Annotated in this window: 50 protein-coding genes and 3 tRNA genes (1 of these 53 only partly in view); 20 read left to right on the top strand and 33 right to left on the bottom strand. The window is 66.6% G+C overall.

The window, feature by feature from the left end:
• The 3 genes from rsmH to C5F46_RS04515 form a co-directional block, all read right to left on the bottom strand.
• Positions 1 to 143, bottom strand: partial view of a 16S rRNA (cytosine(1402)-N(4))-methyltransferase RsmH gene (gene rsmH / locus C5F46_RS04525; RefSeq protein ID WP_107324172.1) — the start only. The gene continues 835 nt to the left of window position 1, outside the view; only the first 143 of its 978 coding nucleotides appear in the window; its start codon is at positions 141 to 143; its stop codon lies off the left edge, out of view.
• 3 nt (positions 144 to 146) lie between these two features.
• Positions 147 to 650: a division/cell wall cluster transcriptional repressor MraZ gene (mraZ, locus tag C5F46_RS04520; RefSeq protein WP_107324171.1), complete on the bottom strand. Its 504-nt coding sequence runs from the start codon at positions 648 to 650 to the stop codon at positions 147 to 149.
• 609 nt (positions 651 to 1,259) lie between these two features.
• Complete coding sequence (locus C5F46_RS04515) at positions 1,260 to 2,321, bottom strand: Mrp/NBP35 family ATP-binding protein (RefSeq protein ID WP_107324170.1); 1,062 nt, start codon at positions 2,319 to 2,321, stop codon at positions 1,260 to 1,262.
• Positions 2,322 to 2,571: 250 nt separating this feature from the next.
• Here C5F46_RS04515 and C5F46_RS04510 point away from each other — a divergent pair, with 250 nt between their 5' ends.
• Together C5F46_RS04510 and rlmJ are read left to right on the top strand one after the other, a co-directional pair.
• On the top strand, positions 2,572 to 2,787 hold the full coding sequence (locus C5F46_RS04510) for a DUF1127 domain-containing protein (protein ID WP_107324169.1): 216 nt from the start codon (positions 2,572 to 2,574) through the stop codon (positions 2,785 to 2,787).
• Between the two features lie 401 nt (positions 2,788 to 3,188).
• Positions 3,189 to 3,974 (top strand): 23S rRNA (adenine(2030)-N(6))-methyltransferase RlmJ, encoded by a 786-nt coding sequence (gene rlmJ / locus C5F46_RS04505; RefSeq protein ID WP_107324168.1) that lies wholly within the window; start codon positions 3,189 to 3,191, stop codon positions 3,972 to 3,974.
• Between the two features lie 36 nt (positions 3,975 to 4,010).
• On the opposite strand, the gene C5F46_RS04500 is transcribed toward rlmJ, so the two are convergent.
• From C5F46_RS04500 to ftsY, 6 genes are all read right to left on the bottom strand, one after another.
• Positions 4,011 to 6,383, bottom strand: coding sequence for an ATP-dependent helicase (locus tag C5F46_RS04500; protein ID WP_107324167.1), 2,373 nt, complete (start codon positions 6,381 to 6,383; stop codon positions 4,011 to 4,013).
• 121 nt (positions 6,384 to 6,504) lie between these two features.
• A complete protein-coding gene (folE2, locus tag C5F46_RS04495) occupies positions 6,505 to 7,602 on the bottom strand; it encodes a GTP cyclohydrolase FolE2 (RefSeq protein WP_107324166.1) in 1,098 nt (365 codons plus the stop codon).
• A gap of 83 nt (positions 7,603 to 7,685) precedes the next feature.
• Positions 7,686 to 8,861 (bottom strand): O-succinylhomoserine sulfhydrylase, encoded by a 1,176-nt coding sequence (gene metZ, locus C5F46_RS04490; RefSeq protein ID WP_107324165.1) that lies wholly within the window; start codon positions 8,859 to 8,861, stop codon positions 7,686 to 7,688.
• 74 nt (positions 8,862 to 8,935) lie between these two features.
• The gene (locus tag C5F46_RS04485; protein WP_107324164.1) at positions 8,936 to 9,538 is read right to left on the bottom strand and encodes an inner membrane-spanning protein YciB; all 603 of its coding nucleotides are present in this window, start codon (positions 9,536 to 9,538) and stop codon (positions 8,936 to 8,938) included.
• Positions 9,539 to 9,547: 9 nt separating this feature from the next.
• Positions 9,548 to 10,447 (bottom strand): EamA family transporter, encoded by a 900-nt coding sequence (locus C5F46_RS04480; protein WP_107324163.1) that lies wholly within the window; start codon positions 10,445 to 10,447, stop codon positions 9,548 to 9,550.
• A 90-nt stretch (positions 10,448 to 10,537) separates the two neighbouring features.
• On the bottom strand, positions 10,538 to 11,854 hold the full coding sequence (ftsY, locus tag C5F46_RS04475) for a signal recognition particle-docking protein FtsY (protein ID WP_107324162.1): 1,317 nt from the start codon (positions 11,852 to 11,854) through the stop codon (positions 10,538 to 10,540).
• A gap of 158 nt (positions 11,855 to 12,012) precedes the next feature.
• Between ftsY and C5F46_RS04470 the strand changes: the two genes are divergently transcribed.
• Positions 12,013 to 12,519: an acyl-CoA thioesterase gene (locus C5F46_RS04470; RefSeq protein ID WP_107324216.1), complete on the top strand. Its 507-nt coding sequence runs from the start codon at positions 12,013 to 12,015 to the stop codon at positions 12,517 to 12,519.
• Between the two features lie 76 nt (positions 12,520 to 12,595).
• Positions 12,596 to 13,000, top strand: a complete 405-nt coding sequence (locus tag C5F46_RS04465) for a hypothetical protein (RefSeq protein ID WP_107324161.1) — start codon at positions 12,596 to 12,598, stop codon at positions 12,998 to 13,000.
• Between the two features lie 10 nt (positions 13,001 to 13,010).
• Here the strand turns inward: C5F46_RS04465 and xseA are convergent, their stop codons facing one another.
• Complete coding sequence (gene xseA, locus C5F46_RS04460; protein ID WP_107324160.1) at positions 13,011 to 14,567, bottom strand: exodeoxyribonuclease VII large subunit; 1,557 nt, start codon at positions 14,565 to 14,567, stop codon at positions 13,011 to 13,013.
• Positions 14,568 to 14,595: 28 nt separating this feature from the next.
• Positions 14,596 to 14,970, bottom strand: coding sequence for a peptidoglycan-binding protein (locus C5F46_RS04455; RefSeq protein WP_133618375.1), 375 nt, complete (start codon positions 14,968 to 14,970; stop codon positions 14,596 to 14,598).
• A 117-nt stretch (positions 14,971 to 15,087) separates the two neighbouring features.
• On the opposite strand from C5F46_RS04455, the gene purD reads away from it, so the two are divergent.
• Entirely contained in the window at positions 15,088 to 16,350 is a 1,263-nt protein-coding gene (gene purD / locus C5F46_RS04450; protein WP_107324158.1) for a phosphoribosylamine--glycine ligase, read from the top strand.
• A gap of 69 nt (positions 16,351 to 16,419) precedes the next feature.
• Here purD and mltG read toward each other — a convergent pair whose 3' ends face one another.
• The 7 genes from mltG to C5F46_RS04415 all read right to left on the bottom strand — a co-directional run bounded on the left by mltG (position 16,420) and on the right by C5F46_RS04415 (position 21,990).
• Positions 16,420 to 17,586 (bottom strand): endolytic transglycosylase MltG, encoded by a 1,167-nt coding sequence (mltG, locus tag C5F46_RS04445; protein ID WP_107324157.1) that lies wholly within the window; start codon positions 17,584 to 17,586, stop codon positions 16,420 to 16,422.
• Entirely contained in the window at positions 17,586 to 18,848 is a 1,263-nt protein-coding gene (fabF, locus tag C5F46_RS04440; protein ID WP_107324156.1) for a beta-ketoacyl-ACP synthase II, read from the bottom strand. Before fabF ends, mltG begins: the two co-directional genes overlap by 1 nt.
• 104 nt (positions 18,849 to 18,952) lie before the next feature.
• Positions 18,953 to 19,510 carry an RNA 2',3'-cyclic phosphodiesterase gene (gene thpR, locus C5F46_RS04435; RefSeq protein ID WP_168796821.1) on the bottom strand — a complete coding sequence of 186 codons (558 nt, stop codon included), beginning with the start codon at positions 19,508 to 19,510 and terminating at the stop codon, positions 18,953 to 18,955.
• A 106-nt stretch (positions 19,511 to 19,616) separates the two neighbouring features.
• Complete coding sequence (locus C5F46_RS04430; protein WP_068765186.1) at positions 19,617 to 19,850, bottom strand: acyl carrier protein; 234 nt, start codon at positions 19,848 to 19,850, stop codon at positions 19,617 to 19,619.
• A gap of 187 nt (positions 19,851 to 20,037) precedes the next feature.
• Positions 20,038 to 20,775 carry a 3-oxoacyl-ACP reductase FabG gene (fabG, locus tag C5F46_RS04425; RefSeq protein ID WP_107324154.1) on the bottom strand — a complete coding sequence of 246 codons (738 nt, stop codon included), beginning with the start codon at positions 20,773 to 20,775 and terminating at the stop codon, positions 20,038 to 20,040.
• A 160-nt stretch (positions 20,776 to 20,935) separates the two neighbouring features.
• Positions 20,936 to 21,793, bottom strand: coding sequence for an META domain-containing protein (locus C5F46_RS04420; protein WP_107324153.1), 858 nt, complete (start codon positions 21,791 to 21,793; stop codon positions 20,936 to 20,938).
• Entirely contained in the window at positions 21,718 to 21,990 is a 273-nt protein-coding gene (locus C5F46_RS04415) for a copper resistance protein NlpE N-terminal domain-containing protein (RefSeq protein WP_107324152.1), read from the bottom strand. Before C5F46_RS04415 ends, C5F46_RS04420 begins: the two co-directional genes overlap by 76 nt.
• A gap of 225 nt (positions 21,991 to 22,215) precedes the next feature.
• Here C5F46_RS04415 and C5F46_RS04410 point away from each other — a divergent pair, with 225 nt between their 5' ends.
• Positions 22,216 to 22,956 carry a hypothetical protein gene (locus C5F46_RS04410; protein WP_107324151.1) on the top strand — a complete coding sequence of 247 codons (741 nt, stop codon included), beginning with the start codon at positions 22,216 to 22,218 and terminating at the stop codon, positions 22,954 to 22,956.
• Between the two features lie 114 nt (positions 22,957 to 23,070).
• Here the strand turns inward: C5F46_RS04410 and C5F46_RS04405 are convergent, their stop codons facing one another.
• Positions 23,071 to 23,862: a glycosyltransferase family 25 protein gene (locus C5F46_RS04405; RefSeq protein WP_107324150.1), complete on the bottom strand. Its 792-nt coding sequence runs from the start codon at positions 23,860 to 23,862 to the stop codon at positions 23,071 to 23,073.
• 176 nt (positions 23,863 to 24,038) lie between these two features.
• Positions 24,039 to 24,926 carry a glycosyltransferase family 2 protein gene (locus tag C5F46_RS04400; protein ID WP_168796820.1) on the bottom strand — a complete coding sequence of 296 codons (888 nt, stop codon included), beginning with the start codon at positions 24,924 to 24,926 and terminating at the stop codon, positions 24,039 to 24,041.
• Between the two features lie 106 nt (positions 24,927 to 25,032).
• Here C5F46_RS04400 and C5F46_RS04395 point away from each other — a divergent pair, with 106 nt between their 5' ends.
• Positions 25,033 to 26,145: a glycosyltransferase family 8 protein gene (locus tag C5F46_RS04395; RefSeq protein WP_168796819.1), complete on the top strand. Its 1,113-nt coding sequence runs from the start codon at positions 25,033 to 25,035 to the stop codon at positions 26,143 to 26,145.
• Between the two features lie 342 nt (positions 26,146 to 26,487).
• On the opposite strand, the gene C5F46_RS04390 is transcribed toward C5F46_RS04395, so the two are convergent.
• Together C5F46_RS04390 and C5F46_RS04385 are read right to left on the bottom strand one after the other, a co-directional pair.
• Positions 26,488 to 26,564, bottom strand: a tRNA-Met gene (locus tag C5F46_RS04390).
• A 74-nt stretch (positions 26,565 to 26,638) separates the two neighbouring features.
• Positions 26,639 to 28,297 (bottom strand): NAD+ synthase, encoded by a 1,659-nt coding sequence (locus C5F46_RS04385; RefSeq protein WP_107324148.1) that lies wholly within the window; start codon positions 28,295 to 28,297, stop codon positions 26,639 to 26,641.
• Between the two features lie 141 nt (positions 28,298 to 28,438).
• On the opposite strand from C5F46_RS04385, the gene C5F46_RS04380 reads away from it, so the two are divergent.
• Positions 28,439 to 29,878, top strand: a complete 1,440-nt coding sequence (locus C5F46_RS04380) for an MORN repeat-containing protein (protein WP_235820081.1) — start codon at positions 28,439 to 28,441, stop codon at positions 29,876 to 29,878.
• Positions 29,879 to 29,882: 4 nt separating this feature from the next.
• Here C5F46_RS04380 and C5F46_RS04375 read toward each other — a convergent pair whose 3' ends face one another.
• On the bottom strand, positions 29,883 to 31,409 hold the full coding sequence (locus tag C5F46_RS04375) for a cryptochrome/photolyase family protein (RefSeq protein WP_107324147.1): 1,527 nt from the start codon (positions 31,407 to 31,409) through the stop codon (positions 29,883 to 29,885).
• A complete protein-coding gene (locus tag C5F46_RS04370; protein ID WP_107324146.1) occupies positions 31,403 to 32,047 on the bottom strand; it encodes an SDR family NAD(P)-dependent oxidoreductase in 645 nt (214 codons plus the stop codon). Before C5F46_RS04370 ends, C5F46_RS04375 begins: the two co-directional genes overlap by 7 nt.
• A 253-nt stretch (positions 32,048 to 32,300) precedes the next feature.
• On the opposite strand from C5F46_RS04370, the gene C5F46_RS04365 reads away from it, so the two are divergent.
• From C5F46_RS04365 to C5F46_RS04335, 7 genes are all read left to right on the top strand, one after another.
• On the top strand, positions 32,301 to 33,866 hold the full coding sequence (locus C5F46_RS04365) for a 2-isopropylmalate synthase (protein WP_107324145.1): 1,566 nt from the start codon (positions 32,301 to 32,303) through the stop codon (positions 33,864 to 33,866).
• Between the two features lie 151 nt (positions 33,867 to 34,017).
• Entirely contained in the window at positions 34,018 to 35,055 is a 1,038-nt protein-coding gene (locus C5F46_RS04360) for a rod shape-determining protein (protein WP_107324144.1), read from the top strand.
• A gap of 48 nt (positions 35,056 to 35,103) precedes the next feature.
• Positions 35,104 to 36,012 carry a rod shape-determining protein MreC gene (gene mreC / locus C5F46_RS04355; RefSeq protein WP_107324143.1) on the top strand — a complete coding sequence of 303 codons (909 nt, stop codon included), beginning with the start codon at positions 35,104 to 35,106 and terminating at the stop codon, positions 36,010 to 36,012.
• Entirely contained in the window at positions 36,005 to 36,544 is a 540-nt protein-coding gene (locus C5F46_RS04350) for a rod shape-determining protein MreD (RefSeq protein ID WP_107324142.1), read from the top strand. Before mreC ends, C5F46_RS04350 begins: the two co-directional genes overlap by 8 nt.
• Positions 36,541 to 38,493 carry a penicillin-binding protein 2 gene (mrdA, locus tag C5F46_RS04345; RefSeq protein ID WP_107324141.1) on the top strand — a complete coding sequence of 651 codons (1,953 nt, stop codon included), beginning with the start codon at positions 36,541 to 36,543 and terminating at the stop codon, positions 38,491 to 38,493. Before C5F46_RS04350 ends, mrdA begins: the two co-directional genes overlap by 4 nt.
• Positions 38,490 to 39,629, top strand: a complete 1,140-nt coding sequence (gene rodA / locus C5F46_RS04340; protein ID WP_107324140.1) for a rod shape-determining protein RodA — start codon at positions 38,490 to 38,492, stop codon at positions 39,627 to 39,629. Before mrdA ends, rodA begins: the two co-directional genes overlap by 4 nt.
• A 1-nt stretch (position 39,630) precedes the next feature.
• Positions 39,631 to 40,566: a 2-hydroxyacid dehydrogenase gene (locus C5F46_RS04335; protein WP_107324139.1), complete on the top strand. Its 936-nt coding sequence runs from the start codon at positions 39,631 to 39,633 to the stop codon at positions 40,564 to 40,566.
• A 30-nt stretch (positions 40,567 to 40,596) separates the two neighbouring features.
• Here C5F46_RS04335 and C5F46_RS04330 read toward each other — a convergent pair.
• The 6 genes from C5F46_RS04330 to C5F46_RS04305 all read right to left on the bottom strand — a co-directional run bounded on the left by C5F46_RS04330 (position 40,597) and on the right by C5F46_RS04305 (position 45,856).
• A tRNA-Gly gene (locus C5F46_RS04330) sits at positions 40,597 to 40,670 on the bottom strand.
• 51 nt (positions 40,671 to 40,721) lie between these two features.
• A complete protein-coding gene (locus C5F46_RS04325) occupies positions 40,722 to 41,261 on the bottom strand; it encodes a PhnA domain-containing protein (RefSeq protein ID WP_107324138.1) in 540 nt (179 codons plus the stop codon).
• A gap of 64 nt (positions 41,262 to 41,325) precedes the next feature.
• A complete protein-coding gene (locus C5F46_RS04320) occupies positions 41,326 to 43,215 on the bottom strand; it encodes an acyl-CoA synthetase (RefSeq protein WP_107324137.1) in 1,890 nt (629 codons plus the stop codon).
• Between the two features lie 132 nt (positions 43,216 to 43,347).
• Positions 43,348 to 43,794 carry a peptidoglycan-binding protein LysM gene (gene lysM / locus C5F46_RS04315; protein ID WP_107324136.1) on the bottom strand — a complete coding sequence of 149 codons (447 nt, stop codon included), beginning with the start codon at positions 43,792 to 43,794 and terminating at the stop codon, positions 43,348 to 43,350.
• 100 nt (positions 43,795 to 43,894) lie between these two features.
• Positions 43,895 to 45,685, bottom strand: coding sequence for an ABC transporter transmembrane domain-containing protein (locus C5F46_RS04310; protein ID WP_107324213.1), 1,791 nt, complete (start codon positions 45,683 to 45,685; stop codon positions 43,895 to 43,897).
• An 85-nt stretch (positions 45,686 to 45,770) separates the two neighbouring features.
• Positions 45,771 to 45,856, bottom strand: a tRNA-Leu gene (locus C5F46_RS04305).
• A gap of 131 nt (positions 45,857 to 45,987) precedes the next feature.
• On the opposite strand from C5F46_RS04305, the gene metG reads away from it, so the two are divergent.
• Positions 45,988 to 47,718, top strand: coding sequence for a methionine--tRNA ligase (metG, locus tag C5F46_RS04300; RefSeq protein ID WP_107324135.1), 1,731 nt, complete (start codon positions 45,988 to 45,990; stop codon positions 47,716 to 47,718).
• Here the strand turns inward: metG and mnmH are convergent.
• From mnmH to C5F46_RS04285, 3 genes are all read right to left on the bottom strand, one after another.
• A complete protein-coding gene (gene mnmH, locus C5F46_RS04295; protein WP_107324134.1) occupies positions 47,715 to 48,821 on the bottom strand; it encodes a tRNA 2-selenouridine(34) synthase MnmH in 1,107 nt (368 codons plus the stop codon). The two genes, metG and mnmH, sit on opposite strands and share 4 nt — an antisense overlap.
• Before the next feature lie 5 nt (positions 48,822 to 48,826).
• Complete coding sequence (locus tag C5F46_RS04290; RefSeq protein WP_107324133.1) at positions 48,827 to 49,423, bottom strand: L,D-transpeptidase; 597 nt, start codon at positions 49,421 to 49,423, stop codon at positions 48,827 to 48,829.
• Between the two features lie 78 nt (positions 49,424 to 49,501).
• Positions 49,502 to 49,705: a YgaP family membrane protein gene (locus tag C5F46_RS04285; protein WP_107324132.1), complete on the bottom strand. Its 204-nt coding sequence runs from the start codon at positions 49,703 to 49,705 to the stop codon at positions 49,502 to 49,504.
• Between the two features lie 139 nt (positions 49,706 to 49,844).
• Here C5F46_RS04285 and C5F46_RS04280 point away from each other — a divergent pair, with 139 nt between their 5' ends.
• The 4 genes from C5F46_RS04280 to C5F46_RS04265 all read left to right on the top strand — a co-directional run.
• A complete protein-coding gene (locus C5F46_RS04280; RefSeq protein ID WP_107324131.1) occupies positions 49,845 to 52,271 on the top strand; it encodes a heavy metal translocating P-type ATPase in 2,427 nt (808 codons plus the stop codon).
• A gap of 48 nt (positions 52,272 to 52,319) precedes the next feature.
• Complete coding sequence (locus C5F46_RS04275) at positions 52,320 to 53,045, top strand: ABC transporter ATP-binding protein (RefSeq protein WP_107324130.1); 726 nt, start codon at positions 52,320 to 52,322, stop codon at positions 53,043 to 53,045.
• Complete coding sequence (locus C5F46_RS04270) at positions 53,042 to 55,408, top strand: ABC transporter permease (RefSeq protein WP_107324129.1); 2,367 nt, start codon at positions 53,042 to 53,044, stop codon at positions 55,406 to 55,408. The genes C5F46_RS04275 and C5F46_RS04270 overlap by 4 nt, the downstream gene beginning before the upstream one ends.
• A 3-nt stretch (positions 55,409 to 55,411) precedes the next feature.
• Positions 55,412 to 56,523: efflux RND transporter periplasmic adaptor subunit (locus C5F46_RS04265; protein WP_107324128.1), on the top strand; the 1,112-nt coding region annotated here is incomplete at its 3' end.

Below are 56,523 nucleotides of genomic sequence, written 5' to 3'. Positions count from 1 at the left end.
ATCACCCGGTCGGCCCCGGCAGCCAGCAGGCCGCGCGCATAACCACCCGCGCCAAAGGTGCCATCAAGCCAGACACCAGAGACAGGCGCGACCGCCTGAAGGAGCGGTCGCAACAAAACAGGAATATGCGGCGCCTCGGTCACGGCCTAGTCCCCGCTCAGCGCCGGAAGATGGATCAGCGGGTCATAATCACGCGGCCGCTGCGCGGCGCGTTCGGCCACGCGCAGGGCCTGCTCGGCCTCATGGGTCGCCGGATCCCATATCTTGAACGAGGTGCCCGACGACACAAAGAACGCCTCGGCCTTCAGCCCGATCTTTTCGCGCAACTTCTGCGGCAGGCCGATGCGACCGTCGTCATCCACCTGCGCCTCGTAGGATTGACCATACATCAGTTCTTCGATCTCGATGCGATGGGCCGAGCCACGCTGCATCATGTCGATCTGCCGGTCGATTTCAGCGATGGCTTCCATCGTATAGACCTCAAGCCATTTCCGCTCGGGGCCGCCATAAACGATGACGATGTTGGGCCGATTGCCAGAGGTCCAGTCGGGGTCGCAGGCCTCGATCACGCGGCGAAACGGGGCCGGGATGGAGACGCGACCCTTCGCATCCACCTTGAATGTTTCCGACCCTCTGAACCTGCGTGCCACTGGCGCGCTCCTGTTCTCGCTCCCGTTTCATGCGAAACGGCGGATCGGGCCGCTGCCACTGCCCGATCCGCCGCCCTCGTCCCATCACTGGGCCCATTGCTGGGTATATCCGGCTGCACCGCCACCCGGGGGGATGTCTGCTCGCGCGCGCGCCGGATCGTTCTGTCGTGAAAGCCGACTGCCTGTATGAAGCCTGCTATTGTTGTTTTTGGTTCGGGTCTTGGTGCCCGCTGGGTCTGCTTTCTCGATGGCCTAGAGATGACATGGGATTTTACGGGAAGCAATAGAAATCTGGGCAGGAAATGCGCGGCCAACCTTGGGCTGCAATGGGAAAACAGGGGCAACCAGCGCCTCAGGCAGAGGGGCCTGCGCAGGTTTAGATGGGCAACCAGAAAAAACCACAAAATGTGGGCCCTCGATCTCGATCCCAGACAGTGCCACAAAATCCCGAAATTTGAGCAGACCGGGCCTGCATACAGGCACCCAAATGCACGAGGCGCCCATTTCACAATGAAAAGCGCCTGGAAATCCCGTGAATTCATCAAGTGATTCGGGCAAAGTTCGCCCGCTCAGCGCAGCGGTGCCATGAATTCCCGCGCAGCCTGCGGTTCAGGCCATGCCATCGCCCACCAGCCGCGCCGCAAGCCGCGCATAGGCCTCAGCCGCCGGACCATCACCCGCAGCGATCGGCGTGCCCGCATCGCCCGCCAGTCGCACCGACAGGTCCAGCGGCAATTCGCCCAGGAACGGCAACCCCAGACGCCCGGCCTCGGTCGCCACGCCGCCATGACCGAAGGGATGCGCCTCGTGGCCGCAGTTGGGGCAGACATAGGTTGACATGTTCTCGATCAGACCCAGCACCGGCACCTTGAGGCGCACGAACATGTCGATGGCGCGGCGCGCGTCGATAAGCGCCACGTCCTGCGGGGTCGAAACCACCAGCGCCCCGGTCAGCACGGTTTTCTGTGCCAGCGTCAGTTGCACGTCGCCGGTGCCCGGCGGCAGGTCGATGACGAGCACATCCAGATCGCCCCACGCCACCTGAAACAGCATCTGCTGCATCGCCCCCATCAGCATCGGGCCGCGCCAGATCACCGCCTCGTCAGGCTTCAGCATCAACCCCAGCGACATCAGCTTCAGCCCATGCGCCTCGACCGGCACGATCATATGCCCGTCGGGCGAGGCGGGGCGCTTCGACACACCCATCATCCGAGGCTGCGAAGGGCCGTGAATATCGGCGTCCAGCAGCCCGACCCGGCGCCCCGCGCGCGCCAGCGCCACCGCCAGATTCGACGCCACGGTGGATTTGCCCACCCCTCCCTTGCCCGAACCGACCAGCAGCACCCGCGCCACCCCCGGCACCGGTTGTGGCCCGGCCTGCGGCGTGGGATGACCGCCGATCTTTGGCCCCGATTTCGGCCCCGGCCCCGGCGCCGTGGTCAGCACCGACACCGACACCACCCCCGGCATGGCGCGGATCGCAGCCTCGATCGCGGGGCGCACCGCCTCCAGCGCGCGGGCCTCGTCGGGCGTGGGGGCCTCAAGCACGAAGCGCACCACCCCGCCCTCCACCGCCAGAGCGCGCACCAGATCGCGCGACACCGGAGTGCCGCCGCCCGGCAATGCAAATGCAGAAAGAGCGGTGGCGACGGCTTCTTTGGTAACAGTCATGTGACACTCCAGCGCATGGATTTTCACAAATGTGGCGGTTTTCGCACCAAGGGCAAGGGATCATATCAAGCCCGCATAAAGTTTGGGCAATTCCCCCTGCGTCAGCCCAAAATAGGTCAGTATTCGTTATGCGCTTTCTGCATGGCAGCATTGAGCCTGCGGGCCATTGTGCAGCCGCAGCATTGGCGCCATCTTTAGTCCAACAGTAGGGGCGCAACGCCGCTCGCATCACCACATACGGGCAGCGTCAATGGCTCTCGCACATGATATCCGCAGCGTCGAACATGGTCTGGCCGACCGGATCGCTGCCTTCGTTTCGGGCCTTTCCGAGGCGCGCCAGCGCCGCAAGGTCTATCGGCAGACGCTGCGCGAACTTGCAGCGCTCAGCACCCGCGAGCTGGCAGATATGGGCCTGCATCGTTCGATGATCACGCGGGCGGCGCTGGAAGCCGCCTACGGCAAGTAAGGTTTTCCTGAGGCCCCTCCTCCTCCCTGGGCCTGGGATCAAAGGCGGCCCCCCTCCTCCTCCCTGGGGGCCGCCGCAAAATTCGGGCCACCCGGCCCGCACGACAAGCGCAGACCCCCTCCTCCTCCCTGGGGTCTCGTGACGAAGGACGGCGGCCCCCTCCTCCTCCCTGGGGCCGCCGCGCTTCGCCCTCGAACACCGGGCTTCGGCCCGCACGGCAAGCGAAAGGCCCCTCCTCCTCCCTGGGCCGATCGTTACAGGCGGCGATCTCCTCCTCCTCCCTGAGGTCGCCGCCACTCTATCCCGTGGCCCCCTCCTCCTCCCTGGGCGCCGCCGCTTTTCATTCCGGCTCTTGCACCCGACGCAACGACGGGGCATCCCGAGCGGGTCAGGGGGAAATCATGCTGTCCTATCAACACATCTATCACGCCGGAAATCTGGCCGATGTGCACAAGCACGCGCTGCTGGCATCGATGCTTGACTATCTCACCCGCAAGGACAAACCGCTCAGCTATCTGGAAACTCACGCCGGGCGCGGGCTATACGCGTTGGATGCGCCCGAGGCGGTGAAAACCGGCGAGGCGGCGCAGGGCATAGCGCGGGCCGAGGCGTTGGGCTGGTTTCCGCCCGACCACCCGCTTGCCCGCGCGCTGGCCGCAACCCGTGCGGCCCACGGGGCCACGGCCTATCCCGGCTCGCCGCTGATCGCGGCACTGTTGCTGCGGCCCACCGACACGATCCATCTGGCCGAGTTGCACCCGCGCGAGGGGGCGGCGCTGACCGCCGCGCTTGGCCCCCACGCCCATATCCACGCCCAGGACGGTTTGCAGATGGCGCTGGCGCAAACACCGCCCACCCCGCGCCGCGGGCTGATGCTGATCGACCCCAGCTATGAGGTGAAATCCGATTACACAGCGATACCCAGGGCGATCAGCCAGATCGCGCGCAAATGGAACGTGGGCACCATCGCGCTGTGGTATCCAATCCTGACATCGGGGCTGCATCTCCCGATGCTGGCCACGCTGCGCGCCGCCCACCCCGAGGCGCTGGTGCATGAGGTGCGCTTTGCCCCCGCGCGCGACGGGCACGGCATGGTGGGTTCGGGCCTGTTCATCCTGAACGCACCCTGGGGAACCGAGTCCGAGGCCACGCGCCTGACCACGCGTTTTGCGGGGCTGACCGGATAAGTCGAGGCCAGGACCGCGACTCATCGGATATCCGCATCAGAACGGCACGTCGTCCGCCGCCGTGGCCGCCACTACGAAACCGGCCAGCAACTTTTTCTCGCCAGCCTTGTCAAAGGCCACCGTCAGCTTGTCGCCCTCGGTGCCGGTGACGGTGCCATAGCCGAATTTCTGGTGAAATACCCGGTCGCCCGGAGCAAAGGCCGAAACCGCCTCGGCGTCGATCACCAGCCCCCGCGCCTCGCGCGGGGAGGCCATGGGGCGGCTGCCCGCGCGCTCGGCCATACGCTTCCACCCTGGCGAATTATAGACATCGGCGCGCATGGCGCGATCTTCGATCCCGCCACGGGTGGCCCCGAATGCCATGCCCGCCGCACCATAGCCGCCGCCATACAGCCCCGGCGGGGTCAGCACATCCACATGCGCCTCGGGCAATTCGTCGATGAAACGTGACGGCAACTGGCTTTGCCACTGGCCATAGACCCGACGGTTTCCGGCAAAGGAAATGGTGCACAGCTCCTCAGCGCGGGTGATGCCCACATAGGCCAGCCGCCGTTCTTCCTCCAGCCCCTTCAAGCCGGTCTCATCCATGCTGCGCTGGCTGGGAAACAGCCCCTCCTCCCAGCCGGGCAGAAACACCACCGGAAACTCCAGCCCCTTGGCGGCATGCAACGTCATGATGCTGACCTTTTCGGCCGCATCTTCCGACTCGTTGTCCATGATCAGCGCGACATGTTCGAGAAAGCCTTGCAGATTCTCGAATTGCTCCAGCGCCTTGACCAGTTCCTTGAGGTTTTCCAGCCGCCCCGCCGCCTCGGGCGTCTTGTCGGCCTGCCACATGGCAGTATAGCCCGACTCGTCCAGTATCGCCTCGGCCAGTTCGATGTGGCTGCCGCCCGCCCGCACCGCCTGATGCCAGCGCCCGGCGCCCGCCACCAGCTCGCGCAGTGCAGCGCCCCCCTTGCCGCCGATCGCACCTGCCTGCACCGCCAGCGCCGCACCCTCCAGCAGGCTCACCCCATTCTGCCGCGCGGTCAGTTGAATTACCTGCTGTGCCTTGTCGCCAAGGCCGCGCTTGGGGGTGTTGACGATCCGCTCAAAGGCCAGATCGTCCTCGGGGCTGACCGCCAACCGGAAATAGGCCATCGCATCGCGAATCTCCAGCCGCTCATAAAACCGTGGCCCGCCAATCACGCGATAGGGCAGGCCGATGGTCAGGAACCGGTCCTCAAAGGCGCGCATCTGGTGGCTGGCGCGCACCAGAATGGCCTGCCCGTTCAGGCCCACGGGCGCCATCCCGCGGGTGCCGCGCGCCAGCGCCTCGATCTCCTCGCCGATCCAGCGCGCTTCTTCCTCGCCGTCCCAATGGCCGATCAGACGCACCTTCTCGCCGCCCCGCGCCTCGGTCCACAACGTCTTGCCCAGCCGCCCCGCATTGGCCGCGATCAGCCCCGAGGCAGCGGCCAGAATATGCTCGGTCGAGCGGTAGTTCTGTTCCAGCCGCACCACCTTGGCGCCCGGAAAATCCTTTTCGAACCGCAGGATGTTGCCCACCTCGGCGCCGCGCCAGCCGTAGATCGACTGATCATCGTCGCCCACGCAGCAAATGTTGCGATGCCCCTGCGCCAGCAGCCGCAGCCACAGATATTGGGCCACGTTGGTATCCTGATACTCGTCCACCAGAATATATTTGAACCGGCGCTGATACTGTTCCAGCACATCAGGCTGAGCTTGAAAGATCGTGACCATGTGCAACAACAGATCGCCGAAATCGGTGGCATTCAGCGTGCGCAACCGCTCCTGATAGGCAGCATACAACTCGCCCCCGCGGTTGTTGAAGGCCCCAGCCTCGCCTCCCCGCACCCGATCAGGCGTCAGCGCGCGGTTTTTCCAGCCGTCGATGATCCCGGCCAACTGGCGCGCGGGCCAGCGTTTTTCGTCGATATTGGCGGCCACGATCAACTGCTTGAGCAGACGGATCTGGTCGTCGGTATCCAGAATCGTGAAGTTCGACTTCAGCCCCACCAACTCGGCATGCCGGCGCAACAGCTTGGCGCAGACCGAATGGAAGGTACCAAGCCACGGCATCCCCTCCACCGTCTGGCCCAGCAGGCGGCCAATCCGCTCCTTCATCTCGCGCGCGGCCTTGTTGGTAAAGGTCACAGCCAGAATATCGCCGGGGCGGGCGTGCCCGGTGGTCAGCAGATGCGCGATCCGCGCAGTCAGCGCCCGTGTCTTGCCCGTCCCTGCCCCGGCCAGCATCAGCACCGGCCCCTCCAGCGCCTCGACAGCGGCGCGCTGCGCGGGGTTCAGCCCGTCCAGATAGGCCACAGGCCGACCCGCCGCCATGGCACGGGCCGACAGGCTCAGGCTGGCCCTCTCAAAGGCGTCGTCTTCGTCAAAACCGCTCATGGCACCATGATTACAGCGCCCGCGCAACAAGGCCAAGCCATGTTCTTCAATTGTTCATGGCTTTCATCTTGGCGCAAATATCCTCGGGGGGCGCGGGGGGCAGACGGCCCCCCGCTCCGCGTCATCCGTGGTGAATGAGGCTGGCAAACAGCCGCGGGTCCAGGCTTTCCGCCGCAAAGGTCGGCCCCTCGGTCAGCAGGCTGACCGCATCATGGCTGTGCAGGCTTTCCTGATGGCTGGCCAGCACCCGGAAATCGCCCACCCGCCAATCGGCCAGCAGAACGCCTGCAAAGGCGCGCGCGGCATCCTCCACAAAGATCGGATTGGCGGCGTTCAGTTCGGCGAATGCCTGCTCGTCCTCGCGCTTTACCATCACCTGCGTTTCGGTTGGCACCGCGGCGCGGGCCATGTCGATCAGGTCTTCGAACCACAGCACACCGCCCGGTTCCACCACCACCGAGATCCGCGCGACCGAGCGTTGCGAATGCGGCGTGGCCAGTTGACCGCGGGTGGCGCGGGCATGTTCCGACAACTCCAGCGAGCACGGGCAGGTCGAGGAATAGACATAATCCAGATGCACGATCTTCTTGCGCACGCCGGCCCGTTCCACCACCTCCAGCGCGATGTTGTAATACTGCCATCCCGCAAGGCCCGACCGCAGCGAGCCCACCGTCATCGGGAAGGAAAACCGCATCTGGATGCGCGCGTCAAAGCTGCCCAGGTCAGCCTTGTAGTCATCCAGCGCCGCCTCGATCACATCAAAGGAAAAGGTGCGTTCGGCATGGGCATAAAACGACCGCATGATGCGGCTCATGTTGATGCCCTTCTTTTCCGCCTCAAGGCTGACGGTGCCCGTCACGCTGGTTTCCAGCGTCAGGTCGCCGTTGTCGCGGGTGTGGTAGCGGATCGGCAGGCGGAAGTTGGAAATCCCCACATGCTGGATCTGGGTCTTGGCACCCACGATCAGGCTGGCGGGGCCGTTTTGCAGATCGGGCAGCGTGGCCTTATAGGCCGCATCGGCCCGAAACTCCTCGGGGTAGCGGCGCGACAGGTCGGGGTAACTGGCCCCTTCACGCCCCGGCAGCAGCCGTGCGATCACCGGGTCAAGCGTGGCGATCTCGGTCTCCGTCGCCGCCATCGCCCAGGCGCGCAGGCGCTCCAGCGCCTCTTCGGCCTCCTGGCGGTCGGGTGCGTGGCTGATACGGCCCTGAATGTTCATCTCGGCTCTCCCCTGATCCGGCGCCTCCTGTAATGTGGGGGCGCATCCGGTTTTGTCCAAGGGAATACGCATCAGGGGCAAGATCAGATCATATCCAGCGCGCGTGTCACATCAGCGACAATGTCGGCGGCATCCTCGATGCCCAGCGACAGCCGCACCAGCCCCGGCGTGATGCCCAAGGTGACCTTTTGGTCGGCGGGCAGGCGCTGATGGGTTGTCGTGGCCGGATGGGTGGCGATGGATTTGGCATCACCCAGATTGTTCGACAGCGTGAACACCCTGAGCGCGTTGAGAAATCTGAACGCCGCCGCCTTGCCGCCCGCCAGATCAAGCGCGACAATGGTGCCGCCGTGGCGCATCTGTTCCAGCGCCAGCGCATGCTGCGGATGGCTGGCCAGCCCCGGATAGATCGTGCGGGCCAGCGCCGGGTGGCCTTCGACCGCCTGCGCCAGCGCCTGCGCGCTGGCCGTCATCGCGCGCACCCGCAGCGCCAGCGTTTCCATCCCCTTCAGCATGACCCAGGCGTTGAACGGGCTGATCGAGGGGCCAAGATGCTTCAGGCAGGGTTCCACCGTGCCGCGGATCAGATCGGCACTGCCGCAGATCACCCCGCCCAGCACCCGGCCGCCGCCGTCGATATGCTTGGTCGCCGAATAGATCACCAGATCGGCCCCCATTTCGGTCGCGCGCGACCCGACCGGGGTGGCAAAGACGTTGTCCACGATCACCAGCGCGCCCGCGGCATGGGCGATCTCGGCAACCGCCTTGATGTCGATCACCTCCAGCGTCGGGTTCGAGACGGATTCAAAGAACACCGCCCGCGTGCCCGGCCGCACCGCCGCGCGCCAGGCATCCAGGTCGCGGCCATCGACCAGCGTCACCTCGACGCCAAAGCGGCGGAACATGTCCAGCACGATCAGGCACGACCCGAACAGCGCCCGCGCCGCCACCACATGATCGCCCGCCTTCAGAACCGACACCAACACTCCATGCACCGCCGCCATGCCACTTGCGGTGGCAAAGGCGTCTTGGGTGCCCTCGACCGCGGCCAGACGTTCCTCGAACATCCGGGTGGTGGGGTTGGCGTAGCGCGAATAGATGAATTCATCCTCACCCAGCGCCTCGAACCGCGCCTCGGCGGCTTCGGCGGTCGCATAGACATAGCCCTGCGTCAAAAACAGCGCCTCGGACATCTCGCCATACTGGCTGCGCCGGATGCCCGAATGCACCAGTTTCGTGCCTGCCTGCCACTCGTCCATTGCCGCCCCCTTGCGTCGCGCTGTCGCGCGGATAGCGCGCGAGGCGGGGCGGGTCAACCGGGGCGGCGGCGCCGTCAGCCCTCGTCGCGCTCGATCCCGTGGCGGGCAAACAGCCGCGCCTGCGCCATGAAGAACCCGAACATCAGCAGCGGCAGCCCGAAGGTCTTGAAGTTGACCCAGGCCTGATCGGACATGCTGCGCCAGACGATTTCATTGGCCACCGCCAGCGCCAGGAAAAAGCCCGCCAGCCGCAGGGTCAGAATGCGCCAGCCCTCGGGCGTCATCGGCAGCACATCCTCCATCACCAGTGCCAGCCACGGCTTGCCACGCAGCAGGCCAATGCCAAGCAGGCCCGCGAACAGCAGATAGATGATGGTGGGCTTGATCTTGAAGAATTTGGGGTCGTTCAGCCATACCGACAGCCCGCCGAACACCACCACCAGCACCAGCGTCACCACCTGCATCGGTGCCAGCCGCCCGGTCAGCCGCCAAAGGATGCCGGTGGCCGCCACCATCAGCGGAATGAACAGCGCGGTCGCCAGCACAAAGCCCGAATAGTCCGTGCCAAGGATCGTGAAGGTCTGATCCTTCAGCTTCACAAAGGCCACGAAGAAGGCCAGAAGCGGCCCGAATTCCAGCCCGAGCTTGAGCCAGTGGTTGATCTTCCTGCCTGCCATTGCCATCCCCTATCCTGCCATTTCCACAATCACCGCCCCCGCCGCGATCAGCGCCATCAGCGCCGCCCGCACCGGCCCCACCTTTTCGCCCAGCACCAGCCAGCCGATCAAGGCGGCGAATACGGTCGAAGTTTCGCGCAGCACCGCCGCCTCGCCGACCTTGTCCAGCCGAGTGGCCAACATCACGCAGCCAAACGAAAAGAAAGCGACAACCGCCCCGATCATGCCCCGGCCCACCAGCGGCAGCAGTTCCGACGACCCGATCCGCGCGATCCGCCGCCAGGCGAGCGCGGGCATCAGCCAGGCATCGACCACGAAAAACCACGCCAGAAAGGTGAACGGGTCGGCGGTGGCGCGGATGCCGTAGGCGTCATAGGTGGTATAAAGCGCGACGAACAGCCCCGTCAGCACCGCAAAGGCCAGCGCGGGCACCATCGTGTCACGCTCCAGCGTGACGGTGCGCAGGTTGTAGGCGGCCAGCCCGAAGATGCCCGCCAGAAGCACCCCCACCCCGCCCCATTGGCCGGGCGAGAAATGCTCGCCAAACAGGAAACCCGCACCGATCACCGTGAACAGCGGCCCGGTGCCGCGCACCACCGGATAGACCACCGTATAGGCGCCGCGGTCATAGCTGGCCGCCTGCGCCAGCTTGTAGCCCGCGTGGATCACAAAGACGCCCGCGAAGATCGGCCACATGTGCGGCTCGGGCCAGGGCACGACAAACAGCGCCACCGGCAGCGCCATGACCCCATAGCAAAGGTCGATCATCGCGCGTGACAACCAAGGGTCATGCCGCCCCTTTTGCAGCGCACCGAAAATGGCATGCAGCACCGCCGCCGCCAGCGCCAGCAGCATGGCGACGTTGTGGCCCGCCGCCGTGCCCTCAAGGCCGACCAGCCAGGCACTCATTCAGCGCAGCATCCCGCCAACGCGGCGAAGACGGGGGGCCGTCTGCCCCCCCGCACCCCCCCGAGGATATTTGCGCCAAGATGAAGGAGATCACGGATCAAGGCCGACAAGCGCGCGGGCATAGTCTTCGGGGTCGAAGGCATCGAGATCGTCGATCTGTTCGCCCACGCCGATGGCATGGATCGGCAGACCGAAACGGTCAGCCAGCGCCACCAGCACGCCGCCCTTGGCGGTGCCGTCGAGTTTGGTCATCACGAGGCCCGAGACATCGGCGAGTTTGCGGAAGATTTCCACCTGGCTGAGCGCGTTCTGCCCCGTGGTGGCATCCAGCACCAGAATCGTATTGTGCGGGGCGCTGGGGTCTTTCTTGCGGATCACCCGGACGATCTTGGCCAGTTCTTCCATCAGGTCGGCGCGGTTTTGCAGCCGCCCTGCGGTGTCGATCATCAGCAGGTCGGCGCCATCGGCCTGGGCGCGGGTCATCGCGTCGAAGGCGAGGCTGGCGGGGTCCGATCCCTCGGGCGCGGTCAGCACCGGCACACCGGCGCGGGTGCCCCAGACCTGAAGCTGTTCGACGGCAGCGGCGCGGAAGGTATCGCCGGCGGCGATCACCACCTTCTTGCCCGCGGCGCGGAACTGGCTGGCCAGTTTGCCGATGGTCGTGGTTTTTCCCGAGCCGTTGACGCCCACCACCAGCACCACCTGTGGCTTGGTGGGGTAAAGCGGCAATGGCCGCGCAACGGGTTCGAGGATGCGGGCGATCTCATCGGCCAGAAGGCCCTTGATCTCGGTCACCGAGAGGCGTTTGCCCATCCGCCCTTCGGCCAGGTTGGCGACCACGCGCAGCGCCGTTTCCACGCCCATGTCGGCCCGGATCAGCACCTCTTCGAGTTGCTCCAGCATCGCGTCATCCAGCTCGCGACGGGGTTCGGCGGGGTCGTCGGAGCGCGAGAAAATCCGCCCGAACAGCCCCGGCTTGCCGGGTTCCGGCTGGCGCTCGGGCTTTGGTTCGGAGGCTGTGAGCAGCGGAGAAACGGGGGGCGCGGCGGGACGCACCGGCTCGGGGGCGCGGGCATCGGCGGGCGGGGCCGCAGGGGCGGGCGCCGATGCCGGGGGCGGGGGTGCCACCGCGAGGGAGGGCGTCAGCAGCAACGGGGGCGCCTCGGCGGCAGGCGCTATTGGCATCTGCGGCGGCGCGACCGGGGCCTCGGGCGCGGCAGACGGCGGAACCGGGGCGGCGGCATTCGGGGCCTCGGGCGCGGGCGGCTCGGCACGCGGCGGCGGGGCGGGTTCGGGCGCTGGTGTCTCGGGCTCTGCCGGGGCCTCGGCGACGATCGCGGCCAGATCCTCGTCCAGCCGCGAAGACGATTTGGTCAGCTTGGATCTGAGCTTTGAGAAGAACGACATCGGCACCCCCTTTGGCGTTTCCCCTCACCTAATCCTTCCCGCGCCCCGAGGGAAGGCCGCTTGTCTGCCCGCACCGCCGCATCCTGCCGCAGCGCGGCCTGACTTTACCGTTGCGCGCAACTGTGATCTATCCGCGCAAAACCGCACAGGAGCCGCGCATGACCGACGACCGCCACCTTGAAATGACCGTTCTGATGTCGCCCGACATGGCCAATTTCAGTGGCAAGGTGCATGGTGGCGCGCTGTTGAACCTGCTTGACCGCGTGGCCTTTACCTGCGCCTCGCGCTATTCGCGGCGTTATGCGGTGACGCTGTCGGTCGATCAGGTGGTGTTCAAGGAGCCGATCCATGTGGGTGAATTGGTGACATTCCTTGCCACCATCAACTATGCCGGCCGCACCTCGATGGAGGTGGGCATCAGGGTCGAGGCCGAGAATATCCGCACCGGCCTGCGGCGGCACACCAATTCGTGCTACTTTACCATGGTGGCGGTGGATGACGAGGGCCGCGCCGCCAATGTGCCGCCACTGTCGCTGGAAACCGAAACAGAACGCCACCGCCACCGCGCGGCGGAACTGCGGCGCACGCTGCGGCGCGAAATTGCCGCCCGGCTGGAACGGGTGGCCGAAACCGGTCGCGATGACGAGGCCCCTGCCGCGGGCTGAGGTCGCCAGATCGCGCAAACGGCACTTTGCCGACCCGCGGCTTTGGGGCAAGCTGACGCCAAATGCGGAGTGTCCCATGCGCGCCCCTGCCCTGTTGCCTGCCCTTGGCCTGATCCTGCTGGCGCTGCCGCTGGGCGCCGAAACGGCGATGACCGCTGCCGAATTTGACGCCCGGACGCTGGGGCGCACCATCACCTACAGCCAGTCGGGCGTGATCTACGGGGTTGAGCAATATCTGCCGGGGCGGCAGGTGCGCTGGGCTTTTGAAGGCGGCGAGTGCAAGACTGGGCACTGGTTCGAGCAGGGGGGGATGATCTGTTTCACCTATGACAACCAGCCCGAACTGCAATGCTGGACCTTCCATGACCAGCCCGAGGGGCTGATGGCACGGTTCTGGGGGGCGCCCGACGATACACCTCTGATCTCGCTTGAGGAAAGCGCCGATCCACTGGCCTGCGCCGGCCCCGATATCGGGGTTTAGGGGGCGCGGCTCAGAACAGGCTGCCCTGATCGGGGCCGCCCCGCGGCGGCTTGGGCTTGCGCAGGCGGGCACCGCCCTGGGACGCGGGCGGCGGCGCGGCGACCGGATCGGGAACGGTGGGCACAACCGGCAGGCGGCCATCGTGAAACTCGATCTCCAGCGCAGCCGCCGCCGCGGCCGCGCTGGCAGAGCTGACAAGCCCCCCCGCCCCCCGCACCACCGCATAGCCGCGCCGCAGCGTTTCGGTATAGCCCAGCGTCAGCCGCATCCGGTCCAGCCGGTCCAGCCGCTCCGACAGCGCCGCCAGCCGGGCCTGCGGCGCCGCCGCCAGCCGTTCGGCCAGAGCCACCAGCGCAGCGCGGTTGCGCAGGTTGGCGCGCGCGTTGTCGGTGCGGGTGCGCGCCAGCGCGGGCGCAAGGCGCGCCGACCAGGCATCAAGCCGCCGCCGTTCTTCGACCATGAAGCGGCGCAGCAGATCGGGCCGCACCAGTGCCGCCAAGGGCGAAAGGCGCGCGCGTTTCTGCACTGTCAGCCCCCGCAGCGCCGGATCGAGCCGGTCAGCCCACAGGTCGAACCGCTGCCGCGCGGGCGCCAGCAGCGCCTGCGGCCGCCCCAGCCCGCGGCCCAGATCGACCAGCCGCTGCCGCCGCATCTGCGCCCGCGTCATCACCGCCCGGCCCAGCCGGGCGCCGGCCTCGGCGGTGCGCGCCAACAACTCCAGCCGCACCGGCACCGCAAGTTCCGCCGCTGCCGTGGGCGTGGGCGCGCGCAGGTCGGCGGCATGGTCGATCAGGGTGGTGTCGGTTTCATGCCCCACTGCCGAAATCAGCGGAATCCGGCTGGCGGCCGCCGCGCGCACCACGATTTCTTCGTTGAAACCCCAAAGGTCTTCCAGACTGCCGCCGCCGCGCGCCACGATGATCAGATCGGGCCGCGGCACCGGCCCGCCCGGCGCCAGCGCGTTGAAGCCACGGATGGCGGCCGCCACGTCGGCCGCGCAGGCCTGCCCCTGCACCGCCACCGGCCAGACGATCACCCGGCGCGGAAACCGCTCGCGCAGGCGGTGCAGAATGTCACGGATCACCGCCCCCGACGGCGAGGTGACAACCCCGATCACGCCGGGCAGGAACGGAATGGGCTGTTTGCGCACGGCATCAAACAGCCCCTCGGCCGCCAGCGCCTGACGCCGCTTTTCCAGCATCGCCATCAGCGCGCCCGCGCCCGCAGGCTCCACCTCATCGACCAGAAGCTGATATTTCGACTGGCCGGGGAAGGTGGTCAGCCGCCCGGTGGCGATGACCTCCATCCCCTCTTCGGGGCGCACCTGCATCCGCGCCACCTGCCCCTTCCAGCTGACCGCGGCCAGAACCGAGCGGTCGTCTTTCAGGTCGAAGTAAAGGTGCCCCGAGGCGGGGCGCGACACACGCCCCACCTCGCCGCGCACCCGCACGCGGGCAAATTCGCCCTCGATCACCCGTTTGACCGCGCCCGACAACTCGGACACGGTAAACTCGGGCGCGTTTCCTGCGCCAGAGCCAGCCAGCGGCTCGATCAGGTCATCGGTCATAGGTGCTCCACGGGAAGGTTGCTGCGGTTCAGCAGCTGTCGCATTCGTCGCCTTCGCCATAGAGATACCGGGCCAGCGCCCCCGAGGCCAGCCCCTCGCAAAAGGCGGCGGCCCCCGGCGCGGTCAGCAGATCGGGGCGCACCGCCCCGCGCGAATTGTAAGCGATGAACCCCGCCGCGGCAGCCAATGCCGCCTCGGTTGCCGGGCCGTAGCGCCCGTCGATCACGCCATCGTAAAAGCCCCCGGTCTGCAACTCGGTCTGGGCACGCTTGCGGCGACCCTCGGTCAGCGCCTCGAAAGCCTGACGCAGAGCCAGCGCGTTGAACGGCGCGGCCTCTTGCGCCCGCAAGACAGGCGCCACCGCGACGGCGGCCAACGACAGCAGAAATACACGCCGGATCATGTCATCCTCCGCACTATCCCGGCGCCAATGGTGCCAGCGCGGGCCGCGGCGCGCAAGACGCTTGCCCCCTGCCCGGCCAGCGCCTAGAAGCCGGGCAAACGGCAGCGGGGGCATCCGATGAACATTCTGATCCTGGGCGGCGGCGGGCGCGAACATGCGCTGGCCTGGGCCGTGAAACAGAACCCGAAATGCGACCGGCTGATCGTGGCGCCGGGCAATGCCGGGATCGCCGCACTGGCCGAATGTGCCAGCATCGATATTTTGTCGGGCGCGACCGTGGTCACCTTCTGCGAGGAAAACGCCGTTGATTTCGTGATCATCGGCCCCGAGGCGCCCCTGGCGGCAGGGGTGGCCGATGCGCTGGCGGCAGCGGGTATTCCCGCCTTCGGCCCCTCGGCCGCCGCGGCGCGGCTGGAGGCATCCAAAGCCTTCACCAAGGATATCTGCGGCGCCTGCGGCGCCCCCACCGCGGCCTGGGCGCGGTTTGATCAGGCCGAACCTGCCCGCACCTATATTCGCGCCAAGGGGGCGCCGATCGTGGTCAAGGCCGACGGGCTGGCAGCGGGCAAGGGCGTGATCGTGGCAACGACCGAAGCCGAGGCGCTGGCCGCGATCGACGACATGTTCGGCGGCGCCTTCGGAGCCGCGGGCGCCGAGGTGGTGATCGAAGAGTTCATGGCAGGCGAGGAGGCCAGCTTCTTTGTGCTGTGCGATGGCGAAACCGTGCTGCCCATCGGCACCGCGCAAGACCACAAGCGCGTGGGCGACGGCGACACCGGCCCCAACACCGGCGGCATGGGCGCCTATTCCCCGGCCCCGGTGCTGACCGAGGCCGTGGCGCAGCAGGCGCTGGACGAGATCATCCGCCCCTGCATGGCGGAAATGGCCCGGCGCGGAACGCCCTACCGGGGCGTTCTGTATGCGGGGCTGATGATCGAGAACGGCCGCGCGCGGCTGGTTGAATACAACGTCCGCTTTGGCGACCCGGAATGCCAGGTGCTGATGCTGCGGCTGGGGGCGCAGGCGCTGGATCTGATGCTGGCCACCGCCGAAGGGCGACTGGCGGGCTGCAAGGTGAACTGGGCCGAGGATCATGCGCTGACGGTGGTGATGGCGGCACGGGGCTATCCGGGCGATTACGTCAAGGGCACGGTCATCCGCGGGCTGGAGGCGCTGCCGCAAAGCTCGTCGCGGGTGGTGTTCCACGCCGGCACCGCCGCGCATGAGGGTCAGATCGTGGCCACCGGGGGGCGGGTGCTGAACGTCACCGCCCGCGGCACCAGCCTGGCCGAGGCGCAGGCGGCGGCCTATGCCATGGTTGACGTCATCGACTGGCCCGAAGGGTTCTGTCGCCGCGATATCGGCTGGCGCGCGCTTTAAGCCGCGCCGCCCGAGAGCGGCACCTGCGGGAGCCTCCGGCGGGGATATTTTTGCCAAGATGAAAGGGCGTCAGTTGCCCTGCGGTTGACGGGCGCGTTCGGCCTCGATGGCGCGCCAGCGCGCGACATTGCGGTTATGCTCGTCCAGCGTGGCGGCGAAGGCGTGGCCGCCGGTGCCGTCAGCGACGAAATAGAGAAACTCGGTCGTGTCGGGGTTCAGCGCAGCCTCGATGCTGGCGCGGCCGGGGTTGGCGATGGGCGTGGGCGGCAGGCCGTCGATCAGATAGGTGTTATAGGGCGTTTCGCGCTTCAACTCGCTTTGCCGCAGGCCGCGGCCCAGAACGCCCTGCCCTCTGGTCACGCCATAGATCACCGCGGGGTCGGTCTGCAGCCGCATCCCCTTTATCAGGCGGTTCACAAATACGCTGGCCACCCGGCGCCGCTCCTCGGGGACGCCGGTTTCCTTTTCGACGATCGAGGCCATCACCAGCGCCTGTTCCGGCGTGGCGTAGGGCAGCCCCTCGGCGCGGGCGGCCCAGAGATCGGACAGGATCAGCGCCTGACGCCGGGCCATTTCGGCCAGAATGGTTGCGCGTTCGGCGTCGCGGGTGATGTCGTAGCTGTCGGGGGCCAGTGTTCCCTCGGCGGGGATATCGCTGATAGTTCCAGTCAGAAAATCGGCCTGTTTCAGCGCCTCGACGACCTGCCAACTGGTCGCGCCCTCGGCCAGCGTCACCCGCAGACGGGTGTCGGGCTTGACCGATTCCTGCAAATACGCTTCTGGTGCGGGGTCTGCCGAAGGGATGAATTTCACTTTTTCAGCATAAGCCCCCGTCGCCGGGTCCAGTTCGCGCAGGATAACATCGGTGCCGGTCACGCCGATGCGAAAGTTGACCTCGGTGCCACAGCTTGACGGGCCGCCTGCTGTTATCGTGTCGATGATCGAGGCCATCGAAGCGCCGGCGGGGATCAGGTAGGAGCCGAATTTCAGCGATCCCGCCTTGCCCGCATAATCTGCACCTGCACGGAAGATGTAGCCCGCAGATATCGCCCCCTGTTCTGCAAGACGGTTCGACACACGTGTCAGCGAGGCGCCGGGCTCGACCCGCAGGCAGATCGCCTGGGTCAGCGGGCCGGGGCCATTATACTGGCGCTTGGCCCAGGCGGCAGCGGCGCCCAGCCCAACCAGAACCACGATCAGAACCGTCAGAAAGTTGGAGACGATGTGGCGCCACATCAGCCCGGCACCCGGCCAAGGATCAGGCTGGCGTTGGTGCCGCCAAAGCCGAAGCTGTTTGACAGGGCCACGTCAATCTTGCGCCTGACCGCGGCATTGGGGGCCAGATCGACATTCGCCTCGACCGCGGGGGTATCGAGGTTCAGCGTCGGTGGCGCGATCTGGTCGCGGATCGCCAGAATGCAGAAGATCGCCTCAACCGCCCCGGCAGCGCCCAGCAGGTGCCCGATGGAAGATTTGGTGGAGGACATGGTGGCATTGGCGGCATGGTTGCCCAACATCCGCTCCACCGCCGCCAGTTCGATCGTGTCGGCCATGGTCGATGTGCCATGCGCGTTGATGTAATCCAGCGCCGCGGGCGTCAGCCCCGCGCGTTTCAGAGCCGCCTGCATCGAGCGGAAGCCGCCGTCGCCATCCTCGGCGGGGGCGGTGATGTGGTAGGCGTCGCCCGACATGCCATAGCCCAGCACCTCGGCATAGATTTTCGCGCCGCGGGCCTTGGCGTGTTCATATTCCTCCAGCACCACGCAGCCAGCACCCTCACCCATCACAAAACCGTCGCGGTCGGCATCCCAAGGCCGCGAGGCGCGTGTGGGGTCATCCTCGCGCTTGGTCGAGAGCGCCTTGCAGGCGTTGAAGCCCGCGATGCCAATTTCCGAAATCGGGCTTTCGGCGCCGCCCGCCACCATCACATCGGCGTCGCCCCACTGGATGATGCGCGCCGCGTCGCCGATGGCATGTGCCCCGGTGGAGCAGGCCGTGACCACCGCATGGTTCGGCCCCTTGAAGCCAAAGCGAATCGACACCTGCCCCGACACGAGGTTGATCAACGCCCCCGGAATGAAGAAGGGCGAGACGCGCTTGGGCCCCTTGTCGCGGATCAGCAGCGCGGTTTCGGCAATGGTCGAGAGCCCGCCGATGCCCGAGCCGATCATCACGCCGGTGCGCAGCCGGCTGTCCTCGTCCTGCGGTTCCCAGCCGGAATCCTTCACAGCCTGCGTTGCCGCCGCCATGCCGTAAAGGATGAAGTCATCGACCTTGCGGCGGTCTTTCGCCTCCATCCAGTCGTCGGCGTTGAAAGTGCCGTCGCTGCCGTCGCCCAGCGGGATTTCGCAGGCATAGCGGGTGGTCAGATTGGTGGGGTCAAAACGCGTGATCGGGCCTGCGCCCGATTGCCCGGCCAACAACCGCGACCAGGTTTCTTCGACGCCGCAAGCCAGCGGCGTGACCATACCCAACCCCGTGACAACGACCCGACGCATAGGCGACCCCCCTCAGCTTGTCTTATGAAAACGTTGATACACGCGCCGCAATGGGCGTGCAACCGATGCAGCCCTGCGCAAGCTGCCGGGCTGCGGGAAACGGCTTAGCCGGGCTGCGGCAACAGCGGATAATCGGCCAGCGCCTGATGGATCGGCCCCTCGGGGCGGAGCGTGGAGCGGTAGAGCGTGAACCTCTCGACCCGCAACCCGGGCAGGTGCAGGGCGGCATGGGTGGCCAGAAACGCCGCCAGCCGGTCCAGATCGCGGGGGGCGATGCGCCGGGGAAGCCGCGCCAGCGTGACATGCGGGCGAAACCGGACGCGGCCAAGCTCAAGCCCCAGCCCCCGCAGCGCGGCCATGATCTTGCGGTGCAGGTGATCCAGCGCCGCGTTCGGCGCCACGCCCAGAAACACCAGATCGGGGCTGCGCCCGCCAAAGGTATCGACCCCGGCCAGTTCGAGATCGAAGGCCGCCGCGCGCAGGCCCCGCATCGCCACGTCAACCTCGGCCAGAACCGGCGCGGGCTGCTCGTCCAGAAAGGCGAGCGTCAGGTGCAGCGCCTCGGGCGCGACGAGACGCCCTGTGGGCAAGGCGGCCTGAAGATCGGCGATCGCGTCCAGCACAGCGGCTGGCAGATCCAGGGCAAGAAAGGCGCGCATCATGGTCCCCCCCTTGGCGCCGATGCTGCCACGCGGCCGCCGCGATGGGAACCGCCCAAACGAAAACGGCGCCCGCAAGGGGCGCCGTTCGCATCCGATCCAGGCAGGATCAGACGGCTTCCGAGATGAACTTGACCGCGTCGCCGAAGGTCTGGATGGTTTCGGCCGCGTCATCGGGAATTTCGATGCCGAATTCTTCTTCGAAGGCCATCACCAGTTCGACCGTGTCAAGGCTGTCGGCGCCCAGATCGTCGATGAAAGACGCGGTCTCGGTGACCTTGTCTTCTTCAACGCCCAGATGCTCCACGACGATCTTCTTCACGCGATCAGCGATATCGCTCATGTCTAGTCCTCAGTTCCGGGGCTTGCGCCCTGCTTGTCCCTTGCTCGTTCCGAGCGGCTCACGCGCCCCGCTTGCGCAAGGCTGCCGGGTTGCGTTTGCGCACCCCGGCCAGTCCTCGCCGCCTATAGCACAGTCCTGCCCGAAGGCAACACGTTTCAGACGGCGGGCGAGACGGGTGCGGGGCGGTTCAGATCATCGCCATGCCGCCGTTGACATGCAGCGTGGCGCCGGTGACATAGCCCGCCTCGGGGCTGGCCAGATAGCGCACCGCGGCAGCGATATCGGCGGGTGTGCCCATGCGACCGGCGGGAATGTCGGCCAGAATCCGCGCCTTCTGATCGTCGGTCAGTTTCTCGGTCATGGCGGTGGCGATAAAGCCCGGCGCCACGCAGTTCACCGTGATGCCGCGGCTGGCCACCTCAAGCGCCAGGCTTTTCGACATGCCCACCAGCCCCGCCTTGGCTGCGGCATAATTTCCCTGACCGGGGTTGCCTGCGCTGCCCACCACCGAGGTGATGGTGATGACCCGGCCCCAGCGCGCCTTCATCATGCCGCGCAGCACCCCGCGCGTCAGCCGGAACACCGAGGTCAGGTTCACGTCGATCACCGCCTGCCAGTCGTCATCCGACATCCGCATGAACAGCCCGTCGCGGGTGATGCCGGCGTTGTTCACCAGAATGTCCACGCCGCCCATCGCCTCGGTTGCTGCCTTTGGCAGCGCCTCGACCGAGGCCGCATCCGACAGGTTGGCCAGCAGCACATGCGCCCGGCTGCCCAGTTCCGCCGCCAGCGCGCACAACGGCTCCTCGCGCGTGCCCGACAGCCCGACCGTGGCCCCCGCCGCATGCAGCGCGCGCGCAATGTCGCCGCCGATGCCGCCCGATGCGCCCGTCACCAGCGCGGTTTTGCCCGTAAGATCGAACATGTTTCCTCCTCGTGAAACCTTTGTGACTGCTTAGCCGCTGGCCGCCGCAGTGCCAACCGCATAGCACCAGATCCGGCCCGGTCGCGCCGCCGGGTCGCAGCTTTTCGCGCATGACTGCAGTCAAGACTGCGGCCTGTCGCCCCAAGGTTGCAGCCGTGCCTCAGCTCGGGGCGTAGACCGCCGCCAGTTCGACCAGAACCTGCCCGCCCGCGTCCAGCAGGCGCAGGTTTTTCCCGTCGCTGTCCCAGCGCGCGGTTGCCGCCAGCGCCTGCCCCAGTGCCGGTTCCAGCGCATCCAGCGGCGGCGGGCAGGCCATCATCGTGCTGGCCGCCGGGCCAAAGACCAGCGTGGCGCCGTCAAGCTGATAGCTGCCGTTCATCATGTTGCAGCCCAGGGTGGCCGAAAACCGCGGCGCCTCCCCCGGCAGCAGCACCAGATAGGGCTCGCGCCCCGCCGCCTCGGGCAGCGCGGTCGCGCCCAGACGGACAAGGCGCCAGTAGGTGTTGATCAGAGCCGCGGGCGCTGCCGCAGGGGGGCAGGTTTCGTCGGGCGCCAGACCGGCCAGCCGGTCCACCAGCAGTTGGCGGCGCGGCGGCCCCTCCATCGCGGGGCGTTCTTCGATGCGGCCCTCCAGCGCCGCCATAAGCGGCGCGCCGGGGGCGCCGCCCGCCGCCAGATAGGCGCGTTCAAGGTCCAGATAGGCGCCCTCCATCACCACCGGAAAGCGCTGACCCGAAAGACATTCGGTAAAGACCGCCGCATCGGCCATGTATTGAAACATCCCCCGCATCGGCAGCGCCAGCGGGGTTGGCACCAGCGGGCCGGGCGTCAGGTCATAGGGCAGGTCCGACACGATCGGCTCGCCCGCCATATCCAGCGCGCGCAGGCCGCCATCGCCGCGGATCTGCCATTGCAGCGGCATTTCCCCGCCGCCCGTCAGGATCAGCGCACGCCGCGCCGGGTCCACATGCCAATGCCCCAGATCGTCGCGCAGCGACGGCGCGCCCCCCCCAGCCATTCAAGGCGCAGCGCAAAGCTTTGATCCGGCCACAGATCGAGGTGGTGGCGGATACCCTCGCAATCGGCACAGGGCAGCGTGCCGGTGAAACTGGCGGGCAGGCGTAGCCCATGCGCGCCCTGCCCCGGCTCTTCGGCCCCGGCAGGGACAGCAAACAGAGGCAGCAGCAGGGAACAGATAGCAAGCAAACGGCGCATCGGCTACGCTCCTACAAGAGACCGACGTCATGATAGCGCGTCCGGGGCGGCAGGAAAATGCCCAAGCGGGCGCGGCGCGAACCGGCATTGGCCAGCGACAGCCAATAAGGTCTGGCCAGGCGGCAACTTTGGATTTATCGGCAGAACCATTGAAACGGCGCTGCGGCGGATGATCGACAGGCTGACGGATGACTTTACAAGTATCGGCATGCAGTGGGGGTGCAGATGGACGACGCGCGTGTTATCCTTTCGATGAAGTGGGGCACACCTTACCCCGCGGTCTATGTCAACGTCCTGCATCGCGCCTGCCGGGACCATATGACCGGAGATTTCCGCTTCGTCTGCCTGACCGACGACCCAAAGGGGCTTGACGCCGGGATCGAGGCCTTCCCGATCCCCGATATCGGCTGCACACCCGCCCATTACCAGCGCGGCGCATGGCCCAAGATTTCGGTCTTTACCGATCCTTTGCACGGGCTTGCGGGGCGCGCGCTGTTCATTGATCTGGATGTGGTGATCGTTGACAGCATCGACCCTTTCTTCGACCTCAAGGGGCCGCTGTTCGGGGTTGGCGAAGGCCCCGGCTGGCGCCACGGTCAGGTGCCGACAGCCCCGACATTGAACACCTCTGTCTTTGGGTTCACGCTGGGCAGTCAGACCGATATTTCCAATGCGTTCAGCGCCGACCCGAACGCGGCAAGCGCCCAATACGGCAACGAACAGCAGTTCGTCGAAGGCGCCGCCCGCCACTGGGCGCCGTGGCCTGACCCCTGGGTGGTATCCTACAAGCGCCACATTCGCCGCAAATCCCTGCTGGCGCCGATCCTCGGGCCGCATCCGGTGCCAGCGGGCACCCGGATCGTCGCCTTTCACGGCAGACCGAAACCGATGGAGGTTGCCAGGTCCGGCTTCGGGCGGGGCTATGGCTGGATTCGCGACTATTGGCAGAAATACGCGCGGGACTGACCAGTTCCCCGTCCATGTGCGGCAGGTTCGACGCAAAACCCGAACGGGCTACAGACCGCATCGCCAAGATTCGTGGTGTCGCGGTGATGCTTGAAGACAAGCCTTGGGCGCACCTCAGAGCCCGTCCTTGTGGAGGGGAAGGGGCGCGCGGCTGCCCGGTAGCGCCCCCTTGCGCAGCAGGTAGAAGAAGCGGCGCAAGTAGTTTGCGGCCTTCAGCCCATAGTGCGGCAAACGCCGATACCACGGAAACTTGCGCACATCGCCAAAACCCACGCCGGTGATCGAGCTGACATTGCCATCGTCGGGATGCGAGGCAAAAGGCTCCAGCCCATATTGACGATAGTCATGCAGGAAAAACCGGTTCAACTCGTGATCAAGCGCCCGCGTCTGGGGCCGCAGGCCGGGCAACAGCCGGGCTGCCACGTCACGCTTGATCAGATAGGCGGCATTGCCGGTAAAGGGGCCGACATAGGCGTTCAGCCGATAGCGGCCCAGCATCCCTTGCGTGACCGGCAGCTTGGCCCGGATCGCGTTGAACCGGACCACATCCCAATGGTCGCGCCCGGCCAACGCAGTGGAAAGGGCCTCCAGAAAGTCATCATGAAAGACCACGTCATCTTCTAGGATCAGGGCGATTTCACGGTCGGATGCGATGAATTTTTCCCAAACCGCAAGATGCGAGGCATAGCACCCAAGATGCCCAGGCAAGAGCGTGCTGCCCATGTTGCGCTGAAAAGCGGCTTCATCGGCCGCCCGCAAAAGCACGTCGCGCTGCGCGCGGCCGTCAACCCCCTCGAACAGGCGCCAGTCCAGCCCAAGCGCGGCAAGCTGCCGCTCCATCGCGGTGCGACGGCCCGTATCGCGCGGCAGATTTATCAGCCAAATTCCCAGATCACTGATCTGCATGTTCGCTCCTCAGGCCCCGCTTCTCGGTGGATAGACGCTTCCGCAGGGCACGGTCGGCAAGCGGCGTTCAGGTCAACCCGCAACGGTGGCGCAAGGTAACTGCGTTGCGGGGATTGTCAATTCCAGCGCGGCGGCGTGACCGGCGGTTCGCCGCCCGGCGCCCCGGTCACCTGCCCTCAGCGCGCGCGACCGCGGAGCACGGTTGCCATCCGCTTGGCCCGCAGCCCGATCCGCACGGGGGCCGGCACATTGCGATAAAGCTCCTCCAGCAGGTCACGGCGGCCGCTGCGCAAGATGACCTTTTGCGCCCGGAATGCCAGAAACCCCATGGCCCCACGCTCATGCCGCAGGGCATGCGCATTTCGCAGGAAAGTCCGCAATGAACAGGCTGACCGGGTTTCAAGGTCTGCGCTGTTGGTCAACCGCACTGTGGTGTCAACCCGATCCAAGATCACCGCGGGTTCAGGCTCGAACCAGGGTTGGTGACCTGCTGCAAGCAAGCGGCAACAGAGGTCGAAATCCTCATCCAACGCCTGTTCAACGCAAAGCCCACCCAGCGCCAGAAACAGATCACGCCGGACCCAGGCCCCACAACTCAGCCCCGCCATCTTGCGCCGGAACGGCACCGCACGATCAGGCAGCCCGCCGGCCCAGCCCTGCCCGGCTACGCGTTCGGGCGGGGCATCATCGGCCATGCGGCGCAACTGCCCGGCAAAGCCCCAGACGGCGCGCCCCTGCCCGGCCACCGCCAGCACCCGGTCGGGGTAGCCCGCGATCAGTTCGTCATCATCATCCAGAAACAGGAGCACCGCGCCCCGTGCCGCCGCCACCCCGCAGTTGCGCGTGGCCGCCGCCCCGCCCGGCCCGTCGCTGTGCAGCAGCCGCAGCCGCGGGTCATCGGCCCAGCGGGCCAGGGTCTGAGCGGCAGATTCATCGCGGTCGGCCACCACCAGCACCTCGACACCCGGCCCCGAGGCGGCCAGCGCCGACCCGACCGCGCGCGGCAGCAACCGCGGGCGGCGGTGGGTGGGGATCACAATCGAAAGATGGACAGGTGAAGTCATGTTTCTGGGCACCATCTGAAAGCAAATGCGTTGCGGAAAACAGGGATCTGGGATAATTGCATCGCATTCTAAAAAGCTGAGATACGGTAATTTATCACGAGGCGACATGCAACCTTTTGAAACAGGCTCTCTGGCATCGGGCGGAGACAAACGGCGGAAACTGGCCTGCGGGCTGGTGTGCGATCACAAACTGGCGATCCCCGCCGGGGCGCTGGCGGCCCGCATAGCCCGGCTTTGGAACGTCGATGTGCACATCTTCGTCGAGCGCCCAGCTTACGCCTCCGCCCCAATAATGGAAACCACGGCCCCCGGCGTGACCTATCATTACGAGGAGTTGTTCGTCGGAGACCTGGAAAACCTGTTGCCCGACCATCCGCGTTTTTCGCGGGCCGCTTGGGGGCGACTATTCCTGCCCAAGGCGCTGCCGGGCTATGATCGCATCCTGTATTGTGACATTGATGTCCTGCCGGGGCCGCTGCCCGACGGAATCGAAACGATAGACCTGCCCGACGGCATCGGCATGGTGAGGGATTACTACGGACCTGCGTTCATGCCCGTTGCTCGTGATAAGGATGTGCGGTGGACGCAGTTCGGACTTAATCCCGAGTCTTATTTCAACTCTGGCGCTTTGCTGATCAACCCTAATCAATGGGATGGTGACAAGATACTCTCCGCACTCAAGGTTTTCATGGCCGGAGAACTCGCTGCCGCGCCATTTCTGGATCAGGATTTCCTGAACCTGCATTTCGACGGCAAGATCGTGGAACTATCGCCCAACCTGAACTTTCAACAATCCTTAATGGATCTGGGGCTAGAGGGCGCCAATACACCGACAATCAGGCATCTGTGTCATGGCATCAAACATTACCATCAACTTCCGCGATATAGTGTTAGCGAAATCACGCGGAATGCATCCGCCGAGTTCCGGGAGATGGTTGTCGATGCCGGTTTGCCGCTTCCAAACTTGCTTCCCTATGAAAATCGCAAAAGCACCACCCAGGTGAAAGCCGCATTGCGCGGAGTTATCGCGAAAACTGGTCTCAAGACGCCAAAAGCCGTTCGTATGGAAACCAGATGGCGAGAACGGCGCCGTCGCGCGCTGGACTATCTGCGCGCAGGAGTGGCCGAAGGCCGTTTCGCCGATCCGAACGTGTTTGATTTGAACCCGCCCGAACCGCGCGTCCGATTCAATGGCTACGAAATCCTGCCCGTAGAGTGACCACATTTGAGGGTTTCAGAGCCGCAAGAGCGGTCGGCTACCCCCAAACCAGCAAGAGCGGGCTAATATGCCCCCCCAGTCACCTCACGCAGGGTCCAGGTCAAGCGCGGTCACGATCTGCACCACCTGACGCGGGCAACCGCGCCAGAAATTACCACGATCACCGGCGGCAGCGCAAAAGACAGCCAAACCATTCTTGACCCGCCCTGTTTCGGGCGGTCGGAGAATCGGCGATTGCGACGCTGGACACGCACGGAACCGGAACGCAAACGGTAAGCGAACGCAAACGGTAAGCGCCTCTGCAGAGAACACCGCAGGCTCAACAAAATCTGGTGGTTGAGTTGGTGGCGAGGGGGGGACTCGAACCCCCGACCCCGTGATTATGAGTCACGTGCTCTAACCAGCTGAGCTACCTAGCCATCCGTGGGGCGCTACCTAGTCAAGCGCCCTGCCCCCGTCAAGCGGAAAACCCGCACTGCGGAAAACTCGGGCCTCAGCCCTCGTCGCGCCAACGGTTCACGATCGGATAGCGGCGGTCGAGCCAGAAGGCGCGCGTGGTCAACCGAGGGCCAGGGGCCGACTGAAAGCGTTTCCATTCGGAAATGCAGATCAGATGTTCCACCCGCTTGACCGTGGCGCGATCAAACCCGGCCGCCACCACCTCGGCTACCGACTGATCGCCTTCGATCAGCCGTTCAAGGATCGCATCCAGCACCGGATAGGGGGGCAGGCTGTCCTCGTCCTTCTGGTCGGGGCGCAATTCGGCGCTGGGCGGCTTGTCGATCACCCGCGGCGGGATCACCTCGCCCGCGGGGGCCTGCATCCATGAGCGGTGGTTGGCGTTGCGCCAGCGGCAGGTGTCGAACACGCGGGTCTTGTAAAGGTCTTTCAGCGGATTATAGCCGCCCGCCATATCGCCATAAATGGTGCCGTAGCCAGTGGCCACCTCGGATTTGTTGCCGGTGGTCAGCAGCATTTCGCCGAACTTGTTCGACAGCGCCATCAGCAGAATACCACGCAGCCGCGACTGGATGTTTTCCTCGGTCACGTCGGGTTTGGTGCCCGCCATCAGCGGCGCCAGCGCCGCCGCCACCGCATCGCGCGGCCCGTCGATGGGGATGGTGTCCAGCCGGCAGCCCAGTCGCTGCGCCACCGCGGTGGCATCCGCCAGCGACGCCGGCGAGGTATATTCCGAGGGCAGCATCACGCAGCGCACATTGCCCGGCCCCAGCGCATCGGCCGCAAGGGCGGCCACCAGCGCCGAATCGATCCCGCCCGACAGGCCCAGCAGCACCCGCGAAAACCCGGACTTGCCCAGATAATCCGACAGGCCCAGCACCATGGCGCGATAGTCCTGTTCCAGATCGTCCGGCTGGGGCGCGCAGGCGGCCGGTTCACAGCGCCAGCCTGCGGCGCCACGGACAAAGCTCAGATGCGCCACGGCCTCCTCGAAGGCCGGAAGCTGCGCCACCACCTTGCCCGCCGGATCCAGCACGAAACTTGCCCCGTCGAACAACTGGTCGTCCTGCCCGCCCACCGCATTGAGATAAACCAGCGGCAACCCGGTTTCCGCGACCCGGGCCCGCGTGACGCCCAGCCGCAGGTCAAGCTTGCCGCGCCGATAGGGCGAGCCGTTCGGGACCAGCAGCACCTCGGCCCCCGCCGCAGCCAAGGCGCCCGCGACCTTGGGGTGCCAGGCATCCTCGCAGACCGGCGAGCCAAGGCTGAGCGGCCCGATCCGGTAGGGCTGCGGGTCGGGGCCGGGGTCGAACAGGCGCATTTCATCAAATACATCGTGGTGCGGCAGGTGATGTTTCAGCATCCGCGCCACAACCTGCCCGCCCTTCAAGACCCACCACGCATTATAGAGCCGCCCGCCCTCGGCATGGGGCGCACCGATGCCCAGCGCCGGGCCATCGGCGCAGGCAGCGGCCAGACGCGCCAGTTCAGCGGCCACATCGCGCTGAAAGGCGGGTTTCAGCACCAGATCCTGGGTCTGATAGCCGGTCAGGAACATCTCGGGCAGCGCCACCAGATCGGCCCCCGCCGCGCGCCCCTGGGCCCAGGCATCGCGAGCCTTGGCGGCATTGGCGGCCAGCGCACCCACGGTGGGGTTCAACTGCGCCAGTGTCAGGCGGAATCTGTCGGCCATCGGCTGCCTCCTGCGGGACTTGCAGGTCCGGTTTAGCAGACTGGGGCGCAAGGGAAAGGGCGTGGCGCCGCTTGCGCGGGCGCGACCCGGCCTTTAGGCTTTGGTCCACGGGCAGCACGGCCCGCAGCAGAGATCGGCGGAATGGCGGGGGCGATGGGGCGCAGGCTTTGGGCCGGGATCGGGTTTGCGACACTGGCGGCCTTTGGCCCGTCGGGGGCGCAGGCCGAGGCGCCGGTTCTCAAGCAATATGACGATGGCGGGTTTTACGAAGGCAGCTTTCTGAACGGCAAGCAACACGGGCAGGGTCGCTACCGGCTGCCCAATGGCTATGACTATGAAGGCGAATGGGTCGCGGGCGAAATCAGCGGCACGGGCCGGGCCAAATTCCCCGACGGGTCGGTTTATGAAGGGCAGTTTGCCCGCGGCCTGCCCGAGGGCAGGGGCCGCATAACCTATGCCGACGGGTCCAGCTATGAAGGCGATTGGGCCGCGGGTGTGATCACCGGACAGGGACGCGCGATCTATGCCAACGGAGCGCGGTATGCGGGCGGTTTTCTGGCCGGAAAATACCACGGTCAGGGCGTGCTGGAAGAACCCGGCGGCTACCGCTACGAAGGGGACTGGGCAGCAGGCGTGAAACAGGGCCGCGGCCGCATCACCTACCCCGATGGCGCGGTCTATGAGGGCCAGATGCAGGCAGGCCAGCGCGCCGGGCAAGGCCGGCTGACCCTGCCCGACGGCACGATCTACGATGGTGGCTGGGCCGCGGGCCAGATGGCGGGCGAGGGTCGGCTGAGCCAACCCAATGGCGACACCTACGAAGGCCAGATGCGCAATGGCAAGCGCCACGGCATCGGCCGTGCCAGATCCGAGGGCGGCGACAGCTATGAGGGCGGCTTTAAGGATGATCTGCGCCACGGCTCCGGCACGCTGCGCGGCGCCGATGGCTATCTGGCCGAGGGGGCCTGGGTCGCGGGCCGGATGCAGGGGCCGGGCCGGGTGCGCTATGCCGATGGCGCGGTTTATGAAGGGGGCTTTGCCAGGGGTCTGCCCGAGGGCCAGGGCCGCATCACCTATGTCGACGGGTCAGGCTATGAAGGCGGCTGGGCCGCGGGCGTGATCGAGGGGCGGGGGCGGGCGCGTTACGCCAACGGGCTGGTCTATGAGGGCGATTTCAAGGGCGGCAAGGCCGATGGCCAGGGCCGGATGACCTATGCCGACGGCTCGATCTACGAGGGCGGCTGGCAAGATGGCAAGCGCCATGGCGCGGGCGTGGCCAGCTATGCCGACGGCGCTGTCTACACCGGCACCTTCCTGCGGGGAGAGCGGAACGGAACCGGCCGTCTGACCCGCCCCGACGGATTTGCCTATGAAGGCGACTGGGCCGCGGGCGAGATCGAGGGCATCGGGGTGGCCACCTATCCCGATGGCGCGGTTTACGACGGCGGCTTTGTTGCGGGCAAGCGGCAGGGCCGCGGCACCCTGCGCCGCGCCGGGGCCGAGGATCAGGCAGGCATCTGGGAGGATGACCGCCTGATCGAGCCGGAGCCTGCCCCCGCCAGCCCCGCACCCGCCGAGTAGCCGCCTAAACCGCCTCGCCCGCGTCCAGGCGCGCAAGCCACGCATCGGCCTCGGTCAGCAGGCGGGTGCGGTCGGCCTCGGGGCGGCGGTTCCATCCGGCATAGATCGCGCCCATCCGCGGATTGCGGGCAAAGCGGTCACGGTGCCGGTGCAGAAAATGCCAATAGAGCAGGTTGAACGGGCAGGCCCGCGGGCCTGTGCGGTCCTTCACCCGGTAGGCGCAGGCGGCGCAGTAATCCGACATCCGGTCGATATAGGCCCCCGACGAGACATAGGGTTTTGACCCCACCACGCCACCATCGGCAAACTGGCTCATACCCAGCGTGTTCGGCGCCTCGACCCATTCCACGGCGTCGATATAAACCGACAGGAACCACGCATGCACCTGCGCCGGATCGACGCCCGCCAGCAGCGCGAAATTGCCCGCCACCATCAGCCGCTGGATGTGGTGGGCATAGGCCCTGTCGCGGGTCTGGCCCACCACCTGCGCAAGGCAGGCCATCTGCGTGGCGCTGCCCCAGTAGGCGCCAGGCAGCGCGCGGCCATGGCCCAGCGCGTTGCGGGCGGTATAGCCGGGGCCTTCGTGAAAATAGACGCCGCGCACGAATTCGCGCCAGCCAAGGATCTGGCGGATGAACCCCTCGGCCGAGGCGATCGGCACCCGCCCCGCGCGCCATGCCGCCTCGGCGGCGGCCACCACCTCACGCGGGGTCAGCAGGCCAAGGTTCAGATAGGGCGACAACAGCGCATGGTTCAGCACCGGGTCGCCTGCCAGCATCGCATCCTGTGTGGCACCGAAATCAGGCAGAGCGTGGGTGATGAAGTGATCAAGCGCCGCCAGCGCGCCGACGCGGTCGGTCGCCCAGCGAAACGGATGCAGATTTCCAAAATTGTTTGAAAAGTGTAATTCTACCAGCCAAAGAACCGCCTCTGTCGTCTCATCTGGTTGAAATTCGACAGGTGCGGGCCGGAACAGATCGGCCGCGGCGGGCTTGCGGTTTTCGGTATCATAGTTCCAGCGGCCGCCCGCGGGGCTGTCGCCCTCCATCAACACGCCGCTGCGGCGGCGCATCTCGCGGTAGAACCACTCCATCCGCAATTCCTTGCGGCCCTGCGCCCAGTCGGCAAATTCGGCACGGGTGCAGAAAAAGCGGTCATCGGCAATCATCGCCACCGGCAGGGGCAGCGCCTCCAGCGCCGCGATCAGGCGCCACTCGCCAGGTTCGGTGACGACGACCTCGGCAGCGCCGTGTTCGGCGGCGCGGCGCATCACCTCGCCGGGGATCGTGTGGGTATTGTCCGGGTCGTCCAGCGGGCTGTAGACCACGCGCCAGCCCTGTGCCTGCAACGTCGCGGCGAACTTGCGCATCGCTGCGAAAAACAGTGCGATCTTTTGCGGATGATGCCGGGCATAGGTGGCTTCGGCCATCACCTCGGCCATCATCACCACATCGCGGGCCGGGTCGGCTGCGCGCAGGGCGGGCAACGCCTCGGTCAGTTGATCGCCAAGGACCAGAACCAGCCTCACCACGCCACCCGCGCACCGGTCTGGTCGAAAAATCCGCCCGTTTCGGCGGGCGTCAGACCCTCGATCACCGCAATCAGCCGCGCGGCGGCATCGGCAGGTGCCAGCTTGTCGTGGCCATAGCCCTCGGTGAAACGGGTGGCAACGGTGCCGGGGTGCAGGCAGGCCACGATGGCGTTGCGGTGGCTGCGCGCCACCTCGATGGCAGCGGTATGGATCAACTGGTTGAGCGCGGCCTTGGCGGCGCGGTAGGAGTACCACCCCCCCAGCCGGTTGTCGCCGATCGAGCCGACCCGCGCCGACAGCGCGGCAAAGACCGCGCGGCGGTCGCGCGGCATCAAGTGCAGCGCATGTTTCAGCACCAGCGCGGGCCCCATGGCGTTCAGCGCAAACTGCGCCGCCATCTGGGCGGGATCAAGCACCTTCAGCGTCTTTTCGGGCTGGCCCAGCGCCCCGGTGGCCACAAAGATCAGATCGAACGCGCCATCAAGCGCGCCCAGCACGCGGGCGATACTGCCCTCGTCGGTCAGGTTCAGCCCGTCGCGCGCCCGTGACAGGCCGGTGACATCGGCCCCCTGCCCGGCCAGATGCGCCGCCACCGCGGCGCCAATGCCGCCCGTATCGCCTATGATCAACGCCCGCATGATACCCCCCGTTTGGCCCCAGTTAGCAGGCCCCGCAGCAAGGTCAATTTTGCACTTCCCTTTTCGCGTCCGCCGCCTATAGTCCGGCCTCATGATACGGACCCTGCATATTTCCTCTGCCTGTGGCGCGCCCCGCGCCCTCAGTCTCCGTGGTCTGCTGCTCCTTAGCTGCCTCTGAGCGTGCCTTAGGGCGCGACCGCTCAGAGGTGACCAGCGCCCGAAACCATGGCAAAGCTGAGCAAGGAACATCCGAATGACCTCCGACAAGAACCGCGTCCTGATTTTCGACACCACCCTGCGCGACGGCGAACAATCGCCCGGCGCCACCATGACCCACACCGAAAAGCTGGAGATCGCCCAGCTTCTGGATGAAATGGGCGTCGATATCATCGAGGCGGGTTTCCCGATCGCCTCTGAGGGCGACTTCGAGGCCGTTTCGGCCATCGCCCGGCAGGCGAAAAACGCCGTGATCTGCGGCCTCGCGCGCGCCAATTACAAGGATATCGACCGCTGCTGGGAGGCCGTGCGCCACGCCGCCCGCCCGCGCATCCACACATTCATCGGCACCTCGCCCAGCCACCGCGAGATCACCAAGCTGACGATGGACGAGATGGTGGCGCGCATCCATGACACCGTGACCCACGCGCGCAACCTTTGCGACAATGTGCAATGGTCGCCGATGGACGCGATCCGCACCGAACGCGATTACCTCTGCCGCGTGGTCGAAACCGCGATCAAGGCGGGCGCCAGCACGATCAACATCCCCGACACAGTGGGCTACACCCTGCCCACCGAAAGCGCCGAGATCATCACGATGCTGCTCGAACGCGTGCCGGGCGCCGATACGGTGATCTTTGCCACCCATTGCCACAACGACCTGGGCATGGCGACTGCCAACGCGCTGGCCGCCGTTTCGGCGGGCGCGCGGCAGATCGAATGCACGATCAACGGCCTGGGCGAACGGGCGGGCAACACCGCGCTGGAAGAGGTGGTGATGGCGCTGAAGGTGCGGCGCGACCTGATGCCGTTCACCACCGGCATCGACACCACCAAGATCATGAAGGCCAGCCGCCTTGTGTCGTCTGTGTCGGGCTTTCCGGTGCAGTTTAACAAGGCCATCGTCGGCAAGAACGCATTTCTGCACGAATCCGGCATCCATCAGGATGGCGTGCTGAAAAACGTCGAGACCTTCGAGATCATGCGCCCCGCCGATATCGGGCTGACCGAAACCAACATCGCCATGGGCAAGCATTCGGGCCGCGCCGCGCTGCGAACCAAGCTGGCCGATCTGGGCTTTGATCTGGCGGAAAACCAGCTCAACGACGTGTTCGTGCGGTTCAAGGCGCTGGCCGACCGCAAGAAAGAGATCTACGACGACGACCTGATCGCGCTGATGGCCGACAGCGCCGCCAACACCGATGCCGACTATCTGCAGGTGAAATTCCTGCGCGTGGTCTGCGGCACCGAAAGCCCGCAGACCGCCGACATCACCCTGCTGGTGGGCGAGGAGGAAAAGACCGCCTCGACCACGGGCGACGGGCCGGTGGATGCGGCCTTCAATGCGGTGAAGGCGATCTTTCCGCATAACGCGCGGTTGCAGCTGTATCAGGTTCACGCAGTGACCGAAGGCACCGATGCGCAGGCCACCGTTTCGGTGCGGATGGAGGAAGACGGTCGCATCGTGACCGGGCAGGCCGCCGATACCGACACGATCCTGGCCAGCGTCAAGGCCTATGTGGGTGCGTTGAACCGTCTGCGCGTCCGGCGCGAAAAAACCGCCCCCGATGCCGACGTAAAGTCGATTTCCTACAAGTTGTGAGATCCGCGCGCCCGGCGGCAATCCGCCGGGCGCCAACCGCCGACGGTTCCGTTTTCCCTTCCGCGCGCGGCGCCAGCGCCCTATATGGAACATCAACCAGGGCTCGGGGACCGAGTCGGGGATAATCTCACATCGGAATCGGATAAGCGTTATGGCAGGATTTGGCAGTCTGTTTTCGTCCGACATGGCGATCGACCTGGGGACGGCGAACACGCTTGTCTACGTAAAGGGCCGGGGCATCGTGCTGAACGAACCCTCGGTGGTGGCCTATCACGTCAAGGACGGCAAGAAACAGGTTCTGGCCGTGGGCGAGGATGCCAAGCTGATGCTGGGCCGCACGCCCGGCAGCATCGAGGCCGTGCGCCCGATGCGCGACGGCGTGATCGCCGATTTTGACAGCGCCGAAGAGATGATCAAGTATTTCATCCGCAAGGTGCACAAACGCACGACCTTCTCCAAGCCGAAGATCATCGTCTGCGTGCCGCATGGCGCAACGCCGGTGGAAAAGCGCGCCATCCGCCAGTCTGTCCTGTCGGCGGGCGCGCGCCGCGCCGGGCTGATTGCCGAGCCGATCGCGGCGGCGATTGGTGCGGGCATGCCGATCACCGACCCCACCGGAAGCATGGTGGTGGATATCGGCGGCGGCACGACCGAGGTGGCGGTGCTGTCGCTGGGCGACATCGTTTATGCACGGTCCGTCCGCGTCGGCGGCGACCGGATGGATGAGGCGGTGATTTCCTACCTGCGCCGCAACCAGAACCTTCTGGTGGGCGAGGCCACGGCCGAACGCATCAAGATCTCGATCGGCACGGCGCGAATGCCCGACGATGGGCGCGGCGCCACCATGCTGGTGCGCGGGCGCGACCTGCTGAACGGCGTTCCGAAAGAGGTGGAGATCAACCAGGCCCAGGTCGCCGAGGCGCTGGCCGAGCCGGTGCAGCAGATCTGCGAAGCGGTGATGATCGCGCTGGAAGCCACCCCCCCCGATCTGGCCGCCGACATTGTCGACCGGGGCGTGATGCTGACCGGCGGCGGCGCGCTGCTGGGTGAACTGGATCTGGCGCTGCGCGAACAGACCGGCCTGTCGATTTCCATCGCCGACCAGTCGCTGAATTGTGTGGCACTGGGCACCGGCAAGGCGCTGGAATACGAAAAGCAACTGCGCCATGTGATCGACTACGACAGCTGAAAGCGCGCCGGCCTCCGGGCCGGTGCCTGCCCCTGAAACGAGGCCAGCGTGGCACGGGACCGTGATGATATCGACTATGCCGGGCCGGTGCGCCGCATCCTGATTGCGGTGCTGGTGCTGGTTTTGGGCGCCACATTTCTGCTGTGGCGGATCGACAGCCCGCGCGTCGAGAGGTTTCGTGCGGCCTTTATCGACCGGTTTGTGCCGACCTTCGACTGGGCCATGGTGCCCGTGACCAAGGTCATGAACATGGCCGAAGGCTTTCAATCCTACACCAGAATATATGAACAAAATCAGGAACTTCGACGCGAATTGCAGCAGATGAAGGCGTGGAAGGAAGCCGCCGTTCAACTGGAACAGCAAAACGCCAAGCTGCTGGCGCAAAACAGCGTGCGGCTGGACCCCAAGCTGACATCGGTTTCGGGCGTGGTGCTGGCCGACTCGGGCAGCCCGTTCCGGCAGTCGGTCCTGCTGAATGTGGGCGGGCGCGATGGCATCGTGGATGGCTGGGCGACGATGGACGGGCTTGGGCTGGTGGGCCGCATCTCGGGCGTCGGGCGATCGACCAGCCGGGTGGTGCTGCTGACCGACACCTCCAGCCGGGTGCCGGTGACAATTCAGCCCTCGGGGCAGCGGGCGATTCTGGCGGGCGACAACAGCTCGCTGCCGCTGCTGGATTTTCTGGAAAGCCCCGAACAGTTGCGCCCCGGCGACCGGGTGATCAGTTCGGGGGATGGCGGGCTGTTTCCGGCGGGGCTTCTGGTCGGTCAGGTCGCTCAAGGGTCGGACCGGCGGCTGCGGGTGCGGCTGGCGGCCGATTACCAGCGGCTTGATTTCCTGCGCGTGCTACGCAGCCACCCGGCCGAACAATTGCGCGATGCGGGCCCACTGATCCCGCCGCCGCCCGAACCGGCCCCCGAGGCCGCCACCCCGACCAGAGGCGGCAGCGATGATTGACCCGATCACCCGACAGCGGCTGTGGCACATCGCGCTCTATCTGGCGATTGCGGCGGCATTGCTGTTTCTGCGCCTGCTGCCGATCTCGCCGGGCACCGGCGGGCTGCCCGGCCCCGACCTGATGCTGGCGTTGACTCTGGCATGGGTGCTGCGGCGGCCCGATTATGTGCCCGCGCTGATGATTGCGGCGGTGTTTGTGCTGGAAGACCTGATGTATCAGCGCCCGCCGGGGCTGTGGGCGCTGGCGGTGCTGCTAGGCACCGAATTTTTACGCGCGCGCGAACCGGGGCTGCGCGATCTGACATTTCTGCTGGAATGGCTGGTTGTTGGCGCGGTGATGGCCGCAATGCTGCTGCTGACGCGCACGGTCTTGCTGGTGCTGATGGTGCCGCAGCCGCCTCTGGGCTTGGCGCTGCTGCAATATCTCGCTACGCTTGTGGCTTATCCGGTGGTGGTAGTGGCCTCGCATCTGGCCTTCGGGTTGCGCCGCGCCGCACCGGGCGAGGTTGATGCGTTCGGGCGCAAGCTATGAGACGTTCTCCAAAAGACACGCTGGAAAGCGCACGGCTGATCGGCCGCCGGGGGCTGATGCTGGGCGGTCTTCAGGCCGCAATGGTGGTCACGCTGGCGCTGCGGATGCGATCTTTGCAACTGGAACAGGCAGATGAATTTCGGCTGCTGGCCGATGGCAACTCGGTCAAGATCCGGCTGCTGCCGCCCGCGCGCGGGCTGATCCATGACCGCGGCGGCGTGCTACTGGCCGGAAACGAACAGAACTATCGCGTGACCATTACCCGCGAAGATGCGGGCGATGCCGAAGCGGTGCTGGACCGGCTGCGCCGCCTGATCGCGATTTCCGACGAGGCCGCAGAAGATATCCGGCAGGAATTGCGCCGGCGCAGCCCGACCTCGCCCATCACCGTGGCCGACCGGCTGAGCTGGGAGGAATTTGCCCGCATTGCGGTGAACGCCCCCGCCCTGCCCGGCGTCACCCCCGAGGTGGGCCTGTCGCGCCATTACCCGCTGGGCGCCGATCTGGCGCATGTGCTGGGCTATGTCGGCGCGGTGTCCGACTATGACCTGTCAAAGCTGGAAAACCCCGATCCGCTGCTTCGTATCCCGAAATTCCAGCTGGGCAAGACCGGGGTCGAGGCCAAGATGGAGGATGTTTTGCGCGGCAAGGCGGGCACCCGCCGCGTCGAGGTCAATTCGACCGGGCGCGAGATGCGCGAACTCAGCCGGCAAGAGGGGATCGCGGGCACCGATCTGCAACTGACCATCGACCACCGGCTGCAAAACTACGCGCTGGCCCGGCTGGGTGCCGAAAGCGCCGCCGCCGTGGTGATCGAGGTGCAGACCGGCGAAATTGTGGCAATCAGTTCGGCGCCCTCGTTCGACCCCAACCTGTTCGTGCGCGGTATCTCGATCCGCGATTACCGCAGCCTGCAGGAAAACGACCACCGACCTCTGGCCGACAAGACGGTGCAGGGCCTCTACCCGCCCGGCTCCACCTTCAAGGTGGTCACCGCGCTGGCTGCGCTGGAGGCGGGCGTCATCAAGCCTGAGGAAACCGTCTACTGCCCCGGCCATCTGGACATCGGCGGGCGCAAGTTCCACTGCTGGAAGCGCGGCGGGCATGGCCGCGTGAACCTGATGCAAAGTCTCGAACAGTCGTGCGACGTTTATTATTATGACGTGGCGCAGCGCGTCGGCATCGACAAGATCGCCGATATGGCACGCCGCCTTGGCATCGGGGTGCGCCACGATCTGCCGCTGTCGGCCGTGGCCGAAGGCGTGGCCCCCGACAAGGCGTGGAAAACCAGCCGCTACGGGCAAGACTGGCGCATCGGCGACACGCTGAACGCCTCGATCGGGCAGGGCTATGTGCTGGCCTCGCCGCTGCAACTGGCGGTGATGACGGCGCGCATCGCGGCGGGGCGGGCGATTGCGCCGCGGCTGGTGCGATCTGTCAACGGGGTCGAGATGGCCGCGCCCGAGGCCCCCTCGCTCGGGATCAACCCCGCCCATCTGGATTTCGTCCGGCGCGGAATGGATCAGGTCGTGAACTCGGCTCGCGGCACCGCCAAGAGTTCGCGCGTGGTGGCCGCCGAAATGCGGATGGCCGGCAAGACAGGCACCAGCCAGGTGCGCAACATCACCGCCGCCGAACGCGCGCGGGGGGTGATTTCAAACGACGATCTGCCATGGGAACGGCGCGACCATGCCCTGTTCGTGGCCTATGCCCCGGTCGAGGCGCCGCGCTACGCGATCTCGCTGGTGGTTGAACATGGCGGCGGCGGCTCGGCGGCGGCGGCGCCGATCGCGCGTGATATCCTGCTGTTTGCGCTCTATGGCGGGCTGCCGCCGCTTGCCGCCTATCCCGAAAGCCAGCGCGGGCGGATCAGCTCACAGCACAAGGCGATGGACCTGATCGTCCCCGCCCCCGCGGCCGATCCCAGCACCGGAAAGACCCGGGCATGAGCTTTCTGGAACATAACCTGAAAACCGTGCCGACCGGGGCGCGCAAGATCCTTTATATAAACTGGCCGCTGGTGATCTTGCTGACGGCAGTGGCCTGCGCGGGCTTTCTGATGCTGTATTCGGTCGCCGGTGGCCGCATCGAAACCTGGGCCGAGCCGCAGATGAAGCGCTTTGGCATCGGCATGATCGCGATGTTTGTCGTGGCCTTTGTGCCGATCTGGTTCTGGCGCAACATGTCGGCGCTGGCCTATCTGGTATCGCTGCTGCTGCTGGTTGCGGTCGAATTGTTCGGCGATATCGGCATGGGCGCCCAGCGCTGGCTGGAGATTGGGCCGCTGCGGCTGCAACCGTCAGAGTTGATGAAGATCGCGCTGGTGATGATGCTGGCGGCCTATTACGACTGGCTCGATGTGGGCAAAACCTCGCATCCGCTCTGGGTGGCGGTCCCGCTGGCGCTGATCCTGATCCCCACGGCGCTGGTGCTGAAACAGCCTGATCTGGGCACCTCGATCATGCTGGTGGCGGGGGGCGGGCTGGTGATGTTCGCGGCCGGGGTCAGCCTGTGGTATTTCGGCACTGTGCTTGCCGCAGTGGCGGGCGTGATCTTTGCGGTGTTCCAAAGCCGCGGCACGCCCTGGCAGTTGCTGCACGATTACCAGTATCATCGCATCGACACCTTTCTTGATCCGGGTTCCGACCCGCTGGGGGCGGGCTACAACATCATGCAGGCGCAGATCGCGCTGGGCTCCGGCGGCTGGGCGGGGCGAGGCTTCATGCAGGGCACGCAAAGCCGGCTGAACTTCCTGCCCGAAAAGCACACCGACTTCATCTTTACCACGCTGGCCGAAGAATTCGGCTTTGTCGGAGCGTTTTCTCTGCTGATGCTCTATGCGCTGATCCTGGGGTTCTGCATCTATTCGGCACTGTCGAATCGCGACCGGTTCGCCTCGCTGGTGACGCTGGGGGTCGGGGGCACATTCTTTGTGTTCATCGCGGTGAACATGTCGATGGTGATGGGGCTGATCCCGGTGGTGGGGGCACCGCTGCCGCTGGTGTCTTACGGCGGCACCGCGATGATCATCCTGATGATCGCCTTTGGCGTTGTTCAAAGCGCCCATGTCCACCGGCCGAGGTAACATGCCCACCACCCTGTTTTCCGCCCCTGCCCGCCTTTGGCCCGCCTATGCCACGGCCCTGCCCCGCGCCTTTGCCGAAGCGGGGCTGAGCGTGCGGTTGCTGACCGAGGCGCCTGACCCGGCGGCGGTGGATTACATCATCTACGCCCCCGGCGGGCCGCTTGCGGATTTCAGGCCCTACACGGGGGCCAAGGCGGTGCTCAGCCTCTGGGCCGGGGTGGAACGGATCGTGTCAAACCCCACGCTGACGCAACCGCTGGCGCGGATGGTCGATCCGGCGCTGACCGAAGGCATGGTGGAATGGGTCACGGGCCATGTGCTGCGCACCCATCTGGGAATTGATGCGCATCTGGCTGGCCAAGACGGGATCTGGCGCAACCACATCACCCCGCCCTTGGCGCGGGAACGCGGAGTGACTGTGCTGGGTCTGGGCGAATTGGGCACGGCCTGCGCGGCGATGCTGGCGCACCTGAACTTTCGTGTCACAGGCTGGTCCCGCAGCCCCAAGGCGCTGCCGGGCATCCGCTGCCTGTCTGGCCCCGACGGGCTGGCGCAGGCCTTGGCGCGTGCCGAAATTCTGGTGCTGCTGCTGCCCAACACCCCCGAAACCGAAAACATCCTGAACGCTGAAACACTGGCGCAGATGCCGAAGGGCGCGGTTATCCTCAACCCCGGCCGCGGCAGCCTGATCGACGATGCGGCGCTGCTGGCGGCGCTGGACACAGGCCAGATCGCACAGGCGACGCTGGATGTGTTCCGGGTCGAACCGCTGCCCGCTGATCACCCTTATTGGGGCCATCCCAAGGTGACTGTCACCCCCCATATCGCCGCCGAAACCCGCCCCGCCAGCGCCGCGCGGGTGATCGCTGAAAACATCCGACGATCCGAGGCAGGCGAGCCGCTGCTGTATCGGGTAGACCGCCGACGTGGCTACTGAACCGCCGTTATCTGAGTTTATTAGCAGGATTGGAGCGGGTAGCGGGAATCGAACCCGCCCCATCAGCTTGGAAGGCTGAGGCGCTACCACTACACCATACCCGCGAGCGCGCCCGATGGTTAGGCCAAGCCGCGCCCGCGGTCAAGCGGGCGAGATCACTTGCGCTTGACGAACTCGGTCAGGATCACGATGCGCTGGCCTTCGACCCGGCCCTCGATCTGGGCGGCGTTGTCGGGCACAAGGCTGATGCCGCGCACCGCAGTGCCGCGTTTGGCAGTAAAGCCCGCGCCCTTGACCTGCAGATCCTTGATCAGAACCACCGTATCGCCCTGCGCCAGCGCCACGCCGTTGCAGTCGCGGTGTTCGATACCGGGCTGCGGCTGGCCCGCCTCGGCCCAGTCGCGTACGGCGCCCTCCAGCGTCATACCGTCGCGCGCCTCTTGTGCCCAAGGCGCATCGATCAGGCCCAGTTTGCGCCAGACCGCGACTTGCACCGCCGGTTCGACCGACCACGCCGCGCCTTCGAGGCAGCGCCAATGCGCCTCGGGGGCGGCCGCCTCTTCCTCGCGGCAGGTGGCGCACAAAAGGATCGCGGCATCGCCCGGCGGCACCTCGACGGGGGCCAGCCCCTCGGTGCCGCCGCACAATTCGCACAGCCCGCCGGAACGGGTCATAAGATCGTCAATCAGGGCCATATCGGGCGCTCCGTCGGTCAGGGTTGACCTGCCCTAGCGGCTGCGCCCGGGCAAGGCAAGGGCGCTACTTGGCCCAGTCCCACGGCACGGTGAATTCGCCCAGCCGATGCACCAGCGCCGCTTCGTCCACCGGGCCGCGGGTGGCGATCTGGGCCACAAGACCACGCTTGCGGTCCTCCATCACCTGCACCACATGCGCGTTCAGCCCAGCCTCGGCCAGCGCCGCATCATAGACGCGCGCGATGGCGCGCTTGCGCAGGTCGGGCTTGAAGGTCTTGCCCACTGCGGTTTTCGGCAGTTCGGCCAATATCTCTACATGTTTCGGGATCGCGGCGCGTTCGTGGATATGGGTCTTGGCGTGGTCCATCAATTCGTCGGCGGTGATCACCGCACCGGCCACCAGTTCGACATAAGCGCAGGGCAATTCGCCCGCAAAACTGTCGGGCTGGCCGATTGCGCCGACAAAGGCCACGGCCGGGTGGCGCATCATGGCCTCTTCGATCTCGGCGGGGTCGATGTTGTGGCCACCGCGGATGATCAGATCCTTGGCGCGGCCCGTGATCCACAGATAGCCGTCGGCATCCAGCCGCCCCAGATCCCCGGTGCGCAAAAATCGGCCTTCGGCAAACAGATCGTGGTTCTTGTCGGGTTCGGTATAGGTGGAGCCTTCGAACACACCGGGGTTGGCGATGCAGATTTCGCCCACCTCATCCACCGCGCATTCGCGCATCATGCCGCCGCCATTCTTCAGCAGGATGCGAACATGGGTATAGGGCAGCGGAATACCGACCGAACCCACCTTTTTCAGCCCGTCCACCGGGTTGCACGACACAAGGCAGGTGGCCTCGGTCAGGCCATAACCTTCGGCAATCTGCACGCCGGTGGCCTTTTCAAAGCGGTTATACAACTCTATCGGCAGCGGCGCCGAGCCGGAAATGGCGGTTTTCAGGCTGGAAACATCGGCGTTGACCGGGCGCTGCATCAGTGCCGCCAGCGCGGTGGGCACGGTGATCAGAAAGCTCACCTGCCAGCGTTCGATCAGCTTCCAGAAATTGTCGAACACGCCCTCGCCGCGATAGCCCGCCGGGGTGGGCATCACCATATGCGCGCCCGAGGCCACACAACTCATCAGGATCGGATAGGCGGCAAAGACGTGAAACAACGGCAAGGGGCAGATCAGCACATCGTTCTTGTCGAACAACAGCCGTCCGCCCAGCCAGCCGTTGTAGATCATGCCCGAATATTTGTGCTGCGCCACCTTCGGCATCCCCGTGGTGCCGCCGGTGTGGAAATAGGCTGCCACCCGGTCGGTGGTGGCATCGGCAAAGGCCAGACGTTTGGGCTGACGGTCGCATTCGGCGTTGAAATCCTTGACATCGGCCTTGTGCAGCACCGGGTTTTTCGGCCGGATCGCAGGCACGATCCAGGATTTGGCGCCGGTCAGGTAGCGGTTCAGATCGACCTCCAGCACGGTGCGCACCTCGGGGGCGTGGCGCACCGCCTCGGCGGCCTTCTGGGCCACATCGGTCTTAGGAAAGGATTTCAGCGTGACCAGCACCTTGGCCTTGGTCTCGCGCAGGATCGCGGCGATGTTTTCAGGTTCCAGCAGCGGATTGATCGGGTTCACGATCCCGGCGGTAGAACCCGCCAGCAACACCACAGCGGTTTCAAGACAGTTCGGCAGCAGATAGGCGACGGTGTCGCCCTCTTTGACGCCGAGGCTGCGAAAGAGGTTGGCGGCCTGCGTTACCCGGTCGTGCAGAGCGGTCCAGGTCAGGGTCTGCGCGGGTGCCTTGGGGTCGGACAGCAACTGAAACGATACCGCCGGCCGGGCGCCATGCGCATCGCGCGCCGCGGTCAGAAACTGATAGATCGTCTGCGCGCGCGGCTGACTGTCCCACGGGCCTTCGCGCTCAACGGCATCACGATCCGCGACGGATGCGAATTTGGGCATATTCTTCCTCCCCCTCGGCGCGTTCCTCCGCGCGCCGAGAGGAAGAATGATCAGAAATGTCGCACCGGGCAAGCGAAAGCGCCGCAGGCAAACGCGACGTCACGCCGCCACCAGCCGCCGTGCTGGGCGCGATCAGGACTCGATCTTGGGGATGCGCAGCACCTGACCGGGATAGATATGGTCGGGGTCTGACAGCATCGGGCGATTCGCCTCGAAAATCTTAACGTAGTGCTTTGCGTCGCCCAGCGTCTTGCGCGCAATCGCCGAAAGCGTTTCGCCCTTCTCGACGGTGTGAAACACCGGCGCCTCGGCTGTGTCGTCCGCGTCGGCGTCTTCGACACTGGCAACGCCCTCGACGTTGCCCACGGCAAGAATGATCTTTTCGCGCGTCTCGGCGTCAACCGCCTTGCCCGAAAGCACCACCTTGTCGCCCTCGACCGCAATATCAATGCCCTTGTCGTCCAGACCAAGCTGCTTGAGTTCGTGCTTCAACACTTCGGCCTTCGGGGCCTCGGCGGCGTGGGCAGCAGACGGGCCGAGTTTTTTGCCCGAGCCTTTAAGAAAGCTGAAAAGTCCCATTGCTCATTCCTCCAGGATTCGTTGACCGACAGGATGCCCGTCGCCATGCAGATTGGGCCTGCAAAGGATCAGTCTTGTGACAGCAACGGTCAAGCGCCGATCAGATCTCGTCGGCGCCGTGGGTGAATTGCAGCCGGGCCAGCCGTGCATAAAGCCCGCCTTCGGCCACCAGTTGTTCATGCGTGCCCTGCGCCACGATCCGGCCACCGTCGAACACCACGATCCGGTCGGCCTTTTTCACCGTCGCCAGACGGTGCGCCACAATCACGGTGGTGCGGCCGCGTGCCAGCGTTTCCACCGCATCCTGCACCGCGCGTTCGCTTTCGGCATCCAGCGCCGAGGTCGCCTCATCCAGCAGCAGGATGGGCGCATCGCGCAGGATCGCGCGGGCAATCGCCACGCGCTGTTTCTGCCCACCCGACAGCATCACACCGCGTTCGCCCACGAAGGTGTCATAGCCCTGCGGCAGCGCGGCCAGAAAGTCATGCGCATGGGCGGCGCGGGCCGCGGCCTCGACCTCGGCATCGCTGGCCTCGGGGCGACCAAAGCGGATGTTTTCGCGCGCCGAGGCCGCAAAGATCACCGGGTCTTGCGGCACAAGCGCGATTTCGCGGCGGAAATCGGCACGCGACAGGGTTTTCAGATCATGCCCGTCGATGCTGACGCGGCCCGTCTCCGGGTCCCAGAACCGCTGGATCAGTTGCACCACCGTCGTCTTGCCCGCCCCCGAGGGGCCGACCAGCGCCACCGTCTCGCCCGGCTCGATCGTCAGGCTGACGCCCTCCAGCGCCGAGGTTCCGGGGCGTGACGGGTAGTGGAAGCTGACACCATCAAACCCGATCCGCCCCTTGACCGGTCGCGGCAGCACCACGGGCCTGGCCGGGTCGGAAATGGTATCCTTGGTGTGCAGCAGCTCCACCAACCGCTCGGTCGCACCCGCAGCACGCTGCAATTCGCCCCAGATCTCGGACAGCGCGCCAACCGCACCGGTGACAATGACGGCATAGATCACGAACTGCACCAGCTCGCCCACGCTCATCGCCTCAAGCCGCACGTCGCGCGCACCGATCCACAGCACGCCCACGATGCCCGCGAACACCAGAAAGATCACGATCACCGTCATCAGCGCGCGGGTGGTCACCCGTTTCATCGCGGCGGTGTAGGATTTTTCCGTCACATCGGAAAAGCCATCGGACGAGCGTTTTTCGTTGGTAAACGCCTGCACCGTCTGCGCCGCCAGCAGCAGTTCAGAGGCGCTGCCCGAGGAGACCGCGATCCAGTCCTGGTTTTCGCGGCTCAATTTGCGCAGGCGGCGGCCCAGAATGATGATCGGCACCACCACGGCGGGCACGATCAACAGCACAAGGCCGGTCAGCTTGGCCGAGGTCAGCCACAGCATCACCATGCCGCCCATCAGCAGGATCAGGTTGCGCAGCGCCACCGACACGGACGAGCCGACAACAGACAGGATCAGCGTGGTGTCGGTGGTGATCCGGCTGAGGATCTCGCCGGTCAGGACGCGTTCGTAAAAGGCCGGGCTCATTCCCATGACGCGGGCAAACACCGCCTTGCGGATATCGGCCACTACCCGTTCGCCCAGCCGGGTGACAAGATAGTAGCGCAGCCCCGTACCAAGTGCGAGCAGGCCCGCAATCACCAGCGCCGCGGTGAAATAGTAATCCAGCAGTTCGGCGCCTTCGTTGAACCCGTCCACCACCCGGCGCACCGCCAGCGGCAGGATCAGGCTGATCGAGGCGGTCGTCACAAGGGCGGCCAGCGCCAGCGCGGCCAGTTTTTTGTAGGGCCGGATAAAGGGTTCCAGCCCCCGCAGCGCGCCGATACGTTTCGTTCGCGGCCGATCCTCGACCGGCCCCTGAGGTCTGCGAGCCATGAAGCCTCCCTTTCCCGTCAGCACAGGGTTTAGGCGCAGGCGCCTGTCTGGGCAAGGGCAGATCGCCGCAGGGGCACCTCGGGGCTGGTACGGGCGGCCGGACTCGAACCGGCATGGGCCGAAGCCCGAGGGATTTTAAGTCCCATGCGTCTACCATTCCGCCACGCCCGCGCGCCCTTCGGATGCCATGCCCCGCGCGCCGGGGCAAGAGGCCGGGCACACGCGGACGCAAACCCCTCTGGCCCTGCGCGGTAAAGGGCTGTAAACCGCCGCCAATCCCCCCGTATCGACAAGGCGCGCACATGGCCCGGCATCTGATCACCTCTGCCATTCCCTATATCAACGGCATCAAGCATCTGGGCAACCTTGTGGGCAGCCAGTTGCCCGCCGATCTTTACGCCCGCTACCTGCGCGCGCGGGGCAATGAGGTGATGTTCATCTGCGCCACCGACGAACACGGCACGCCCGCCGAACTGGCCGCCGCCAAGGCTGGCAAGCCTGTGGCCGACTACTGCGCCGAAATGCACAAGGTGCAGGCCGACATCGCCCGCGGGTTCCGCCTGTCGTTTGATCATTTCGGCCGCTCGTCCAGCCCGCGCAACCGGATGCTGACGCAATATTTCGCGCAGACCCTGGGCGAGCAGGGGCTGATTGCCGAGGTCACCGAACAGCAGGTGTTCTCGATCGACGACAACCGGTTTCTGCCCGACCGCTACATCGAGGGCACCTGCCCGAACTGCGGCTATACCCGCGCCCGCGGCGATCAGTGCGAGGAATGCACCAAGCAGCTTGACCCGACTGACCTGATCAACCCGCGCAGCGCCATTTCCGGATCTACCCGGCTTGAGGTGCGCGAGACGAAACACCTGTATCTGCGTCAGCGCAGCCTGAAGGCCGATCTGGAGGCCTGGATCGATTCGAAAACCGACTGGCCAGTACTGACCACCTCGATTGCAAAGAAATGGCTCAACGACGGCGAGGGCCTGCAAGACCGCGGCATCACCCGCGATCTGGCCTGGGGCGTGCCCGCGCAGTTCGAGGGCGCGCCATGGTCGGGGATGGAGGGCAAGGTGTTCTACGTCTGGTTCGATGCCCCGATCGAATACATCGCCGCCACCGCCGAATGGGCCGATGCCAACGGGCTTGACGATGCCGCATGGCACCGCTGGTGGCGCACCGACAAGGGCGCCGACGACGTGACCTATACCGAATTCATGGGCAAGGATAACGTGCCGTTCCACACGCTGTCGTTCCCCGCCACGATCATCGGGGCCAACCGCGCGGGCGGGGCGCAGTGGAAGCTGGTCGATTACATCAAATCGTTCAACTATCTGAACTATGATGGCGGCCAATTCTCCACCTCTCTGGGCCGTGGTGTGTTCATGGATCAGGCGCTGTCGATCCTGCCCGCCGATTACTGGCGCTGGTGGCTGCTCAGCCATGCCCCGGAAAACAGCGACAGCGAATTTACCTGGGAAAATTTCCAGACCGCGGTGAACAAGGATCTGGCCGATGTGCTGGGCAATTTCGTGTCGCGCATCACTAAATTCTGCCGCTCGAAATTTGGCGAGGCGCTGCCCGAGGGCGGCGAAACCGGCCCGCAAGAGGCCGCACTGATCGCGGAGCTGAGCACCCGCATCCGCGCCTATGAAGACCACATGCAGGCGATGGAAATTCGCAAGGCCGCCGCCGAATTGCGCGCGATCTGGGTGTCGGGCAACGAATACCTTCAGGCCGCGGCGCCATGGTCCACCTTCAAGACCGACCCGGCGCAGGCCGCGGTGCAGACCCGGCTGGCCCTGAACATGATCCGGGTCTATGCGGTTCTGTCCGAACCCTTCATCCCCGATGCCGCAGCGGCGATGCTGGCCGGGATGAACACCTCAGACCGCCGTTGGCCCACGGATGTGGGCGCAGCGCTGACCGCGCTGCCGGTGGGCCACGCCTTCACCACGCCCGAGGTTCTGTTCCGCAAGATCGCGGATGAGGAACGCGAAGACTGGCAAGCGCGCTTCGCAGGCGTCCGCAGCTAGGCCGCAGTCCCGGCAACTGTCTTGGGGGCAGGTTCCTGGGTTGCCGCTGCGGCGACAAGCCCCGCCACAGCCGCCGAAATCCGCGCGGCCAGCCCCGGCAGCGCGTCGGGCGCAAGGCTGGGTGCGGCGATCACCGCCTCTTGTCCCGGCGTCTGGCGGGCCCGGTGCTTGGCATAGCGCGGGTCATAATGGCACGCCATCAGCCCGCCCGCCAGCTCTGCCATCTGCCCCGCCTCTGCCTGCGCCAGCCAGCCCTCGATCACCTCGGCCGGATGCAGCGGGCGCAGCCGCCCGATCACCCCGGCCAGCCGGTCGGCATCGGCCGACAGATCGGCATAGGCGCGCGCCAGATAGGCCGCGCGTTCGGGCAAGGGCGCCTCGATCCGCAGCCGCGGCGCGGCGCAGATTGCCGCCCACAACCGCGCAGGCACCGCCAGATCGCCTATGCGCGAGCTTTCGGCCTCGATCAGCACCGCGCGTGCCGGGTCCAGCCCTGCCAGCGCAACCGCAAGCCGCCCCTCGAACGCCTTCTGGCTGGGCTGGCCGCCCGGCATCGCCCCGAACAGCGAACCGCGATGATTGGCCAGCCCCTCCAGGTCGATCACCTGATGTCCCAGCCCGGCCAGCGCGGCCAGCAGCTCGGTCTTGGCGGTGCCGGTATTGCCATCCAGCACCACCACCGGCACCCGAACCGGGGCGGCCAGTTGATCCACCACCAGCCTGCGCCAGCTTTTGTAGCCCCCCGCGATCAGATCGGCGCGCCAGCCGATCTGTTGCAAGATCGAGGTGAACGACCCCGACCTTTGCCCGCCCCGCCAGCAATACAGTAGCGGTCGCCACCCCCCCGGCTTGTCCGCCAGCGGGCCGTCAAGATGGGCAGCGGCATTGCGCGCCACGATCGCTGCGCCGATCTTGCGGGCATCAAAGGGTGACACCTGCTTGTAGATGGTGCCGACACGGGCGCGTTCCTCGTTCGACATCACCGGAAGGTTGATCGCGCCGGGCAGATGATCCTCGGCATATTCAGCCGGGCTGCGCACGTCGATCAGGCAATCGACAGCCAGATCGGCGATCTGGGCGACAGAGGTCAGGGTCAGGGGCATCCGGGTCAATACACCATGACCGGCGTGCCCAGCGGCACCGCGTCATACAGCGCCATCACATGTTCGTTGACCATGCGGATACAGCCGTTCGACACCGCGTGCCCGATCGATTCCGGCTCGGTCGTGCCATGAATGCGGATCGCGGTATCGCGGCCGTTCTGATACAGATACAGCGCCCGCGCGCCCAACGGGTTTTTCGGGCCGCCCGGCATCCCGTCGGCATAGCGGGCGTAGCGCGCGGGGCTGCGCGCGATCATCTCGGGCGTGGGTTTCCAACTGGGCCATTCGACCTTGCGGCCCACCTCGGCCTGACCACGGAACACCAGTTCCGCCCGGCCCACAGCCACGCCATAGCGGACAGCCTTTCGCGGCGCGATGATGTGATACAGAAAGAACTGCTGCGACACCACGATGATGCTGCCCGGCGCAAATTCGCTGCGCACCGAAACCTCGGTCGGGAAGAATTGCGGCGCAATCGGCGGCAGAGGCGCCGCGGTTGCCGACGCGGGCGCAGCCATGGTGGCAGGCTGGGCGCGCAACAAGGCGGGCGCCGACAGCATTGGCAGGGCGGCAAGCGTGGTCAGAAGGTGACGGCGGTTCATGCGAGGCTCCGGCTCGGGTTGTGACAGGCTAACAACTCCGCCCCGCCCCCTGCAAGGCACCGCCGCCACTTTAAGGACTTATTCGAAGGCGCAGCCCGCTTTCAGACCCAGTTTACGGAACACGATGGCCGCAGGGCAGAACCCGGTGAACGACGACTGGATCAGGTTCACACCGATGAAGGCGGTGAACCACACGAACAGCGGCGAAACAAAGGCCGTCAGCAGCAGGCTGAGAAGGATCATCGCTCCGGCAAAGGCCATCACGGCGCGGTCAAGGGTCATTGGTCTGCTCCGGTTGAGGGGGGATCCGATGGCAGATAACACGCGCCCGCATCAAATTCAAGTTGCTGAATGTTTTGCGCCGCAGTTGACCCGCCCCCCGGCGAAGATCATCTGACCCCTGAGACAACGGGAGACAGCGATGACCGCAACCGCCAGCTTTGTCGTCGAAGCCATGCACTGCGGCGCCTGCACGGGGCGGGTGGAACGGGCACTTGTGGCACTGCCCGGCGTTGTCAGCGCCCGCACCAATCTGATGACCCGCTGTGTCGAGGTCGAATTTGGCGCCCCCGCCACCCCCGCCGCACTGGCCGAGGCACTGAAGGCCGCGGGCTATCCGGTGGCCGAGGCGACCGCGCGACTGACGGTTGAGGGCATGAGCTGCGCCGCCTGTTCGGGCCGGGTGGAACGGGTGCTGGCCGCCTTGCCCGGCGTGATCGCGGCGCGGGTTAACCTGATGACCGGCGCGGCCGAGGTGGACTATGCCCAAGGCGTCATCGCGCCCACGGAACTGGCTGCCGCCGTCACCGCCACGGGCTACCCCGCCAGCGCGGCGCGGGCCGAGGCCGAGGCCACCCCGCGCGCCGACCGGCAGGGCGCCGAAACCGCAAGGCTGCGGCGCGCCTTCCTGACCGCTGCCGCGCTGACCGCGCCGGTCTTCGCGATGGCGATGGGGGCGCATCTGATCCCCGCGCTGCACCACTGGATCATCGGCACGCTGGGCCAGCGCACCGACCATGCGATCCAGTTTGCCCTGACCGCCGCGGTTCTGTTCGGCCCCGGCCGGGTGTTTTTGCGGCTGGGCATTCCCGCGCTGTTGCGCGGCGCGCCCGAAATGAACGCGCTGGTGGCGATGGGGGCGCTGGCCGCGTTCGTGTATTCAGCGGTGGTAACGCTGATGCCCGGCCTGTTGCCCGAGGCATCGCGCGTGGTCTATTTCGAGGCGGCGGCGGTGATCGTGACGCTGATCCTGCTGGGCCGCTGGCTTGAATCCCGCGCAAGGGGCCATGCGGGCGCGGCTATCTCACGGCTGGTGGGGCTGCGGCCTGCCACCGCCCGGGTGATCCGACCGGGCGGCACGGTCGATCTGCCGGTGGCCGAACTCGCGCCGGGCGATCTGGTGGCACTGGCGCCGGGCGAACGGGTCGCGGTCGATGGCGTCGTGACCGAAGGCAGCGGCTGGATTGACGAATCCATGCTGACGGGTGAGCCGGTGCCGGTGGAAAAAACCCCCGGCGCAACGGTCACCGGGGGCACGCTGAACGGCCCCGCCGCGCTGACCATGCGAGTTACCGCAACCGGCGCCGATACGGTGCTGGCCCGCATCATCGCGCTGGTCGAGGCGGCGCAGGGGGCGAAACTGCCGGTGCAGGCGCTGGTGGACCGGGTGACGCGGGTCTTTGTGCCGGTGGTAATGGCGCTGTCGGCCGCGACCTTTGCGCTGTGGCTGGGCTTTGGCGCGGGCTTCACCCCGGCACTGGTCGCGGCGATTTCGGTGATGATCATCGCCTGCCCCTGCGCAATGGGGCTGGCCACGCCGGTTTCCATCCTTGTCGGCACCGGGCGGGGCGCGGAACTGGGACTGCTGTTCCGCCGCGGCGACGCGCTGCAACGTCTGGCCGAGGCGCGCGTGGTGGCCTTCGACAAGACCGGCACCCTGACCCTGGGCCGACCGCACCTGACCGACCTGATCTGCGCCGAGGGCGTGACCGAGGCCGAGGCGCTACGCCTTGCCGCCGCAGCCGAGGCCCGGTCGGAACACCCCCTGGCCGCCGCCATTCTGGCCAAGGCCGCCGCGCGCGGGCTGACCCTGCCGCCAGCGCGCGGCGCGCGCGCGCTGCCGGGCCTTGGGCTTGTGGCCACGGTCGAGGGCCGCGCGGTGCTGATCGGCAATGCCGACGCCCTGGCCGAGGCCGGGGTGGACACCGCCCCCCTTGCCGCGCAGGCTGCACGGCTGGCAGCCGAGGCGAAAACCCCGGTCTGGCTGGCGCTTGACGGGCAGTTGGCCGCGCTGATGGCGCTGGCCGATCCGGTCAGGCCCACCGCGGCGCAGGCGGTGACCGATCTGCGCGCCGCGGGCGTCGATGTGGCGCTGATTTCCGGCGACACGCCCGCCACCGCCAAGGCCGTGGCGCGACAGTTGGGCATTGCCCGCGTGGTCGCGGGTGTGCGCCCCGAAGGCAAGGTGGCGGCGTTGGCCGCCCTGCCCCGGCCGCTGGCCTTTGTGGGCGACGGCATCAATGATGCCCCGGCACTGGCCGCGGCCGATGTGGGGCTTGCCATCGGCACCAGCACCGATGTGGCGATCGAGGCGGCCGATGTCGTGCTGATGCAGGGTGACCCGGCGGGGGTGGCGCGCGCGCTGCGACTGTCGCGCGCGACGATGCGCAACATCCGCCAGAACCTGTTCTGGGCCTTTGCCTACAACACCGCGCTGATCCCTGTGGCGATGGGGGGGCTGGTGCCCTTCGGGGGCCCCGGCCTGTCGCCGATGCTGGCGGCAGGGGCGATGGCGTTTTCCTCGGTCTTCGTGGTGACCAACGCGCTGCGCCTGCGCCGCGCGGGCTAGGCTGCCCGAATCAGTGCGCGGCACCGCGGTTGACCGCATACTGGCCTCATGCAGGCGACAGGCACAGCTGCCCCACCGGTTTACCGCACACAGGGGCTGACCCGGATTTATGGCCAAGGCGACGGCGCCGTGCAGGCGCTGCGGGGTATCGACCTGACGTTGGCCGAGGCCGAAATGGTCGTGCTGCTGGGCGCCTCGGGGTCGGGCAAATCAACCCTGCTGAACATTCTGGGTGCGCTTGACCGGCCGACATCGGGGCGCGTCTTCTTCCGTGACCGGGAACTGAGCGGCGCATCGGAACGCGCGCTGACAGCCTTTCGCCGCGATCATGTGGGATTCGTCTTTCAGTTCTACAACCTGATCCCGGCGCTGACCGCGCGTGAAAACGTGGCGCTGGTGACCGAAATCGCCCACCGCCCGATGCCCCCCGAAGAGGCGCTGGACCGTGTGGGGCTGGCGCACCGGATGGACCATTTCCCCGCCCAGCTTTCGGGTGGCGAACAGCAGCGCGTGGCGATTGCGCGGGCGATTGCCAAGCGGCCCGACGTTTTGTTGTGCGACGAGCCCACCGGCGCCCTGGATAGTCAGACCGGCGTGAAGGTGCTTGAGGCGCTGGTGGCCGTGAACCGCGATCTGGGCACCGCCACCGCGCTGATCACTCATAACGTCGGGATTCAGGCCATCGCGCATCGGGTGATCGTGCTGGCCGACGGACGCATCGTCGAAGACCGGCGCAACGCCACCCGCATTGCCCCCGCCCAGGTGACGTGGTGAGCGCGCTCAATCGCAAGGTGATCCGCGATCTGCGCGCGATCTGGGCGCAGGCGCTGGCGATCGCGCTGGTGCTGGCCTGCGGCGGCATGGTGCTGGTGCTGGCCCACAGCACCGAACGCGCGCTGTCGGAGACCCGCGCCGCCTATTACGACCGCAACCGCTTTGCCGATGTTTTTGCCACCGCCACGCGCGCGCCGCAGGCCCTGCTGGCCGAAATCGCCGCAATCCCCGGCGTGGCCGTGGCCGAGGGGAGGGTGGGCTTTCACCTGCTGCTGGACCTGGAGGGCATGGTCGAACCCGCGGTGGCGCGCGTGATCTCGCTGCCCTTGGCAGGGCCGCCACGGCTGAACGTGCCGATCCTGCGCGCAGGCCGCCTGCCCGACCCGGCCCGACCTGACGAGGTGGCTCTTTCGGAACCCTTCGCGCTGGTCCACGGGCTGCTGCCCGGCACGCGGTTCGTGGCGCTGCTGAACGGCGCGCGGCGCGAGTTGCAGGTGGTGGGGCATGTGCTTTCGCCCGAGTTCATCTATACCATCGGCCCCGGCAGCCTGATGCCCGATGATCGCCGCTATGGCCTGATCTGGATGGGCGCCGAGGCGGCAGAGGCCGCCGCTGGCCGAAAGGGCGCCTTCAACGAAGTGTCACTGCGGCTGTCGCGCGGGGCGCGCGAGGATGCGGTGATCGCGGCGCTTGACGGGGTGCTGGCGCCCTATGGCGGCACCGGCGCCTATGGCCGCGACAGGCAGGGGTCGGACCAGTTCCTGCAAGGCGAGCTGGATCAGTTGCAGGCGATGGGGCGCATCCTGCCGCCGGTGTTCCTGATCGTTTCGGCCTTTCTGGTGAACATGGTGATCGGGCGTCTGGTGGCGACCGAGCGGCGCCAGATCGGGCTGCTGAAGGCCGTGGGCTATTCCACCGCCGAGGTGGCCGGGCACTATCTGCGGCTGGCGGCCCTGATCGGGGCGGTGGGGGTGGTGATCGGCTGGGCCGCGGGGGCCTGGCTGGGGCAGGCGATGACCGCGCTTTACGCCGATTTCTACCGCTTTCCCTGGCTGATCTATGCCCCCGGCCCTGGCGCCTTCGTGATCTCGGGCGTTCTGGGCATGGCCACCGCGCTGGCGGGCGCGTGGCGGGCGGTGCGCACCTCGGCCAGCCTGCCGCCCGCAGTGGCGATGGCACCGCCCCTGCCGCCCGCCTATGGCGCGGGGCGGCTTGACGGGCTGCCGCGCACCCTGGGGGCGGGGCAGTTGGCCCTGATGGTCTGGCGCGGCATCACCCGCTTTCCGGGCCGCGCGGCCGTGACGGTGGCGGGGATCGCGGCCTCGGTCGCGGTGCTGATCGCGGCCTTTTCCACCTATGACGCGGTGCGCGCCGTCGCCGCCGAGGTGTTCGGCGCCGCCAACCGCCAGGAGGTGACGCTGACCCTGACCGACGAGACCCGCGCCGCCCCCGCGCTGGAGGCCGCGCAGCACCTGCCCGGCGTGCTGCGCGCCGAAGGTGGCTATGCCTTGCAGGTCAGGCTGAGCCACGGCCCCCGCAGCCGCTTTGTCGCACTTGAGGCGCATGAACCGGGCGACCTGATGGCACACCTGCTGGACAGCGCGGGCCGCCCCGTGGCGCTGCCGCCCCGCGGGCTGGTGCTGCCGCGGGGGCTGGCCGCCGCACTGGGCGCACGGCCGGGCGACAGGCTGCGGTTGCAACGGCTGACCCCGCCCTATGAGGAGTGGGATCTGCCGCTGTCAGGCGTGATCCGCCAAAGCCTTGGCCAAAGCGCCCATATCGACGCCGAAACCCTGCACGCCCTGCTGCGCCAAAGCCCGCGCGTGAACCGGATCGACCTGCGCGTCGATCCCGCCCGCCTGCCTGCGCTTCATGCCGAGGTCAAGCGCAGCCCCGTCATCTCGGGCCTCACGCTCTGGTCGGACCTGCGGCGGCAATTCGACGAGACGCTGCGCGAGAACCTGCTGATCTCATCCGCGATCTATTCGGCGTTGGGAATGCTGATCACGCTGGGCGTGGTCTATAACGCCGCCCGCATCCGGCTGGCCGAACGCGCGCATGAACTGGCCACCTTGCGCGTTCTGGGCTTTACCCGCGCCGAGGTCGGTTGGGTGCTGCTGGGCGAAACGCTGGCCCTGACCGCGCTGGCGCTGCCCTTGGGATGGGCTGCGGGCTATGGCTTTGCCGCGCTGATGGTGGCAGGGTTTTCAACCGAACTGATCTCAATCCCGCTGGTGGTGTCGCGCCAGACCTATGGCTTTGCCAGCCTGATGGTGCTGGGCACGGCGCTGGCGGCAGGGGTGGCGGTGCGGCGCAGGCTGGACCGGGTCGATCTGGTCGGCGCGCTGAAACAGAGGGAATAGGCCATGGCCGCACGGGGCTGGATCTGGGCAGGAACGATCGGCGCGGCGGCGCTGGCCGCAGCGGTCTGGGCCTTTCGGCCCGAGCCGGTGGCGGTGGATCTGGCCCCCGTCACCCGCGGCTCGATGGCCGTGACGGTGGCTGCCGAAGGCAAGACGCGGCTGGCCGAAACATGGGAGGTGACGGCGCCCATCGCCGGGATGCTGGCGCGGTCGCCGGTGCAACTGGGCGATGCGGTGACAGGCGGCGACAGCATCGTCGCCCTGATCGAACCGGCGGAACCCGCCTTTCTGGACGCCCGCGCCCGCAGTCAGGCCGAGGCCGCCGTGACCGAAGCCGAGGCGGCGGTGCGGCTGGCCGAGGTGCAATTGGACCGCGCCGGAACCGATCTGGACTATGCCCGCAACGAGGCCCGGCGCAACCGCGAACTGGCCGCGCGCGGGGCCGTATCGCAGCAGGCTCTGGAGGCTTCGGCACAGGCCGAGATCAGCGCCACCGCCGCGCAGGCCGCCGCCCGGCAGCAACTTGATCTGGCGCGCGCCACGCTGACGCGGATGCAGGCGCAACTGATGGGGCCTGCGGGGCCGGGCGCGCAATCCACCGGCTGTTGCGTGGAACTGCGCGCGCCCGTCACCGGCGTCGTGCTGTCGGTCGAAAGCCTCAGCGCGCGGGTGGTGCAGCCGGGCGACCGGCTGCTGACGCTGGGCGATCTGGCAATGCTGGAGATCGAGGTTGACATGCCCTCGGCCGATGCGCTGCGCATCCGCCCCGGCGCGGCAGCCACGGTCGAGCGCTGGGGCGGCCCGGTGCCCTTGGCGGCCCGCGTGCGGCAGGTGGAACCGCTGGCCTTTACCGAGGTATCGGCCCTCGGCATCGAGGAACAGCGCGTCCGCGTGATCCTTGACATCGACACCCCCCCCGAGGCGCGGCAAGGTCTGGGAACGGGCTATGCGGTTTTCGCCCGCATCACCGTGTGGGAAGGCCGCGATGTGGTGCAGGCGCCGCTGGCTGCGCTATTCCGGCAGGGCGCGGGCTGGGCGGTGTTCGTGGCGCGGGGCGACCGGGCGGTGCTGACCCCGGTCGAGGTCGGACAGATGACCGAAACCGCCGCAGAAAT

The sequence above is a fragment of the Phaeovulum veldkampii DSM 11550 genome (assembly GCF_003034995.1).
In the GTDB taxonomy this organism is placed as follows: Bacteria; Pseudomonadota; Alphaproteobacteria; order Rhodobacterales; family Rhodobacteraceae; genus Phaeovulum; species Phaeovulum veldkampii.
Note: the sequence above shows the minus strand (reverse complement) of the source record. Positions and strands in the feature narration are given on the sequence as shown.

Excerpts from the sequence above, each read along its gene's own strand:
- C5F46_RS04515 (WP_107324170.1), bottom strand. The coding sequence starts at position 2,321 with ATGACTGTTACCAAAGAAGCCGTCGCCACCGCTCTTTCTGCATTTGCA.
- C5F46_RS04510 (WP_107324169.1), top strand. The coding sequence starts at position 2,572 with ATGGCTCTCGCACATGATATCCGCAGCGTCGAACATGGTCTGGCCGAC.
- rlmJ (WP_107324168.1), top strand. The coding sequence starts at position 3,189 with ATGCTGTCCTATCAACACATCTATCACGCCGGAAATCTGGCCGATGTG.
- C5F46_RS04500 (WP_107324167.1), bottom strand. The coding sequence starts at position 6,383 with ATGAGCGGTTTTGACGAAGACGACGCCTTTGAGAGGGCCAGCCTGAGC.
- folE2 (WP_107324166.1), bottom strand. The coding sequence starts at position 7,602 with ATGAACATTCAGGGCCGTATCAGCCACGCACCCGACCGCCAGGAGGCC.
- metZ (WP_107324165.1), bottom strand. The coding sequence starts at position 8,861 with ATGGACGAGTGGCAGGCAGGCACGAAACTGGTGCATTCGGGCATCCGG.
- C5F46_RS04485 (WP_107324164.1), bottom strand. The coding sequence starts at position 9,538 with ATGGCAGGCAGGAAGATCAACCACTGGCTCAAGCTCGGGCTGGAATTC.
- C5F46_RS04480 (WP_107324163.1), bottom strand. The coding sequence starts at position 10,447 with ATGAGTGCCTGGCTGGTCGGCCTTGAGGGCACGGCGGCGGGCCACAAC.
- ftsY (WP_107324162.1), bottom strand. The coding sequence starts at position 11,854 with ATGTCGTTCTTCTCAAAGCTCAGATCCAAGCTGACCAAATCGTCTTCG.
- C5F46_RS04470 (WP_107324216.1), top strand. The coding sequence starts at position 12,013 with ATGACCGACGACCGCCACCTTGAAATGACCGTTCTGATGTCGCCCGAC.
- C5F46_RS04465 (WP_107324161.1), top strand. The coding sequence starts at position 12,596 with ATGCGCGCCCCTGCCCTGTTGCCTGCCCTTGGCCTGATCCTGCTGGCG.
- xseA (WP_107324160.1), bottom strand. The coding sequence starts at position 14,567 with ATGACCGATGACCTGATCGAGCCGCTGGCTGGCTCTGGCGCAGGAAAC.
- C5F46_RS04455 (WP_133618375.1), bottom strand. The coding sequence starts at position 14,970 with ATGATCCGGCGTGTATTTCTGCTGTCGTTGGCCGCCGTCGCGGTGGCG.
- purD (WP_107324158.1), top strand. The coding sequence starts at position 15,088 with ATGAACATTCTGATCCTGGGCGGCGGCGGGCGCGAACATGCGCTGGCC.
- mltG (WP_107324157.1), bottom strand. The coding sequence starts at position 17,586 with ATGTGGCGCCACATCGTCTCCAACTTTCTGACGGTTCTGATCGTGGTT.
- fabF (WP_107324156.1), bottom strand. The coding sequence starts at position 18,848 with ATGCGTCGGGTCGTTGTCACGGGGTTGGGTATGGTCACGCCGCTGGCT.
- thpR (WP_168796821.1), bottom strand. The coding sequence starts at position 19,510 with ATGATGCGCGCCTTTCTTGCCCTGGATCTGCCAGCCGCTGTGCTGGAC.
- C5F46_RS04430 (WP_068765186.1), bottom strand. The coding sequence starts at position 19,850 with ATGAGCGATATCGCTGATCGCGTGAAGAAGATCGTCGTGGAGCATCTG.
- fabG (WP_107324154.1), bottom strand. The coding sequence starts at position 20,775 with ATGTTCGATCTTACGGGCAAAACCGCGCTGGTGACGGGCGCATCGGGC.
- C5F46_RS04420 (WP_107324153.1), bottom strand. The coding sequence starts at position 21,793 with ATGGCTGGGGGGGGCGCGCCGTCGCTGCGCGACGATCTGGGGCATTGG.
- C5F46_RS04415 (WP_107324152.1), bottom strand. The coding sequence starts at position 21,990 with ATGCGCCGTTTGCTTGCTATCTGTTCCCTGCTGCTGCCTCTGTTTGCT.
- C5F46_RS04410 (WP_107324151.1), top strand. The coding sequence starts at position 22,216 with ATGGACGACGCGCGTGTTATCCTTTCGATGAAGTGGGGCACACCTTAC.
- C5F46_RS04405 (WP_107324150.1), bottom strand. The coding sequence starts at position 23,862 with ATGCAGATCAGTGATCTGGGAATTTGGCTGATAAATCTGCCGCGCGAT.
- C5F46_RS04400 (WP_168796820.1), bottom strand. The coding sequence starts at position 24,926 with ATGACTTCACCTGTCCATCTTTCGATTGTGATCCCCACCCACCGCCGC.
- C5F46_RS04395 (WP_168796819.1), top strand. The coding sequence starts at position 25,033 with ATGCAACCTTTTGAAACAGGCTCTCTGGCATCGGGCGGAGACAAACGG.
- C5F46_RS04385 (WP_107324148.1), bottom strand. The coding sequence starts at position 28,297 with ATGGCCGACAGATTCCGCCTGACACTGGCGCAGTTGAACCCCACCGTG.
- C5F46_RS04380 (WP_235820081.1), top strand. The coding sequence starts at position 28,439 with ATGGCGGGGGCGATGGGGCGCAGGCTTTGGGCCGGGATCGGGTTTGCG.
- C5F46_RS04370 (WP_107324146.1), bottom strand. The coding sequence starts at position 32,047 with ATGCGGGCGTTGATCATAGGCGATACGGGCGGCATTGGCGCCGCGGTG.
- C5F46_RS04365 (WP_107324145.1), top strand. The coding sequence starts at position 32,301 with ATGACCTCCGACAAGAACCGCGTCCTGATTTTCGACACCACCCTGCGC.
- C5F46_RS04360 (WP_107324144.1), top strand. The coding sequence starts at position 34,018 with ATGGCAGGATTTGGCAGTCTGTTTTCGTCCGACATGGCGATCGACCTG.
- C5F46_RS04350 (WP_107324142.1), top strand. The coding sequence starts at position 36,005 with ATGATTGACCCGATCACCCGACAGCGGCTGTGGCACATCGCGCTCTAT.
- mrdA (WP_107324141.1), top strand. The coding sequence starts at position 36,541 with ATGAGACGTTCTCCAAAAGACACGCTGGAAAGCGCACGGCTGATCGGC.
- rodA (WP_107324140.1), top strand. The coding sequence starts at position 38,490 with ATGAGCTTTCTGGAACATAACCTGAAAACCGTGCCGACCGGGGCGCGC.
- C5F46_RS04335 (WP_107324139.1), top strand. The coding sequence starts at position 39,631 with ATGCCCACCACCCTGTTTTCCGCCCCTGCCCGCCTTTGGCCCGCCTAT.
- C5F46_RS04325 (WP_107324138.1), bottom strand. The coding sequence starts at position 41,261 with ATGGCCCTGATTGACGATCTTATGACCCGTTCCGGCGGGCTGTGCGAA.
- C5F46_RS04320 (WP_107324137.1), bottom strand. The coding sequence starts at position 43,215 with ATGCCCAAATTCGCATCCGTCGCGGATCGTGATGCCGTTGAGCGCGAA.
- lysM (WP_107324136.1), bottom strand. The coding sequence starts at position 43,794 with ATGGGACTTTTCAGCTTTCTTAAAGGCTCGGGCAAAAAACTCGGCCCG.
- C5F46_RS04310 (WP_107324213.1), bottom strand. The coding sequence starts at position 45,685 with ATGGCTCGCAGACCTCAGGGGCCGGTCGAGGATCGGCCGCGAACGAAA.
- metG (WP_107324135.1), top strand. The coding sequence starts at position 45,988 with ATGGCCCGGCATCTGATCACCTCTGCCATTCCCTATATCAACGGCATC.
- mnmH (WP_107324134.1), bottom strand. The coding sequence starts at position 48,821 with ATGCCCCTGACCCTGACCTCTGTCGCCCAGATCGCCGATCTGGCTGTC.
- C5F46_RS04290 (WP_107324133.1), bottom strand. The coding sequence starts at position 49,423 with ATGAACCGCCGTCACCTTCTGACCACGCTTGCCGCCCTGCCAATGCTG.
- C5F46_RS04285 (WP_107324132.1), bottom strand. The coding sequence starts at position 49,705 with ATGACCCTTGACCGCGCCGTGATGGCCTTTGCCGGAGCGATGATCCTT.
- C5F46_RS04280 (WP_107324131.1), top strand. The coding sequence starts at position 49,845 with ATGACCGCAACCGCCAGCTTTGTCGTCGAAGCCATGCACTGCGGCGCC.
- C5F46_RS04275 (WP_107324130.1), top strand. The coding sequence starts at position 52,320 with ATGCAGGCGACAGGCACAGCTGCCCCACCGGTTTACCGCACACAGGGG.